The 44727-nt window shown below is 70.1% G+C and carries 29 protein-coding genes; 14 read left to right on the top strand and 15 right to left on the bottom strand.

Annotated elements, in window-relative coordinates; genetic code table 11:
* Positions 1-91: hypothetical protein (locus A5704_RS29850; RefSeq protein WP_369828480.1), on the top strand; the 91-nt coding region annotated here is incomplete at its 5' end.
* Between the two features lie 81 nt (positions 92-172).
* Complete coding sequence (locus tag A5704_RS20415; protein WP_067749862.1) at positions 173-823, top strand: nitroreductase; 651 nt, start codon at positions 173-175, stop codon at positions 821-823.
* 28 nt (positions 824-851) lie between these two features.
* On the opposite strand, the gene A5704_RS20410 is transcribed toward A5704_RS20415, so the two are convergent.
* The 4 genes from A5704_RS20410 to A5704_RS20395 are packed head-to-tail and all read right to left on the bottom strand — an operon-like array spanning position 852 to position 4562.
* Positions 852-1679, bottom strand: a complete 828-nt coding sequence (locus A5704_RS20410; protein WP_067749864.1) for an oxidoreductase — start codon at positions 1677-1679, stop codon at positions 852-854.
* Between the two features lies 1 nt (position 1680).
* Positions 1681-2925, bottom strand: a complete 1245-nt coding sequence (locus A5704_RS20405; RefSeq protein WP_067749866.1) for a hypothetical protein — start codon at positions 2923-2925, stop codon at positions 1681-1683.
* Positions 2918-4072 carry a sulfotransferase gene (locus tag A5704_RS20400; RefSeq protein WP_067749902.1) on the bottom strand — a complete coding sequence of 385 codons (1155 nt, stop codon included), beginning with the start codon at positions 4070-4072 and terminating at the stop codon, positions 2918-2920. Before A5704_RS20400 ends, A5704_RS20405 begins: the two co-directional genes overlap by 8 nt.
* A 46-nt stretch (positions 4073-4118) precedes the next feature.
* Positions 4119-4562: a nuclear transport factor 2 family protein gene (locus tag A5704_RS20395; protein WP_067749867.1), complete on the bottom strand. Its 444-nt coding sequence runs from the start codon at positions 4560-4562 to the stop codon at positions 4119-4121.
* A 96-nt stretch (positions 4563-4658) separates the two neighbouring features.
* On the opposite strand from A5704_RS20395, the gene A5704_RS20390 reads away from it, so the two are divergent.
* Together A5704_RS20390 and A5704_RS20385 are read left to right on the top strand one after the other, a co-directional pair.
* Entirely contained in the window at positions 4659-5558 is a 900-nt protein-coding gene (locus tag A5704_RS20390; protein WP_067890739.1) for an SDR family NAD(P)-dependent oxidoreductase, read from the top strand.
* A gap of 2 nt (positions 5559-5560) precedes the next feature.
* Positions 5561-6382, top strand: a complete 822-nt coding sequence (locus A5704_RS20385; RefSeq protein ID WP_067749868.1) for a mycofactocin-coupled SDR family oxidoreductase — start codon at positions 5561-5563, stop codon at positions 6380-6382.
* Between the two features lie 11 nt (positions 6383-6393).
* Here A5704_RS20385 and rpmB read toward each other — a convergent pair whose 3' ends face one another.
* Positions 6394-6588, bottom strand: coding sequence for a 50S ribosomal protein L28 (gene rpmB, locus A5704_RS20380; RefSeq protein ID WP_067749870.1), 195 nt, complete (start codon positions 6586-6588; stop codon positions 6394-6396).
* Positions 6589-6849: 261 nt separating this feature from the next.
* Between rpmB and A5704_RS20375 the strand changes: the two genes are divergently transcribed.
* From A5704_RS20375 to A5704_RS20365, 3 genes are read left to right on the top strand one after another with little or no spacing between them, the layout of a single operon-like run.
* Positions 6850-8538, top strand: a complete 1689-nt coding sequence (locus A5704_RS20375) for a DAK2 domain-containing protein (protein ID WP_067890736.1) — start codon at positions 6850-6852, stop codon at positions 8536-8538.
* Between the two features lie 2 nt (positions 8539-8540).
* Positions 8541-10760 (top strand): ATP-dependent DNA helicase RecG, encoded by a 2220-nt coding sequence (recG, locus tag A5704_RS20370; RefSeq protein WP_067890730.1) that lies wholly within the window; start codon positions 8541-8543, stop codon positions 10758-10760.
* Positions 10761-10806: 46 nt separating this feature from the next.
* Positions 10807-11520, top strand: coding sequence for an HNH endonuclease family protein (locus tag A5704_RS20365; protein WP_067749872.1), 714 nt, complete (start codon positions 10807-10809; stop codon positions 11518-11520).
* Between the two features lies 1 nt (position 11521).
* Here the strand turns inward: A5704_RS20365 and A5704_RS20360 are convergent, their stop codons facing one another.
* Positions 11522-12367: an aldo/keto reductase gene (locus tag A5704_RS20360; protein WP_156737718.1), complete on the bottom strand. Its 846-nt coding sequence runs from the start codon at positions 12365-12367 to the stop codon at positions 11522-11524.
* 439 nt (positions 12368-12806) lie between these two features.
* On the opposite strand from A5704_RS20360, the gene A5704_RS20355 reads away from it, so the two are divergent.
* From A5704_RS20355 to A5704_RS20330, 6 genes are all read left to right on the top strand, one after another.
* Positions 12807-13922 (top strand): alpha/beta hydrolase, encoded by a 1116-nt coding sequence (locus A5704_RS20355; protein ID WP_067890724.1) that lies wholly within the window; start codon positions 12807-12809, stop codon positions 13920-13922.
* Between the two features lie 75 nt (positions 13923-13997).
* Positions 13998-14756, top strand: a complete 759-nt coding sequence (locus tag A5704_RS20350; protein WP_067749877.1) for a DsbA family protein — start codon at positions 13998-14000, stop codon at positions 14754-14756.
* Positions 14757-14763: 7 nt separating this feature from the next.
* Positions 14764-15387: a vitamin K epoxide reductase family protein gene (locus A5704_RS20345; protein WP_067749879.1), complete on the top strand. Its 624-nt coding sequence runs from the start codon at positions 14764-14766 to the stop codon at positions 15385-15387.
* 10 nt (positions 15388-15397) lie between these two features.
* The gene (rsmD, locus tag A5704_RS20340) at positions 15398-15952 is read left to right on the top strand and encodes a 16S rRNA (guanine(966)-N(2))-methyltransferase RsmD (protein WP_067890721.1); all 555 of its coding nucleotides are present in this window, start codon (positions 15398-15400) and stop codon (positions 15950-15952) included.
* Positions 15953-16029: 77 nt separating this feature from the next.
* Positions 16030-16512, top strand: a complete 483-nt coding sequence (coaD, locus tag A5704_RS20335; RefSeq protein ID WP_067749883.1) for a pantetheine-phosphate adenylyltransferase — start codon at positions 16030-16032, stop codon at positions 16510-16512.
* 180 nt (positions 16513-16692) lie between these two features.
* Positions 16693-17946: a trans-acting enoyl reductase family protein gene (locus A5704_RS20330; RefSeq protein WP_067890718.1), complete on the top strand. Its 1254-nt coding sequence runs from the start codon at positions 16693-16695 to the stop codon at positions 17944-17946.
* 1 nt (position 17947) lies between these two features.
* Here A5704_RS20330 and A5704_RS20325 read toward each other — a convergent pair whose 3' ends face one another.
* Both A5704_RS20325 and A5704_RS20320 read right to left on the bottom strand, forming a co-directional pair.
* Positions 17948-18637, bottom strand: a complete 690-nt coding sequence (locus A5704_RS20325) for a flavodoxin (RefSeq protein WP_067749886.1) — start codon at positions 18635-18637, stop codon at positions 17948-17950.
* 78 nt (positions 18638-18715) lie between these two features.
* Positions 18716-19945, bottom strand: coding sequence for a permease (locus tag A5704_RS20320; protein ID WP_067749888.1), 1230 nt, complete (start codon positions 19943-19945; stop codon positions 18716-18718).
* 284 nt (positions 19946-20229) lie between these two features.
* Between A5704_RS20320 and pks2 the strand changes: the two genes are divergently transcribed.
* A complete protein-coding gene (gene pks2, locus A5704_RS20315; protein WP_067890715.1) occupies positions 20230-26511 on the top strand; it encodes a type I polyketide synthase in 6282 nt (2093 codons plus the stop codon).
* Between the two features lie 10 nt (positions 26512-26521).
* On the opposite strand, the gene A5704_RS20310 is transcribed toward pks2, so the two are convergent.
* The 7 genes from A5704_RS20310 to A5704_RS20280 form a co-directional block, all read right to left on the bottom strand.
* Entirely contained in the window at positions 26522-27775 is a 1254-nt protein-coding gene (locus tag A5704_RS20310; RefSeq protein ID WP_067890712.1) for an acyltransferase, read from the bottom strand.
* A gap of 18 nt (positions 27776-27793) precedes the next feature.
* On the bottom strand, positions 27794-28621 hold the full coding sequence (locus A5704_RS20305) for an ABC transporter permease (RefSeq protein WP_067890709.1): 828 nt from the start codon (positions 28619-28621) through the stop codon (positions 27794-27796).
* Positions 28618-29433, bottom strand: coding sequence for an ABC transporter permease (locus A5704_RS20300; protein WP_067749897.1), 816 nt, complete (start codon positions 29431-29433; stop codon positions 28618-28620). Before A5704_RS20300 ends, A5704_RS20305 begins: the two co-directional genes overlap by 4 nt.
* Complete coding sequence (locus A5704_RS20295; RefSeq protein ID WP_067890706.1) at positions 29430-30431, bottom strand: daunorubicin/doxorubicin resistance ABC transporter ATP-binding protein DrrA; 1002 nt, start codon at positions 30429-30431, stop codon at positions 29430-29432. The genes A5704_RS20300 and A5704_RS20295 overlap by 4 nt, the downstream gene beginning before the upstream one ends.
* 9 nt (positions 30432-30440) lie before the next feature.
* Entirely contained in the window at positions 30441-34844 is a 4404-nt protein-coding gene (locus A5704_RS20290) for a type I polyketide synthase (protein ID WP_067890703.1), read from the bottom strand.
* Positions 34841-40210, bottom strand: coding sequence for a type I polyketide synthase (locus tag A5704_RS20285; protein WP_067890700.1), 5370 nt, complete (start codon positions 40208-40210; stop codon positions 34841-34843). The genes A5704_RS20290 and A5704_RS20285 overlap by 4 nt, the downstream gene beginning before the upstream one ends.
* Positions 40210-44727, bottom strand: a 4518-nt coding sequence (locus tag A5704_RS20280) for an SDR family NAD(P)-dependent oxidoreductase (RefSeq protein ID WP_067890733.1), incomplete at its 5' end; no start/stop codon positions are given. The genes A5704_RS20285 and A5704_RS20280, both read right to left, overlap by 1 nt.

Here is a 44727-nt window from a genome sequence, read left to right as displayed (position 1 = left end):
ACCCCACCTCGACCACGGCCAACCCCGCACCAACACCTACCACCACCCCGAACGCTTCCTCCGCGACACCGACGACGACGACCCCGTTTGACGTAACGACCCGTTTCGCCCGGCTTCGCCGCGCTCACGATCGCCGCGCTCACGATCGCCGCGGGCCTGAGACCATGAAGCTATGTACGACTTGGAAGACACCATCCGGGAGCGGCATTCGACGCGGCTGTTCCTGCCCGACCCGGTGCCGCGCCACCTGGTGCGGGAATCGCTGGAGCTGGCCATGCGCGCGCCGTCGAACTCCAATGTGCAGCCATGGCACCTGGTTTTCGTCGCCGGCGCCGCCCGCGACCGGGTGGTGACCGCGATGCTGGAAAAGGCCCGCGCCGAACCGCCCCGGGTACCGCAGCTGCCTGCCGAGTTCGCCCATTTCCGCAGCGACACCGGCGCACACGTGTACGGCTCGATGGGCATCGCCCGCCACGACAGCGAGGCGCGGCGTATCGCCGTGTTGCGCAACTGGGAGTTCTTCCGCGCCCCGCTGGGTGCCATCGTGTGCATGCATCGCGACCTCGGCTACGCCGACAGCATGGGAGTGGGTATGTTCCTGCAGACCTTGCTGCTCGCCCTGACCGCGCGCGGGTTGGGAAGCTGCGTGCAGGTGGCGATCGCCGGGTACCCCGACGTGGTGCGCGAGCAGCTGAACATTCCGCCGGAGCTGAACATCCTGTGCGGCCTGTCCATCGGCTACTCTGACCCCGATTTCCCCGCCAACAGGTTGCGCATCGGGCGCGACGCGGTGGACGAGCACGCCGTGTTCCTCGACGAGTGAGGACCCCTGGTGACACCCAAAGTCGCCGCTAATCCGCGAAGTTCACGTCCTTGGTGACGGATTTCCACTCTTCGATCGACGATGACAGCGCGGCGAGCTTGTCGCGCATGGCCTTGAGCACGTCACGGCCCAGCAGCAGCCGCAGCGGCGGCTCGTCGAGCGTGGTCACCATCAACACGGCCTCGGCAACCTTCCTCGGATCACCGGGAAGATGATCGGCGAACTGCTTGATCAGGTCCTTGCGCGCCGCCACGTCGACGTAATCGGCGATCGGGGTACCCGACTCCTTCATCGATCGCGTCGCCCAGTCGGTGCGGAAGGCGCCCGGCTCGACGGCGGTCACCTTGATCCCCAGCGGCCGCACCTCGGTGGCGAGCGCCTCGGTGATCGCCTCCAGCGCGAACTTCGTCGACGAGTAATAGGCGTTCGGTGGATTGGCGACCAGGCCGGTCATCGAGGACATGTTGATGATGTGCCCGGAGCGACGGGCGCGCATCGCCGGCAGCACCGCCTTGATCATGTTGACCGCGCCGAAGTAGTTGACCTCGAACAGCTGTCGAACCTCGGCGTCCTCGCCCTCCTCGACGGCGGACAGGTAGCCGTGGCCGGCGTTGTTGACCAGGACGTCGATGCCGCCGAACGCCGTGTCGGCCGCCGACACCGCCGCCGCGATCTGCTCGGGGTCCGTCACGTCGAGCGTGACGGCCCTCGCCCGGTCACCGAACTCGTCGGCGAAGTCGCGCACCGAGTCGGCGCGGCGCGCGGTCACCACCGCGCTGTGGCCCGCTTCCAAAGCGGCCCGGGCGATTTCGCGACCGAAGCCGGTCGAGCATCCGGTGATCAGCCAGCGCGCCATCTCAGGCCGACCCTTCCGGCAGGCGCCGCAGATACGCGGTGCGCCGGTCGGCGAGTTGCGCCGCACGCTCCTGCGGGCTCACCGATGGCAGTTGTGGCACCTCGGCGTCGAGCCGGTCCAGCTTGACCACCCGGCCGCGTGCGCCGAGGTCTTCGCGGGGACCCGTCTCACCGAATTCGGCCATGCGCAAGGTCAGAATGCCCTCGAGCAGGCCGTCGGAGTCGATCCAGTTGGCCACTCCGGGGTCGGTCGGTGCGATCACGTAGGTGTAGCTGCCGTCCTCGTTGGCCAGCGATTGCGCCTTGTTGAGGCTGCCGGCGCGGTCGAGGATGTCCAGCGTCGTGCCCCAGATGTTGCTGAGCGGCACCGTGAAGTATTCGGCCCCACCGTCGTTGAGGTCCACCACGAACGCCTCGTCGGGTGCGAGGTCGAAGCGACCCATGACGTAGACCTGGTTGCGCATCGCGCCGACCTTGTCGGCCGACCAGGCCAGGTTGAAATGGTTGGCTGGCATCTTGTACACGCCATGGCTGAGCTTGCCGGTGAAGTTGGCGAAGTACTCCATCATCGCCGCGGTGGCCTCGGCCTGCTCGTCGAGCGTGCGCGCCGGTGCGGCCGGCGGCCCGCCAAGGCGTTGCACCTCGAGGTGATTGGGGTCGTCCCGGCCCCAGTCCAGCAGCACGTCGCGGATGTAGAACTCGTGCGCCTCGGGGGTGGTTTGCACGTGGTTGGGCCGCCCGCCCGCGGGGTCGGAGTCCACGGTGATGGTGAAGCTGCCGTCGGAATCGACCCGCATGGTGCGGCCGTTGAGCACGTCGACGGTGCCCATGCGCGCGTCCCACAGCGTGAAATAGTTCTCGGTCATCCGGTGCTCGCCCACCCGGCCGCGGATTTCGTAGCGCTCGTCGCCGGAGATCGGGATCACCCGGTACACGCTGTCGGGATTGTCGATGCCCCAGCGTGATCCGGGGATGCGCCGGCCGTCGACGGGGTGCGCCAGCCGGGTGATGCAGCTGACCTTGGGCCGCAGCTTGTCCTGGTTGGACGACCACACCGCCGCCGAGAACATCACCTCGGCGAACGCGTCGTCGAACCGCTCCCGCATCGCCTGCGACGCCTTGGCCCGGCCCAGCCAGGTCTCGGCCACCGATCGATAGGCGGCCTTCACGACCGGGTGCTCGATCAGCTCGAGTGCGGCCAACTCCTGTTCGTGCTGCGAGGCTGTCGCGACGGGGTCATCAGGCATGCGCTGCTCCTCCGATATATTGCCCAAAGCGCTTGTTATACAACGTGAATCGCTCGTCGACCTGCTCTGGGCGCAGGCCGTAGTCCGGTAAGCCATAGGGCGGCCGCGCCGCCTCGCGGGGACGCCCGTCGAGCCAGCGCCGCATCGCGTCCTCGGCCTCGGCCGTGAGCGGAATCCCGACGGCTTCGTAGACGCGTGCCACCTGGCCAATCGGGTCGGCGACCGCGTCGTCGAAGCCGATGTCGGTGACGCGGTCACCGTCATCGGACCAGCCGTCGCGGGAAGCCATCGCCCGATCGTTGGCCCAGCCCATCCGCTCCAGCCATTGCGCGCCGACCCGGTGCGCATCGACGGCGTCGGCGTGCATCGCGTGCAGGGTGGCGTTCAGGCTGGCCCCCGAAGCGATCGTGGTTCGCGGATCGCGATGCATGTGCACGATGTGCAGACCGGGGAACTGCGCACGCAGTGAATCCAAATAGCCAAGGTGGGCCGGCGATTTGAGCACCCAACGCCGGCCGTCGAGCCCGCGCCGGCGCTTCTGCCACTGCACGAACTGCAGCATGCGGTGCAGATACTCGTAGGCGGGGGTGAAGTCCTGCGCGTCGAGCCAGGATCGGTAACGGGGTAGGTGCGCACCGGATTCGGGGACATGGGACAGGAACGCGTCGGCCAGGAAGACGATCTCCTCCTCGGCCTCCCGCGCGTACATCGGATGGATGGCGAACAGTTCCGGCGCCAGCTCGCGCGACTTCGCCTCGCGCCCTTCGCTGATCGCGATCCGCGGATCGACCCCGGTGAATTCATAGTCCAGCCGGGGCGCGACCTCGACGACCTCCCAGCCGTAGGCGCAGACGAAGCGCGGGTCGGCGGCCAGCAGGCGCTGCAGCAGCGTGGTGCCGCTCCGCATCATCCCGACGACGACGATCGGCGGGGCGACGCGCTCGCCGAGGATCTCCGGGTGACGGCGCATCCACTCCTGGGCGCGCAGTCGCATGCGCAGGCTGTGCACGATGCCCGAGCGCAGGATGTGCACGCCGATCGGGTTCAGATCGGCGGCCCCGTAGTCGTCGAGCAACACCCGCAGCGGGCCTTCGAATTCGCCCGGGCCCCAGTCGGTGAGCGCCTCCTTGCGCTGGGCGTCGGCCATGACCGAGGCTGGGTCGAAAGCACGGTCGAACGGGGCGTCCACGCGCTCAGAACTTCAAATGCCGGCTGACGTCGCCGACCTGGTCGACGAACATGGTGCGGCTGTCGAACCGCCAGGCGCCGTCCACCCTCTTGAACGTGTCCTTGTAGTGCCCCGTCACGATCACCTGCAGCGGCAGTTCGGCAGTGGCCTGGGTGACGCAGTAGTAGGACGTGCTGCGGGCGGTTCCCGCCGCCTCGTCGATGTGCAGCTGCACGTTGGTGGTGTTGTGTTTGGTCTTGGGGGTGCCGTCTTCGTAGATGCGCGTGGCCATCTCATACATCTCGCGCACCCGGGCGGCGCCGGCGAACACCGTCTCCGGCGGCCCGTCCTCCACGCCGCAGATGCGGCCGTGCTCGAAGAGCCGGGCGACCCCGTCCAGGTCGCCACCGTCGAGAAGCTCGGCGTAGGTGTAGATCAGGTTGGTGATTTCTGTTGCGCTGTCACTCATGTGGACCACCCGTCGAACCCATGTCCTCCGCTTCCGCGAACAATGGTGGCAGAACCGGTCCAATTTACATAGAACCGACCATTACTCTTGATCGCCGTGACCCTACCTTGGACGCCGAGCCGGCTCGGCAACCTGACCGGCAAACGAATCGTCGTGACCGGAGCCACCAACGGCGTCGGGCTCGGGACCGCCCGCGCCTTGGCCAAAGCCGGCGCCCACGTGATCATGGCGGTGCGCAACACCGAGCTGGGCGAGCAACGCGCCACTGAAATCTCTGCGATGGGCGGCTCGACCGCGGTGGCCAGGGTCGACCTCGCCGACCAGGCCTCGGTGCGCGCCTTCGCCAGTTCGATCGACGACGACGTCGACATCCTGATCAACAACGCCGGCGCCCTGACCGAACGCCGCACCGAAACGGTCGACGGATTCGAGAAGACGCTGGCCACCAACCTGCTCGGCCCGTTCGCCCTGACCAACCTGCTCCTGCCCAGGGTGCGCTCGCAGATCATCAACGTCGGCTCCGACGCGCACCGGTCGGCGACGCTGCACCTGGACGACCTGCACCTGCGCCGGCACAAATGGACCCGGCTGGGCGCCTACGCGCAGTCCAAGCTCACGGTCATGCTCTGGGGCCTCGAGCTGGACCGCAGGCTGCGTGCGGCGGGGTCGCCGGTGGTCACCCAGCTCACCCATCCGGGCTGGGTGGCGTCGAACCTGTCGCAGCTGGGCGACTCGCCGCTGATGGCGGCCGCCCACAAGGTGGTCAAGGTGGTGGCCGACCGGCTGGCCAACGACATCGACGAGGGCGCGGCCCCCACGCTGTACTGCATCAGCGAACCGTTGCCGCCCGGCAGCTACGTCGGGGTCACCGGGAGATTCGGGCTGCGCGGCGGCCCGGTGCTGATCGGCCGGTCGCCGGTGGCGTGCGATTACGACGCGGCCGCCCGCCTGGTGGCCTTCGCCGAGCAAGAGACCGGCACGAAGTTGGAGGTGTAGCCATGGGCGAACTCGACAACAAGGTCGCCGTCATCACCGGTGCGGCGCGCGGCCAGGGCCGCAGCCACGCGGTGGCCTTCGCCGAGCAGGGCGCCGACATCATCGCCGTGGACATCTGCACCGACATCGACGCGATTCCCTACCCGCTGGGCACCAAATCGGACCTCGACGAGACCGCCCGGCTGGTCGAGGCCGCGGGCCGCCGGGTGGCGCCGGTCGTCGCCGACGTCCGCGACCTGGCGCAATTGGAGGCCGCGGTGCAAAGCGCTATCGACGACGTCGGGGAGGTGGACATCGTCGTCGCCAACGCCGGGGTGGTCGCCATCGGTGACCGCGAAGCCCACTCGGAACCGGTGTTCAACACGATCGTCGACACCAACCTCAAGGGCGTGTGGCACACGCTGCTGGCGACGGTGCCGTCGATCATCCGCAAGGGGCAGGGCGGGTCGATCGTGCTGGTCAGCTCGTCGCAGGGGCTGACAGGCCGGGGCGGCGACGGCAGTGCGGCGATGTTCGCCTACGCGGCGTCCAAGCACGGGGTGGTGGGGTTGATGCGGTCGGCGGCCAATGCCTACGCGCCACACAAGATCCGGGTCAACTCGGTGCACCCGAGCGGCGTCATGACCCCGATGATCCTCAATGACTTCGTCGTCAACCGGATGCTGGAGAACCCGAACCCGGCCGTCTCGCAGATGTTGCTGCCCGACGTGCCGCTGGTCGAAGCGCAGGACGTGACCGAAGCGGTGCTGTGGCTGGTCGGTCCCCGCGCCCGCTACGTGACGGGCGTGTCGATACCGGTCGACGCCGGGCACGTGGTGATGTAGCCGCGAACGGGCTAGCCCCGAACGACCTTGCCGGCCTTGATGCACGACGTGCAGGCGTTGAGGCGCTGCTTGTTGCCGCCCGGGCGGGTGACAACGTGCACGGTCTGGACGTTGGGGTCCCACCGGCGGCTGGTGCGGCGGTGGGAGTGCGACACCGACTTGCCGAAGCCGGGGCCTTTCCCGCAGATGTCGCACACAGCGGCCATTGTTCAAGCTCCTCAAATCTCGGGGGTCCGGCTCGGCGGTCTGACACGGGGCCGGGAAAGCCCGGCTGACCCGGGCCCAACCAGGATACCGACTCCGGTGGCAACCACCAAAACGATCGCCACCACTGTCGCCCCGTCTGGCTAGGCTCAATGGGTCGGATCGACCCGCCCGCGGGGTGGTGGTCACGGGCGGCCGTCGCCCGAGTCGCCGGGCTACGCTGGCGCCCACCGGGGGGCGGGTTGTGGAGGAGGTGGCTGACACTGGGAACGTCGGAACGTCTGCTCGACGCGATCGCCCTACGGGATTGGGCGCACACCGCCGTCAGTGACCTCATCACCCACATCGACGAGATCAACCGGCTTAACGTCTTTCCGGTCGCCGACTCCGATACCGGCGCCAACATGCTGTTCACGATGCGTTCGGCGCTGGCCGAGGCGAACGCCGGCGTGAATTCCGAGGGCGGCTCGGCCTGCGTCGCCCGGGCCGCCGCCGCGATGTCGGCCGGCGCCCTGAACGGCGCGCGCGGAAATTCCGGGGTGATCCTGTCGCAGATTCTGCGCGGAATCGCCGACGTCACCGCCGTCGCGGCCGCCGATTCCGGCGGTGAGCTGCCGCACATCGATGCCGCCCTGCTGGGGGCGTCGTTGCGGCGCGGCGTGGACCTGGTCATCGCCTCGATGGGCGGGGAGGAGATCCCGGGGACCATCGTCTCCGTGCTGCGGTCAGCGGCCGACGCCGTCGGGGAGTGCGCCCAGGCCGGGGACGGCCTCACCCCGGCGATCATCGCCGCCGGCGACGCCGCGGTCGTCGCGCTGGAGAAGACGACCGAACAGCTCGACGTGCTCGCCGACGCCGGCGCCGTGGACGCCGGCGGCCGGGGCCTGCTCGTCCTGCTCGACGCCCTGCGCACCACCGTCACCGGTCAGGCGCCCGCCCGAACCGTGTACGAGCTATCACCGCGGGCGCCGCAACCGGACGCCGCCGCCGAACGCCCCGCGCCGCAATTCGAGGTGATGTACCGCTTGGACGGCTGCGATGCGGCCGCCGCGGACGCGCTGCGGGACCGGCTCGGGGAGCTGGGCGATTCCGTGGGCATCGCGGCCGCGACGTCGTCGGCCGAGCGCACGTACTCGGTCCATGTGCATACCGACGACGCCGGCGCCGCGGTCGAGGCGGGGCTCGCGGCGGGGCGGCTGAGCCGCATCGTGATTTCGGCGCTGAGCTCGGGCGCCGCCGGACTGCCGGTCGGCGGCTGGACGCGGGAGCGGGCGGTGCTGGCCGTCGTCGACGGCGAGGGTGCCGCCGAGCTGTTCGGTGGGGAGGGCGCGTGCGTGCTGCGGCGCCATCCGGCCGCCGGCGACCAGGAGAACATCAGCGCGCACCAGCTGATGCGCGCGGTCATCGACACCGGCGCCGCGCAGGTGATGGTGCTGCCCAACGGATACGTGCCCGCCGAGGAGCTGGTGGCCGGATGCACCGCGGCGATCGGCTGGGGGATCGACGTCGTGCCGATCCCGACGGCGTCGATGGTGCAGGGGCTGGCAGCGCTGGCCGTGCACGAAACCGGCCGGCAGGCGGTGGACGACGGCTACACCATGGCCCGCGCCGCCGGTGCCGCCCGGCACGCGTCCGTGCGCATCGCGACCGAAAGCGCGTTGACCTGGGCCGGCCGCTGCCAGCCCGGCGACGGGCTGGGCATCGCGGGCGACGAGGTGCTGATCGTTGCGGCCGACGCGATCGGGGCGGCCATCGGCCTGCTGGATCTGTTGCTGGCGTCCGGCGGGGACCTGGTGACGGTGCTGGTCGGCGCCGCCATCGAATCGGAAGAGGACGTCGCGGCCGTGAGCGGCATCCTGCAAAAGCACATGCACGATCACCACCCGGGCACCGAGCTGGTCACCTACCGCACCGGCCACCGCGGTGACGCGCTGTTGATCGGGGTCGAGTAGCCGTGGCGTCGCTGACCGACCGGCTGGACTTCGTGGTGGGCGCCAAGGCCGCCGATCAGCTCGACGAGGAGTTGGGCATCCGCACCGTCGACGATCTGTTGCGCCACTACCCGCGCAGCTACACCGAGGGCGCGACCCGGTGGGACGCCGACGACCAGCGCCCACCGGCCGGCGAGCACATCACCATCGTCGACACGATCACCGAGACCAAGACCTGGCCGATGAAGAAGACCCCGAAGAAGGTCTGCCACCGGATCACCCTCGGCGCCGGCCGCAACAAGGTGACCGCCACGTTCTTCAACGCGAACTATCTGAAGAAGGACCTGACCGAGGGCACCAAGGTGATGCTGTCCGGGGAGGTCGGGTTCTTCAAGAACGTCATGCAACTGACGCACCCGGCCTTCCTCATCCTCGATTCCCCGGACGGCAAGAACCGTGGCACCAGCTCGCTGAAGAACATCGCGATCGCCTCCCAGGCCACCACCGGCGAGGTGCAGATGGCGGCGTTCGAGCGCGCCTTCTTCCCGATCTATCCGGCGACCACGAAGGTGCAGAGCTGGGACATCTTCAGGTGCGTGCGCCAGGTACTCGACGTCCTGGACCCGGTCGACGACCCGCTGCCCGCGGGCCTGTGCAGCCGCCACGGCCTGGTCTCCGAGGACCGCGCGTTGCGCGACATCCACCTGGCCGAAGACTCCTCGGCGCGGCGGCGGGCGCGGGAGCGGCTGACGTTCGACGAGGCCGTGGGGCTGCAGTGGGCGCTGGTCACCCGGCGGCACAGCGAGCTGTCGGAATCGGGACCCCCGGCGCCGCCGCGCCCCGACGGCCTGTCCGCGGAACTGCTGGGGCGCTTGCCGTTCGAACTGACCGCCGGGCAGCGCGAGGTGCTCGACGTGTTCGCCGGGGAACTCTCGGCAACCCGGCCGATGAACCGCCTGCTGCAGGGCGAGGTCGGCTCGGGCAAGACGATCATCGCGGTGCTGGCGATGCTGCAACTGGTGGACGCCGGTTACCAGTGTGCGCTGCTGGCGCCGACGGAAGTCCTTGCGGCCCAACATCTTAGGTCCATCAATGACGTGCTGGGCCCGCTGGCGATGGCTGGCCAGCTCGGTGGCGCGGACAACGCAACGCGGGTGGCCCTGCTCACCGGCTCGATGACCGCGGCGCAGAAGAAGCAAGTCCGCGACGAGGTGGCGAGCGGCCAGGCCGGGATCGTCGTGGGCACTCATGCGCTGTTGCAGGACGCGGTGGAATTCCACAACCTGGGCATGGTGGTGGTCGACGAGCAACACCGATTCGGGGTCGAACAGCGAGACCAGTTGCGGGCCAAGGCCCGTCCCGGTGTGACCCCGCACCTGCTGGTGATGACGGCGACGCCGATACCGCGCACGGTCGCATTGACCGTGTACGGCGACCTGGAAACCTCGACGCTGCGCGAACTTCCGCGCGGACGCCAGCCGATCACCAGCAACGTGATCTTCGTCAGGGACAAGCCCGCGTGGCTCGACCGCGCCTGGCGGCGCATCACCGAGGAGGTCGCCGCCGGCCGGCAGGCCTATGTGGTGGCGCCCCGGATCGACGAGACCGACGAGCCGGAGAAGCAGGAGCAGGACGCGAGACCGTCGGAGACGGCCGAGGGACTCTACGCGCGGCTACGTGCACGCGAGCTGGCGAACCTGCGCCTCGGGCTGATGCACGGCCGGCTGTCCGCCGAGGAGAAGGACGCCGCGATGGCGGCGTTTCGCGCCGGTGAGACCGATGTGCTGGTGTGCACCACGGTGATCGAAGTGGGCGTGGACGTCCCCAACGCCACGGTGATGCTGGTGATGGATGCCGACCGGTTCGGCATCAGCCAGCTGCATCAGCTGCGCGGCCGCATCGGCCGCGGCCGGCACCCGAGTCTGTGCCTGCTCGCCACCTGGGTCTCGCCGGGGTCGCCCGCGGGCCGGCGGCTCTCGGCCGTGGCCGCGACCCAGGACGGGTTTGCGCTCGCCGACCTCGACCTCAAGGAACGCCGGGAAGGAGACGTCTTGGGCCGCAATCAGTCCGGTCGTGCGATCAACCTGCGCCTGCTCTCGCTGGCCGACCACCGCGACGTCATCGAGGCCGCGCGGGACTTCTGCGTCCGAAGCTACGACGAAAATCCGTGCAGCCCCGAATTGGCCTTGCTGGCAGCGCCTTTCGTCACCACCGACCGGATCGAATACCTGGACAAGTCGTGACCGCCGGCGACGATGCAGAGCGAAGCGATGAGGAGGAGCGGCGCTTGTGAACCGCAAAGTGCTGCTGTGGTTGTCCGCGGCCGCGGCGCTCGCCCTGCTGGTGGCCTACCAGACGGTCGGATCCTCGACGGCCAGGCACGCGGACGAATACGCCGCGCGCGCCGACGTTCCGACCGTGCAACCGGGCGCCGACGTGCTCGCGGGTATCGCGGTGCTGCCGCTGCGGGCGCACCGGTACGACTACCGCAGGGCGGCGTTCGGCGACGCGTGGGACGACGACAACGACGCCCCGCTGGGCCACAACGGCTGCGACACCCGCGACGACATCCTCAACCGCGACCTCGTGGACAAGACCTATGTGTCGACCAAGCGGTGTCCGGACGCGGTGGCCACCGGCACCCTGCACGACCCGTACACCAACAAGACGATCGCCTTCCAGCGGGGCGCCAAGGTCGGCGAGGCGGTGCAGATCGATCACATCGTCCCGCTGGCCTACGCCTGGGACATGGGCGCCTACAACTGGCCGGACGGGGAGCGGCTGCGGTTCGCCAACGATCCGGCCAACCTGCTGGCCGTCGACGGGCAGGCCAATCAGGACAAGGGCGACGCCTCGCCGGCGCAGTGGATGCCGCCGAACGCGGCGTTCGCCTGCCAGTACGCAATGCAGTTCATCGCCGTGCTGCGCGGCTACGCGCTGCCGGTGGACCAGGCGTCGACCGGTGTGCTCCGCCAGGCGGCGGCCACCTGCCCGGCGGGTTAGCTCAGGCGCCCTCGAAGGTGTTGGGATCCGGGCGCAGCCGGGTGCCGTCGTTGAGCCCGTTGATCGCGTCCATGTGGTCGGCGGCCAACTCGAAGTCGAACACGTCGAGGTTGCCGGCGATGTGCTCGGGGTTGGCGGACCGGAAGACCACCGCGTTGCCCAGCTGCAGGTTCCACCGGAGCAGCACCTGAGCCGGCGTCTTGCCGTACTCGCCGGCGACCGAGGTCACCGTCGGGTTGTCCGTGAGCTTGCCGAGCGCCAGCGGTGTGTAGGCCTGGGTGACAACGTTGTGCTCCGCGTTGGTCTTGCGGACGTCGGCCTGGTTCAGCAGCGGGTGCAGCTCGACCTGGTTGACCGCCGGGGTGACGAAGGTCAGGTCGATGATGTCGGTGACGTGCTGCTCCGTGAAGTTCGAGACACCGATCGAGCGCGCCAGCCCGTTCCCGCGGCACTGGATCAGCCCGCCGAACGAGTTCACGTACTCACCGCGCGACGGCACCGGCCAATGGATCAGGTACAGGTCGACGTACTCCAGGCCGAGCCGCTCCAGGCTTTCCTTGCAGGCCTCCTCGGCCCGCAGGAACCCATGGTCGGCGGCGGCCAGCTTGGTGGTGACGAACAGCTCGGCGCGGGGGATCCCGGAGGCCGCGATGGCACGGCCGACGGCGGCCTCGTTGCCGTAGGCCGACGCGGTGTCGACCAGGCGGCAGCCCATCTCCAGCGCCGCGGAGACCGCCCGTTCCGTCTCGTCCTCGGACAGGTCAGCGACGCCCAAGCCCAGCACCGGCATCGTGTTTTCGTCATTAAGAGCTATCGAGGGCACGGCAGCGCCCGACTCGCCAGCCAATGTCATTCACCTGCCTGTGGAATTGAAGTTTCGTGGGCCCAACCGGGCGCCATCAAGCGAGGAGATCGACGCCATTCCATCGGCGCTGAATTCCAGGCGCTGAGTTCGAAATCGAACACGTCGAAGCTGCTCGCAATCCGTGAGGCGATTACCGGCTTGGGGATCACGATATTACCGAGCTGGAAAATACCACCTCAGCGACACCGGGCCGGGCCGCGGTGGTCTGGACCCCCGTCTTCTTTTTGGGATATTCGTCACCACGTAGAGTTGGCACACGGCTCACCGGAGCGGGCCACCCGTCCAGCCGGTACCCGGACGCGCAGCGCGGCCACCGACCGCACCCGCTCGGTGGCCGCCGAACACCGGAAGAGTCCGAGACGGTGCGGAACGAAAAATCGTCCGTCGTCGAGCGTCGCCACGTTATGTACAGGGAGTGCCCATGACCAAGAGCGTGCCCGCGCCGGACCTCCATCTCGGCGTCAAACACGCGCCCATGCGCCTGACCAGTCGCATGCAGGGCGCCGTCTCCACGATCGGTGTCAAGGTCATCCCGTGGATCCCGACCCCCGCCAAGCGCGCGCTGTTCGGCGGCCGCTCGGTGACCATCGACGGCAACACGCTGGACGCCACGCTTCAGCTGATGCTCTCCGGCCTGCGCGCCGTCGGCATCGACGGCCTGGTGGTCGACGACGACGCGGCCGCGTCCCGCGCTCAGTTACGGCAGATGTTGCTGGAGCTTCCCGGGCCGCAGATCCACGTCGACGTCCGTGACCTGACGCTGCCCGGACCCGCGGGTGAGATCCCGGCGCGGCACTACCGTCCCGCCAACGGCGCCTCCGCGCCGATGCTGGTCTTCTACCACGGCGGTGGGTGGTCGATCGGCGACCTGGACTCCTATGACGCGCTGTGCCGGTTGACGTGCCGCGACGCCGGCATCCACGTGTTGTCCATCGACTACCGGCTGGCCCCCGAGCACCCGGCCCCGGCGGCAGTCGAGGACGCCTACGCGGCTTTCAGATGGGCGTACGACCACGCCGAGGAACTCGGCGCCGCGCCCGGCCGGGTCGCGGTCGGCGGGGACAGCGCGGGCGGCAACCTGGCGGCCGTCGTCTGCCAACAGGCGCGCGACGAGGGTGCCCCCGCCCCGGTGTTGCAGTGGCTGATCTACCCGCGGACCGATTTCACCTCGCAGACCCGTTCCCTGGGCCTGTTCGCCCGCCGCTTCCTGCTGACCAAACGCGACATCGACTGGTTCGAGTCCCAGTACCTGCGCGGCTCGGGCGTCGACCGGGCGGATCCCCGGGTATCCCCGCTGCTGGCCGATTCGCTGGCCGGGCTGGCACCGGCCCTGATCGCGGTCGCCGGGTTCGATCCGCTGCGCGACGAGGGCGAGAGCTACGCGGAGGCGCTGCGGGCGGCCGGGACCGCGGTCGATCTGCGGTGCATGGGGTCGCTGACGCACGGCTTCGTCAACTTGTTCCAGCTCGGCGGCGGCAGCGCCGCCGCGACCACGGAGTTGATCTCGGCTCTGCGGGCCCACCTGAGCCGGGTCTGATCTGTTGCGCCGTCGGCGCCGGTAATCTAGAGGCGCCCACGAACGACCACCCGATTACCGAAGGATCGCGCAACTGTGGCCGACAAATCCAAACCGCGCTTCGACATGAAGGCGGCCGACGGTAAATCGGGCCGACTCGTGCAGATCGGCGGGACCGCCGTCGTCGTCATCTTCCTGGTCGCGCTCGTCTCCTACATCGTGGTCACGCACCACAAGAAGACCGCCGCCATCGGCGCGGGCGACACCGTGCGGGTGACCTCCAGCAAGCTGGTCACCCAGCCCGGGACCAACAACCCCAAGGCCGTGGTGACGTTCTACGAGGACTTCCTTTGCCCGGCCTGCGGCAACTTCGAGCGGACCTTCGGTCCGACGGTGTCCAGGCTGATCGACGTCGGCGCCATCGCGGCCGACTACTCCATGGTGTCGATCCTGGACAACGCCAGGAACCAGAACTACTCGTCGCGGGCGGGGGCCGCGGCCCTGTGCGTGGCCGACGAGTCGATCGACGCGTTCCGCCGATTCCACACCGCGCTGTACACCACCGACCTGCAGCCCAGCGAACGCGGCACCAGCTTCCCCGACAACGCCCGGCTGATCGAGCTCGCCCGCGAGGCCGGCGTCGTGGGCAAGGTGCCCGACTGCATCAACAGCGGCAAGTACATCGCCAAGGTCACCGGCGAGGCGTCGGCCGCGAAGATCAACGCCACGCCGACCATCAAGATCAACGGCGACGACTACGACCCGTCCACACCGGACGCTCTGGTGGCCAAGATCAAGAGCATCGTGGGCGACGTGCCGGGCATCGACGGCGCCACCGCCCCTCCGGCCGCCTGATCACCCGGTGTCGACCCAAACCGCCGACCTGACAGCGGAATCGCCTCAGGAAGCGCGCGTACCGGCGGCCAGCGCGTGGTGGGTGCTGATCGCCGGCGTGATCGGCCTGGCCGCCTCCGCAACGCTGACCGTGGAGAAGATCGACCTCCTGCTCAACCCGGCGTATGTGCCGTCGTGCAATTTCAACCCGATCCTGTCGTGCGGCTCGGTGATGGTCACCCCGCAGGCGTCGGTGCTGGGTTTTCCCAACCCGCTGCTCGGCCTGGTGGCCTTCACCGTGGTGGTCGTCACCGGGCTGCTGGCGGTGACGAAAGTGTCGTTGCCGCAATGGTATTGGATCGGGTTGACGATCGGGCTGCTCGCCGGCGCGGCGTTCGTGCACTGGTTGATCTACGAGAGCCTCTACACGATCGGCGCGTTGTGCCCGTACTGCATGGTCGTCTGGGCGGCCACCGTCACGCTGCTGGTCGTCGTCGCGTCGATCGTGTGGCGCCCGGCGCTGCAGCGCCGCGGACGCGGTGTGGGCTGGGTGCTGTACCAGTGGCGGTGGTCCATCGTCGCGCTGTGGTTCACCGCGGTGTTCCTGCTGATCATGGCGCGGTTCTGGGACTACTGGTCGACGCTGCTGTAGGCGTGGGCACGTGACCCGCATCATCGGCGGCGTGGCCGGCGGCCGGCGCATCGCCGTCCCGCCGCGCGGGACCAGGCCGACCACCGACCGGGTGCGTGAATCGCTCTTCAACATCCTGACCGCGCGAAAAGACCTGACGGACGCGGCGGTGCTGGATCTCTACGCCGGTTCGGGCGCATTGGGATTGGAGGCGCTGTCGCGGGGGGCGGCCTCGGCTCTGTTCGTGGAGTCCGATCAGCGCAGCGCGGCCGTCATCGCGCGCAATATCGACGCCCTGGGTTTGGCGGGCGCGACGGTGCGCCGCGGCGCGGTCGCCGCCGTCCTGGCCGCCGGAGCCGCGAACCCCGTCGACCTCGTCCTGGCGGACCCGCCCTACGACGTGGCGGCCGCCGAGGTGGAGGCCGTGTTGGCCGCCCTGGTCGCCCACGGTTGGGCGCACTCCGGAACCGTGGCGGTGGTGGAGCGCGCGGCCAGCGGTACGCCGTTGACCTGGCCGGCCGGCTGGTCCGTGCGGCCGCCACGTGTGTACGGCGACACCCGGTTGGAGATGGCCGAGCGGCCGTGAGGCCGGCGTGTAGCGTCTTTCGTCATGTGCGCCGCTCCTTCTCATCTCGTTGTTCTGCATCGTCGCCGGCGCGCGTCATGAGTGGCGCGGTATGCCCGGGCTCGTTCGACCCGGTGACGTTGGGGCACATCGACGTCTTCGAACGCGCCTCGGCCCAGTTCGACGAGGTGGTGGTGGCGATCCTGACCAACCCCGCGAAGAAGGGCATGTTCGACCTCGACGAGCGGATCGCCATGATCAACGAGTCGACCACCCATCTGCCCAACCTGCGCGTCGAGGCCGGACAGGGTCTGGTGGTCGACTTCGTCAGGTCGCGGGGGATGACCGCGATCGTGAAGGGCCTGCGCACCGGCACCGACTTCGAATACGAGCTGCAGATGGCGCAGATGAACAAGCACATCGCCGGGGTGGACACCTTTTTCGTCGCGACGACACCACGGTATTCGTTCGTCTCGTCGTCGTTGGCCAAGGAGGTCGCGACATTCGGGGGCGACGTGTCGGAGCTACTGCCCGAACCGGTCAACCGCCGCCTGCGCGAAAAGCTCGCCGGCCGCTCCTGAAAGGCCCCGGCGCACCGGACGGTTCGGACGCACGCGATGAAATGCCTTGCGCCAGGCGGGTCCCGGGACCCGTCGGCTCACACCGGATCCGATTTTCCCGGACGCGACCCACGCCCGTCGGGTGACGAGATACGGTCGCTGAACCGCTCTTCGCCGAGGAGCGGGTGAGGAGATCCGGCGATGAGCCCAACCGAGCGCGACTTCGACATCGTCGTGTACGGCGCCACGGGATTTTCCGGCGGGTTGACGGCCCGCTACCTGGCCGGCGCGGCCGGTGCGGCCCGCGTCGCGCTGGCCGGGCGCTCCCGGGACCGGCTGGCGGCGACCCGCGGCGCGCTCGGCCCGGCCGCACGGGATTGGCCGCTGATCGTGGCGGACGTGTCGGACCCGTCGACACTGGACGCCATGGCGGCCCGCGCCCGGGTGGTGCTGACGACGGTCGGTCCGTACACCAATTACGGACTGCCGGTGGTGGCGGCCTGCGTCAAGGCCGGGACGGACTACGCCGACCTCACCGGGGAGGTGATGTTCGTCCGCGACAGCATCGACCGATACCACCAGCAGGCCGTCGAAACCGGCGCGCGGATCGTGGTCTCGTGCGGATTCGCCTCCATGCCTTCGGATCTCAACGTCTATCAGCTGTATCGGCGGGCGGCCCGCGACGGCGCCGGGGAACTCTGCGACACCACCTTCGTGTTTCGCTCCTTCTTCCAGGGCGGCGGTTCCGGGGGCACGGTCGCCTCGGAATTCGAATCCATGCGCACGGCGTCCGGCGACCCGCAAGCCCGTCGCCTGATGAACGACCCGTACACACTGACCACAGACCGAAGGGCCGAACCCGATCTCGGCAGGCAACGGGACTTCCCGTGGCGCGCGGGCGGCCGGATCGCGCCCGAGCTCGCCGGCTTCTGGCTGGGCCCGCTCGTCTGGGGGCCCCACAACACGCGAATAGTTCGGCGCAGCAACGCATTACAGCACTGGGCCTACGGCAGGCGATTCCGTTACTCGGAGACCATGAGCCTCGGCAGGTCGTTCGCGGCGCCGGTCGCTTCCGCGGCCGTCGCGGGCGCGCTGGCGGCCGGGTGGGCGGTCGGCACCAGGCACTTCAGGCGGGTGCCGCGGCGGTGGCTGGCGCCCCTCGCGAAGCCGGGCACCGGGCCCGGCGAGGCGATGCGGGAGCGCGGCCACTACGTGGTCGAGACCTACACGACGACGGCCTCCGGCGCCCGCTACCTGGGCACCTTCGCGCAGCAGCGCGACGCGTACGACGCGACCGGAGTCCTCCTCGGCGAGAGCGGTCTTGCGCTGGCGCTCGACCGTGATCGACTCAGCGACCTGACGGGAGTGCTCACCCCGGCGGTGGCGATGGGCGATGCGCTGCTGGCGCGGCTGCCGGCCGCCGGGGTGTCCATGCACACCATCCGGCTGAACTGAGTCAGGACGCCGCGCTGCGGGCGGCCAGTCGATCGGCGAGCGAGCGGGCGAAGATCCGGGTCTGCTCCAGCTGGTGCGGCTGGATATTGGTCGCCGGAATGCGCAACCCGAAATACCGATCCCGGTATCGGCCCGACCGCAGGTAGCTCATCAGCGAGAGTCCGGAGGCGATCTGGCCGCCCAGGTACTCGAAATGGACCCCGCCCAGGTAGCGACCGCCCTGCTTCTCGCCCAGCCTGCGGACCGCCGCGAAATTGCCGCGCCAATAGCGACGGCAGACGGCGAACGCCGCGAAGGGCTTGCCGGCGAGCAGCTTTCGCGCCTCGTCTGACTTCAGGAAGGTTCGCATCGGCATGTTCATGGTGAACCACCATGTCGAGGAACCGATGCAGATCAGGTCGTAGGCGGCGTTTCGCACCTCGTCCGGGGTTTCGATCTCACCCGTCGCCCGCCGCAGCTGGGCGGGCAGCACGCTCAGGAGGTCGAGCGCCGCGTGCCGCAACGGAAAGACGCTGAACCGCTGCGAATACCGTTGATCGGTGAAGGTGATCGCGGCGCGGTGCACCTCCCACCCCCGTTCGCTGAACACCTCACCCGCGGTTTCGAGCACGGCGAGCACCTGCCCGGTGAACGTGTAGTAGAGGAGCAGGACGCGGGGCCGGGGGCCGTGATCGGCCGACATGTCCGTCATCTTTCAGCCACTCCTTCTCGACCGTTGCCGATCGCTTCGGAGCATCATCGCCGGTGGATGCGGTTCTGGGCAATCGGGCTAGTGAGGTTGCTGGCCGTGGTCGTGGTGGCAGTCGTGCTCATGCTCGGCATCGGGGGAACCGCCCATCATCCGCAGCATGGGCATGCCGCCGGAGGTGACGAACCGGATGGCCAGCACCGCCGCGACGGCCAGGAAGGCGATGTTGAGCCACGTCGTGTAGTTCCACGAGATGGCCGCCTCCATGACGGTCGCGTTCCGCTGGGTGGGAATGAGTTTGGTTGCGCCGAAGAGCAATTCGACCAGATAGCCGGCCGCCACCATCGAGGCGTAGAACGTGCCCAGCAGGGTCAGCATCATCTTGGTGCCGTAGTACTTACGGTAGATGTTCAGGATCGGCAGGATGAGCAGGTCGGCGTAGATGAACGCGATGACCCCGCCGAAGCTGATGCCGCCGTTCCACAGGACCGCGGCCAGCGGCACATTGCCGATCGAGCAGACGAAGGAGACGATCGCCACGACCGGTCCCACGATCGGTCCCCATAGCGCCGACAGGCCCGGGTCGTCGGCCAGAAAGAAGCCGCGCCAGAACGCTGCGGGCACCCACGCCGCGATCGCGCCGGCGATCAACAGGCCCAGAACCAGATCCCGCAGGATCGCCAGCCACTCCATCACGAACACGTGCGAAACCGAGGTGAAGCCCTCTCCGGAGAAGAGCCGTCGCCAGAACGAACCCTGCCGCTGGATCGACATGTCCATGGCGGCGTGGCCCTCCATCGATCCGGCGATGCCCCGCTCGGCCTGCGCGCGGGCGGCGTCGATCAGGCGTGACCGCACGAACAACCGGAACAACACCGCCAGCACCACGATCATCAGCGGCCCGCCGACGAACTCCGCGGCGGTGAACTGCCAGCCCATCAGCAGGGCCAGGATGATGCCCAACTCGACGACCAGGTTGGTCGACCCGATCTCGAAGGCCATGGCGGCGGTGAAGCTGGCGCCTTTGCGAAACAGCGAGCGGGCCAAGGCGACCGCGGCGTAGGAGCAGGACGACGAGGCCGCACCCAGCCCCGCGGCCACGGCCAGCGTGCGCGGCCGGTCGTCGCCCAACAGCGAGACGATGGTCGAGCGCCGTACCACCGCCTGCACCACCGCCGACAGGGCGAAGCCCAGGATCAGCGCCCACAGAATTTCCCACGTCATCGACCCGGCAACCGCCAACGCGTGCCCGACCGCCCCCAGCGCCGTGTGTGTCACTTGATCCCCGCTTCGTGGCTCGGATACTCCCATGCACGCTATACCCCAAGGGGGTATTGCGCAACCGGGCGACCGGCCCCCGGCTGCGGCCGAAAACACCAGTTCACCGGCTCGCGACGGGGCGGCACCGGCCGAAATCCCCTATTCGACCCACCCCGATTGCTTCGAGCGTCTAAGCTTGGCGCTTCGTTGGGTTCCGCGTCGAAACCCGCTCGGGTTGGGGGGCGCGAGCGACGCTGCGCTGCGCCCTCTCAATTGCACTGATGCCGGTGATACTCGCAGCATCGCCGGTTGGCCTGAGACGAGGTTGAGCGGCGATGGAACCACGGGTCACCCCCATTGCGGTCATCGGAATGGGATGCCGGCTTCCGGGCGGGATCGACTCGCCCGACGCGTTCTGGCAAGCGTTGCTGCGGGGCGACGACCTGGTGACCGAGATCCCGCCCGACCGGTGGGACGTCGAGGACCACTACGACCCCGAGCGCGGGGTGCACGGCCGGTCCGTGTCACGTTGGGGCGGCTTCATCGACGACGCCGGCGGTTTCGACGCGGCCTTCTTCGGCTTCGGCGAACGCGAAGCGACCGCGATCGATCCGCAGCACCGCTTGCTGCTCGAGACGTCGTGGGAGGCGATCGAGCACGCGGGCATCGCGCCGCCGTCGTTGAGCGGCTCGCGGACCGGGGTGTTCGTGGGGATGTGCCAGCAGGACTACACGCTGATCAGCGGCGATGCGGGTGTGATGGAGGACGCCTACGGCTACACCTGCACCCCGTTCAGCATGGCCTCCGGCCGGATCGCCTACGGGTTGGGCCTGGTGGGCCCGGCGATCACGCTCGACACCTCGTGCTCGTCCGGCCTGCTCGCCGTCCACCTGGCGTGCTCGAGCCTGAACACCGGCGAGAGTGATCTCGCGCTGGCCGGCGGCGCCATGCTGGTGCTGGATCCGCGGGTGTCGGCGTCGGCGTCCGCGCAGGGCATGCTTTCGCCCACCGGACGCTGCCACACGTTCGACGTCGCGGCCGACGGGTTCGTCCGTTCCGACGGGTGTGCGGTGGTGCTGCTCAAGCGCCTGCCCGACGCGGTGCGCGACGGCGACCGGATCCTGGCGGTGGTCCGCGGCACGGCGGTCAATCAGGACGGTCGTTCCGAGACGATCACGACGCCGTCCGCCGATGCGCAGGCCGCGGTGTACCGGGCGGCGTTGGACGCGGCCGGAGTCGACCCGGCCACCGTCGGCATGGTCGAAGCCCACGGCACCGGAACCCCGAAGGGCGACCCGCTCGAATTCGCCAGTCTCACCGAGGTTTACGGAGCCGGTGGCAATCGTGTCGCGCTCGGATCGGCCAAGAGCAACGTCGGGCACACCGAGGCAGCGGCGGGCGCGGTCGGATTGGTCAAGGCGGTGCTCGGGCTGCGGAGCGGTGTGGTGCCGCCGATGGCCCACTTCACCCGCCTGCCCGACGAACTTGCCCGCATCGAAACGGGATTGTTTGTGCCGCAGGAGGTTACGCCGTGGCCGGACAAGGGCGAAGGCCCGCGGCGGGCCGGGGTGACGTCGTTCGGGATGTCGGGCACCAACGTGCACGCCGTCCTCGAACAGGCGCCCGACCCCGACGTCGACGGGTTCGGCGCGGAAAGCGCACGGTCGCTACTGTTCCCGCTGTCGTCCACCTCCGCCGACGAGCTGCGCCACACGGCGCGGCGGCTGGCCGAGTGGGTGTGCGACCACCGGGAAACCGTGTCCGCCGCCGACCTGGCCTACACCCTGGCGCGGCGACGCGCGCACCGGACCGTGCGCACCGCGGTGACGGCGGACAGCATCGACGGGCTGATCGCCGGGCTGCGCGAAATCGCCGACGGCGAAACCCCTTACGCGCCGGCGGCCGGTCATGACGATCGCGGGCCGGTGTGGATCTTCTCCGGCCAGGGCTCGCAGTGGGCCGCGATGGGCGCCGAGCTGCTGGCCAAGGAGCCGGCGTTCGCCACCGCCGTCGCCGCGGCCGAGCCGTTGATCGCGGCGGAGTCGGGTTTCTCGGTGACCGAGGCGATGTCGGCGCCGGAGACGGTCACCGGCATCGACCGGGTGCAGCCGACACTGTTCGCCTTCCAGGTGGCGCTGGCGACCGCGATGCGCGCCTACGGTGTGCGGCCGGGGGCGGTGATCGGCCACTCGATGGGCGAGATCGCGGCGGCCGTGGTGGCCGGCGCGCTGTCGCTGCCCGACGGGGTCAGGGTGATCTGCCGGCGCTCGGCGTTGATGTGCCGGATCGCCGGCGCGGGCGCGATGGCCTCGGTGGAGCTGCCCGCCCAGCAGGTGCGCGACGAACTGGCCGCCCGCGGCGTCGGCGACGTGGTGGTCTCGGTGGTCGCGTCGCCCAACTCCACCGTGATCGGCGGGGCGACGCAGGCGGTGCGCGATCTGGTCGCGGAGTGGGAGGGCCGCGAGGTGATGGCCCGCGAGGTGGCCGTGGACGTCGCCTCGCACTCGTCCCAGGTCGATCCGATCCTCGCCGACTTGGCCGCCCAACTCGCCGACCTGACGCCGGCGGCGGCTGAAGTGCCGTATTACTCTGCGACGCTGGACGATCCACGCGCCCGGCCGGCGTTCGACGCCGGATACTGGGTGGACAACCTGCGCCAGTCGGTGAAGTTCGCCGCCGCGGTGCAGGCCGCCCTCGACGACGGCCATCGCGTCTTCGGTGAACCGTCGCCGCATCCGCTGCTGACCCGGGCGGTCGAACAGAACGCGGGCGCCTCCGACGTTGGCATCGCCGCGCTGCCGGCCATGCGCCGCGAGCAGCCGATGCCGCACGGGCTGTTGGGCTTCCTGGCGGATCTGTTCAGCGCCGGCGCCGCCATCGACTTCTCCGCGCTGTACCCGGGCGGTCGGCTGGTGGACGCGCCGCTGCCGACGTGGACCCACCAGCGGCTGCTCGTCGACGCCGGCGGGGCGGGCGCGCCGGGGCGCGGGCAGTTCACGCTCGACGTGCATCCGCTGTTGGGTGCCCACGTGCGGCTGCCGGAGGAACCGGAACGCCACGCGTGGCAGGGCGGGGTGGGCACCGCGGCGTTGCCCTGGCTGGCCGACCATCGGGTGAACGGGGTCGGGGTTTTCCCGGGGGCGGGCTTCTGCGAGATGGCGCTGGCTGCCGCCGCGGCGGTGCTGGGGCCGGACGCGGAGGTGCGCGACGTCCGCTTCGAGGAGATGCTGCTGCTGGACGACGAGACGCCGGTGAGCGCGGTGGCTTCGATCCTGGACGCGGGCGTTGCCGAGTTCGTGGTGGAGACCGATCGCGACGGGGAACGGATCCGCAGCGCCGCGGCGGTGTTGCACGCGGTCGCCGACGAGCAGCCGCAGCGACGCGACGTCGCCGCCCTGCTGGCCACCCACCCGCAGCTGGAAGACGGTGCCGCGCTGCGACAGTCGTTCGCCGAGCGCGGCGTCGAGTACGGTCCGGCCTTCGCCGGTCTGGTGTCGACGCGCACCGCCGAAGGCAAGAGCCGCAGCGTGGTGGCCGAGGTCGCGCTCCCCGGCGCGGTCCGCGCGGAGCAGGGGAGTTACGGGGTGCATCCCGCCCTGCTGGACGCCTGCTTCCAGACCGTGCTGGCGCACCCCGCCGTCAAGGAGGCCGCCAACGGCAGCCTGCTGCCGTTGGGCGTCGCGCGGCTGCGCCGCCACGGTCCGGCGCGCGGCGCCCGCTATTGCCACCTCCGGCTCGTCGCGGCGACGGCGTCCTCGGTGGACGTCGACCTCGATCTGCTGGATTCCGACGGCATGGTGCTGCTGGCGGTGCAGGGCCTGCGCATGGGCCTCGGCCGGGGTGGCGGCGCCGACGAGCTGATGGCCGAGCGGCTGCTGACCGTCGACTGGCAGCGGCGGACGCTGCCGCCGGTGCCCGAGCGGCCGGTCGGCGCCTGGCTGCTGATCGACACCGCCGAGGCCGACCCGCTCGCGTCGACCCTGGCGGATACACTGAAATCCCTTGGCGCACAAACAGATTTCCTGAGCTGGCCACGGCAGGCCGAGCACCGCCCCAACGCTGAGCGGCTCGGCGCCGCGGTGCGTGGCGGCCTGGAGGGGGTGGTCATCGTGTGCCCGCCGCCGGCCGGGGAGCCGGACGATCGGGGCCTGCTCGCCGGACGCGAGCAGGTCCGCCATGTGGTGCGCATGATCCGCGACCTGCCGGAGATGTCGGCGACGCCGCCGCGCCTGTACGTCATCACGCGGCGGGCGCAGATCGTGCGGCCCGGGGACGCGCCGAACCTGGTCCAGGGCGGCCTGCGCGGCCTGCTGCGGGTGGTCGGCGCGGAGAACCCGCAGCTGCGGACCACCCAGATCGACCTCGAGGCCGACGCGGACGTCGAACGTGCCGCCCACGAATTGCTGTGCGGCTCGGCCGAGGACGAGACCGCGTGGCGCGGCGGGCAGTGGCACACGGCGCGGCTGCGCTGCACGCCCCTCGGCGCCGACGAACGCCGGGTCACCACGGTGAACCACGAGACGGAGGGGATGCGCGTGGCGGTCCGTCATCCCGGTGACCTGCAAACGCTGGAATTCGTCGCCGTCGACCGCAGGACGCCCGGCCCGGGCGAGGTGGAGGTCGCGATCGACGCGTCCAGCGTCAACTTCGCCGAAGTACTTGCCGCGCTTGGCCGTTACCCCGACCTGGAGGGCGAGCCGCACCAGCTGGGATTCGACCTGGGCGGCGTCGTCACCCGCGTCGGCGCGGACGTCACCGACCACCGCGTCGGCGACCGGGTCGGCGGTTTCTCCGGTTTCGCCAACGGCAGCTGGGGCACGTTCGTCACGTGTGACGCCCGACTGGTGACCACCCTGCCGTCCGGGATGACCGCCGGCCAGGCCGCAGCCGCGGCGACGGCCTACGGCACCGCGTGGTACGGGCTGTACGAACTGGCGGGGATCTCGGCCGAAGACAAGGTGCTCATCCACTCCGGCACCGGCGGCGTCGGTCAGGCCGCGATAGCGATCGCGCGAATGGTGGGGGCGGAGATCTACGCCACCGCGGGCAGCCCGGAACGGCGGGAGATGCTGCGCGACATGGGCATCGAGCATGTCTACGACTCACGCAGCACGGCGTTCGCCGACGAGATCCGCCGCGACACCGACGGGTACGGCGTCGACCTGGTGCTCAACTCGCTGACCGGTGCCGCCCAGCGCGCCGGGCTCAACCTGCTCGCCTACGGTGGGCGGTTCGTGGAGATCGGCAAGCGCGACATCTACGACGACGCCCGGCTGGGCCTGTATCCCTTCCGCCACAACCTCACGTTCTACGCCGTCGATTTGGCGCTGCTGACCAAGACGCACCCGCGGCGGGTGCAGCAGCTGTTGCGGGCGGTCTACCAGCGGATCGCGGACGGTGATCTGCCGCAACCGAATTGCACCGAATACCCGATATCGGAGGCGGCGACGGCGATCCGCGTGATGAGCGGCGCCGAGCACACCGGCAAGCTGGTGCTCACCGTGCCGCGCACCGGCCAGACCCGCGCGGTGCTGCCGCCGGAGCAGGCCCCGGTGTTCCGCGACGACGGCGCCTACATCGTCACCGGCGGCCTGGGCGGCCTGGGCTTGTTCCTGGCTTCCGAAATGGCCAAGGCCGGGTGCGGGCGGATAGTGCTGACGGCCCGCTCCAATCCCACTCCCAAGGCGCGCCAGGCAATCGAACGGCTGCGCGCGAACGGAACCGATGTCGTCGTGGAAAGCGGCAACATCGCCGAGTCAGACACCGCGGCCCGGGTGGTGGCCGCGGCCACGGCCACCGGACTAGCGCTGCGCGGGGTGCTGCATGCCGCCGCGGTGGTCGAGGACGCCGTGCTCGCCAACATCACCGACGATCTGATCGACAAGGACTGGGCGCCAAAGGTCAACGGCGTGTGGAATTTACATCACGCGACAACGGGACAGCCGCTGGACTGGTTCTGCTGCTTCTCGTCGGTGGCCGCGCTGTTCGGCTCCGCGGGCCAGGGCGCCTACGCCGCGGCCTCCAGCTGGCTGGACGCGTTCACCCATTGGCGCCGCGGCCAGGGCCTGCCCGCCACCACGATCGCGTGGGGGGCGTGGGGCGAGATCGGCCGCGCGACCTTCCTGGCGGCCGGGGGCCGCACCACCATGATTGCTCCGGACGAGGGCGCGCGCGCGTTCGAGACGCTGCTCCGGTACGACCGCGGCTACACCGGTTACGTCCCGACGACGGGCGCGCCGTGGCTGGCCGCGCTGGTGGCGCGCAGCCCCTTCGCCGAGGCCTTCCAGGCCGCGGGGGAACAGCACGGCGGCGAGGGCGCCACGCTGCGCGCAGAATTGCGGGCGCTGCCGCCCGACGAATGGCCGGCCCGGCTGCGGCGCCTGATCACCGAGCAGACGGGGCTGATCCTGCGGCGCGCGATCGATCCCGACCGCGCGTTCGCCGATCACGGCCTGGACTCGCTGGGCAACCTCGAGCTGCGGACCCGCATCGAGGCCGAGACGGGGATACGGATCACCCCCAAGGTCGTGGCGACCTACAACTCCGCGCGTTCGCTGAGCCTGCACCTGACCGAGACGCTGGTGGCCGAAGGGGAGGGCGCCGTCGCGGCATCGTGACGGCGCCAGTTCACTCCATGACCCAGCTGTCCTCGTCGACCAGCGAGCACAGCCGCGAATGGATTGCCTCCAAAGTCTTTTCGCGCCCGGGCAGGTGTGCGTGGTGTTCGATGAACAGCCGGTTGGCGAAGGTTCCGACGCTGTAGAGGTCGACGGGCGCGCGGGTGGGGAAGTAGAGCTCGCTCTGAAAGTCCTCGAGGTCGATCTCTTCGGGAACCCGCAGCGGGGGGATGGTGCCGGTGTCGGTGCACAGCACCACCGGAGGGAGCCCGGCCGGGGTGCCCTGATACTGCAGGTTGAAATGCATCGCCGATTGCTGGATCACGCCGTCCGACAGGTCGGTCCGGAAGGACTCGACGATCCCGCGAGCCAGATCGACCAGATCGGTGTCGGCCCTGATCTCGGCGAGATAGGTGGCCACGCCCAGCGGCAGCGTGCTGCCGGTGAGACTCACCGGGGGTGACAGCAGGTAACGCAGGTCGACCGGATAGATGTAGGGAATCGGAATGTGCGGGGTGCCGCGCATTTCCCACTCGGCCAGCAGAATCGCCGCCGCCACGACGGAGTTGAGGCTGAGCTGATTGGCCAGCCCGAACTCCACCAGCTCCGCCGTCTCCTCTTCGGTGAACCGGATCCGCGCGATCGGAATGGGTTGGATCGCATCCGGATCCGGCATCGCCGGCGGCCTCTCCTGCGCCGGCAGGTCGTAGGCGAACATCGCCTTGAACAGCTTCTCCAGCCCGGAGCGCTGCTGCTTTGTCACGCCACGCTGTTCGAGCAACAGCTCCAGCGATTCTGGCGCGGGCTGCGGTGTGATCGGGGGCGGTGCGCCGGTGGTCACGACATCGGTGTAGAGGGAGAACAGCTCCTCGAGCAGACCGAACGCATGATGGGCGTCCGCGAGGCTGTGATGGGTGTACAGGGTCAGTTCGGTGCGCTCGCCGCTGCGCTTCAACCGGAGATTGAGCAAGGTTTGCGTCTGGTCGAGCCGCATGCCGGCCGATGCCGGATCGGCGTCACCCTCGATCACCCAGATGCCCGGGTGCATCAGGTCTTCCGCGACGATCTGGTAGCGGCCGTCGTCGCCCTGTTCCAGCCGGCCGGTGAACACCGGATGGGACTCGAGCAGCGCGTCGAAGGCGTCGGCCATCGCGTCGAGGTCGACCGGACCGATGATGAAAGCGGTGAAGGCAAAATAGGTTTCGTTGACCGCGAAGACCTCTTCGCTGCGCGTCAGCCTTCGGATCACGGATCCGGGAAACATTGTCCCACTACCCCCTTGTCAGCTCGTGCTGGCCCGTCGATAGCCGACCAGCGTCGGCACGATGCACACGGCGGTGATGCCGCTCGCCCACAACAGCGTGGCGATCATCGGCCACCGCACCGGGCCGCCCAGCGACAGGCCACGCATGGCTTCGATCGCGTAGCTCATCGGCTGGTGGGCGACCACCGGCTGTATCCACTTCGGGAATTGGTCCACCGGCAGGAAGCCGGTCGAGAAGACGACGGCCAGAACGTGCAGGAGAGTGACCGTCTCGAGCAGAAAGTTGTTCGCGGTGTACAACGCCGCCATCGTGATCAGGGTCGCGAACGCCAGCCCGAATATCAGCGGGACGACGAACCAGGTCAGGCTGGCGAGGAAACCCTGCCGGAAGCGGAAACCCAGCAGCATTCCGACGCCCAGCACGACCAGCGTGGTGATCATGATCCGAATCATTTCGGCGGCGATGCGCGAGAGCGCACCGGACGCGCGGTGCACGGGCACCACCCATAGCCGGCGCAGCAGCCCGTCGGAGCGTTCCCCGATGAGGCCGATCGCCCCGATCGCCGCGCCGTTGATCGTGGCGGCGAGCGCGTTCAGCGGAACCGTGCCGTACAGCGCGCTGTGACCGGTGACCTGCGAAATGACGTTGCCCAGAATGATGTTCAGCGTCAGCAGGAATAGGACGGGCAACACCAGCGCCTCGATCACCGCCGTCAGGTCGCGCGCCCAGCGCAGCAGGATCCGCCGCGTCTGGACCCACGTCTGGGTCGCCAGCGCCCGCGGCGAGTCCTCGTGGTGACGGCGCCGTTCGACGACCGGATCGGTGGCTTCGTGGACCAGGGTCATCGCGCCCGCCTGGCCAGAACGATCGCCGATGCCGGTATCAGCAGCGCCGTCAACCCGGACAACCACGCCAGCGTCGGCGCCAGCACCGGCCACGTCACCGACCCTCCGTACGGGGCGGCGTCCCCGGCCAGGGCGCGCAGGGCGATCACGAACTGGGACACCGGCTGGTTGCGGACGATCGGCTGGATCCAGTGCGGAAACTGCTGCGCCGGTTGGACTCCGGTGGACAGCAGTCCGAAGATCAGCGGCGGCAGGATGAGCAGCGGTGTCATGGCCTCCGGGTTGCGCGTCCCGGTGCCCACCAGGTCCGCCGCGAAGGACAGCATCGACCCGATGGCCACCACCAACAGGCAGAAGGCGACGACGTAGATCGCCGACCGGTGGAACCGGAATCCGATCACGTAGCCACAGACCACCGCCACCGCCACCGAAACCGTGCACCGGTACACCGCGGCCGAGACGCGGGCTCCCACCGGGGCGAACGGGGCCATCGGCATGGACCGGAACCGGCGGTTGATGCCCTGCACCGAATCGGTCGCGGCCCGAAACGCCGTCGACATCGCGGCGAAGGTGATCGCCTGCAGCGCGATCAGCGGCATCACGTATTGCGCGTAGCTGCTGGACAGTCCCTTGGTCGCGGTGCCCATGATCTGATGCAGCGGGATGTAGAAGCCGGCGGTGAAAACGACCGACGACGCGACGGTCACGAGCAGCTCCCCGTTGCGCAGCGTCGGTGCGATGAAGCGGACGGTGAGGACCCACCACTGCGTCAGCGTGGACAGGTGCCGCTCGGTGGTCGCGGTGGCGGTCACCCGACGGCCCGGGTAGCGACGGGGGTGCGCGCGGCGGGGGATTCGTCTGTCAGCGCGAGGAATACGTCGTCGAGCGACGGTCGCCGCAGGGCCACGTCAGCCACCTCGATGTTGGCGGCGGCCAATCGCCCGACGGCCTCGACGAGCGTGTTGGCGCCGTCCGGGGCGGGGATCGCGATTCGATCCGAATCGGGCGTCAGGGTGGCCCTGATCTTCTCCGGCAGCAACGGGCCGAGCACGTCGGCGATCACCCGCAGATCCGCGAGGCGCCGCGGCACGATTTCGCAATAGCTGCCGCCGGTGCGCTCCTTGAGCTCGTCGGCCGTCCCCTCGGCGATCACCCGTCCGTGGTCGATGACGACGATCCGGTCGGCCAGCGCGTCCGCCTCCTCGAGATACTGCGTCGTCAACAGCGTGGCGACGCCCATGTCCTTGAACTTGCCGACCAGGTCCCAAATGCTCTGCCTGCTACGCGGATCCAGGCCGGTGGTGGGCTCGTCGAGGAACACCACCTGGGGCCGGACCACCAGGCCACAGGCGATGTCGATCCGGCGGCGCATGCCGCCGGAGTAGGTCTTCACCCGGCGGTCGGCGGCGTATGCCAGATCGAATTCGTCGATGAGTTGCTTGGCGCGGGCGCGGGCCGCCGACTTGCTCAAGCCGAACAGCCGACCGAACATCACCAGATTCTCGCCGCCGGTGAGCATGTCGTCGATCGCGACTTGCTGCCCGGTGAGCATGATGGCCTGGCGGACACCGGCCGGTTCCCGGACGACGTCGTAGCCGGCGACCACGGCGCGGCCGCTGTCCGGCCGGCTCAGGGTCGACAGGATGTCGACGAGCGTCGTCTTGCCCGCGCCGTTCGGGCCGAGCAGACCGAGCACCTCGCCCCGGCCGACTTCGAAGCTGACCTCGTGCAAGGCCACGAAATCGCCGAAGGTCTTGCGGACCTTGTCGACGACGACCGCCTTGTCCGTCGCTCTGCGTGCGTGATTCACCGGCCCCCCTCAGCTCGCATCCAGGGCCGACAAGTCCACCAACGCCAACTCCACCTGCTGCGAGCCGAGGTCGCCGTCGCCGGAAGCGGCGGACATGGCGTCCCCGATCAGCTCCCGCAGCGCCAATGGGAAGCGCCGCGCCAGCGCTTCGGCGCGCGCGCCCTGCACCCGGCGGGTGTCGTACCACCAGTCGAGGTGCAGCACGCCGGAGTGGCGGTACACCCGAAGCTCGATGGCATGGCCCAGGCCCGGGATCGTGTCGCGCACCGGCATGGCCGCGTCCGAGTCGAATTGCACCGGCGCGTCGATGGGCGGCAATTCGGGGATCATGCCGACGTACCGGAAGTGGACGTCGGCGGGCGGCACGGCCGAGAGTGCGCGTGCGGTGGGCGCGTAGAGGTGCCGCAGCAGCCCGTATCCGATCCCATGGTGCGGAACGGATTTGAGGGTGTCGCGCACGTCGGTCAGCAGTTCGCTCGCGCCGGTGTCGTCGCTCGTCGCGCAGCGAAGCGGCACCGGATAGATCGTGGTGAACCGGCCGACGGTCCTGCGCAGGTCCACGTCCGGCCGCAACACCGAACGGCCCGCCCCCTCCAGGTCGACGGCGAGGACGCCGGTGCCGATCGTCTCGGCGATGGTCCTGCCGAGCGCCGCGAGCAGGATCTCGTCGATCGACCAGCCGAGCGCGCGCCGCAAATCGTCGACCTCGGAGGTCTGCTCGACGGTGAGCGCCGACGGCACCTTGGCCAGGTCGTCGCCCAGGGGCCGGTCGGTGACTTCTGGGTCCGCCGGCCGCAGCGTCGCGCGGCCCGAGCTCTCCAGCCAGAAGTCGCTCGTATCGAGGACCGCGGGGTGGGTCGCGAGGCCGGCGACGCGCAGCGACCAGTCCCGCCACGAGGTGGTGGTCGGCGGCAGCGAGATGTCCTCTCCCGCCAGCCGTTGCGTGAATGCGGTGAAGATGTCGGCGACCAGGATCTCGCGGGAGGCGGTGTCGGCGACGGCCTCGTGCAGCGACAACGTCAGGTAGCGCGCGTCGCCGGGGTCAGAGAGGAGGCTGGCGGTCAACGGCGCGGCGAGGTCGTCCTGTGCCGTGAGCTCGGCCACGACGTCGAGCACCGCCGCCCGCTGCGTGTCGGCATCGGTGCCGGGCAGCGTCCGCGACGACAGATGATCGAATTCGGCTGCCTCCGTGACGCACTGGACCCAGGTCCCGGCGTGCTCGACGAGCTGTAGCCGCAACGCGTCGTGGTGGTTGGTCACTGCGGTCAGCACCGCCCGGACGTCGTCGAGGCTGACCGTCGGATCGAGGCGCAGGATCAACGGCACGCGCCAGCGCCCCGCCCGCCGCACGCCGCTCTCGAGGAACTGCGCGACGTTCGGAGGAACGGCCGGACGGGACGCGGCGTCGGGCGCTTTCGCCAGCGAACCCGCCGCGTATTTGGCGTCGACGTGGGCCGCCAGGGTGGCCAATGTCGGGTTGCCGTAGAGATCCTGGGGCGTGACATCCAGCCCGGCGTTGCCGGCGTTGGTCGCGATGCCGATCGAGATCAGGGAGTCGCCGCCGAGGTCGAAGAAGTTGTCGTTGCGGCCGATCGAGTTCAGGCCCAGGCATTGCATCCAGATCTGCCGCAGCGTCGCCTCGGTGTGCGATTGATGCCCGTTCGTGGACGCATCGGCGCTGTTGGCGGCAGCGCCCGGGGCTTCGGGAGTCTCGGTGGACCGGTCGAGCCAGGCGAGGGGTTTCGCGTCGACCCAATGCCGTTCGCGGGCAAAGGCGTAACCGGGCAGGGAGACCAGCCTGGGCGTCGGCCCGGTCAGCGGTTCCCAATCGACGGGCACACCGGCCGCCCACAGTTGGCCGAGCCCGAGCAGGAAGGTGTCCCGGTCGTCGACGTTCTGAATCGGATGTCGCATCAGGCGAACCGCGCGGTGGCCACTCGACCACTTCGGGTGCCGCATCGCCGAGCCCGTCAGGCTGCCGCCGGGACCGACCTCGACGAGCACGCGGCCCGGATCGCTCAAGAGCACGTCGAGCTCGTCGGCGAACCGGATCGTGGAACTGATCTGGCGGGCCCAGCTGGCCGGGTCGGTGATCTGCTCGTCCGACATCCAGGTCCCGGTGAGGTTGCTGAGCAGCGGCGTGTCGGGGCGGCGCAGCTCGACGCCGGACAGGAACTGCTGAAATTCGGCCGCCATCGAATCCATTGCGCTGGAATGGAATGCGTGTGTCGCCCGCACGCGCCGGGCGGTGATGCCCGCCTCGCGGAGCCGCTGGGTGAACGCGCGGATCTCGTCGCCTGCCCCGGCGACGACGCAGTTGCCGGGATCGTTGACCGCGGAAAGCTCGACGCCCGGGGTGAGGTAGGGAGCGATGTCGTCGGGGCCCAGCGCGACGGCGACCATCGAACCGGGCGGGGACTCGTGCATCAGGCGGGCGCGCAAGGCCACCAGCGTGATCGCCGTCTCGAGGCCGAACACCCCGGCCAGCGTGGCCGCGATGTACTCACCCGTGCTGTAACCGATGTACGCCCCGGCACGCAGCCCGTAGTGTTCGGCCAACCGCGCCAGCGCGTATTCCACCGTGAACAGGGCGGGCTGGGAGCGGTCGATGCGCTCCAGGTCGGTTGCGGCGTCACCGAATATCAACGCCTTCAGGTCGATGCCCATCTCATCGCCGAATCCCGCGACGCAGGCGTCGAAGTGTTCGGCGTACGCGGGCTCCGTGTCGTAGAGGCCCCTGGCCATGCCGACGTGCTGGGCGCCCTGCCCCGGGAACATGAACACCACCCGCCCCGCGGGGTTTTCGCCGCCGGCGAGGGATTCGCCGACGAAGACGTTGTCGTGTTCGGCGGCCCGCAGCACGGTGGCCGCATGATCGCGGTCGTGCACCACGGCCGCCATGGTGAGGCGGTGCTTGCGGCGTCCGGCGAGGGTGTGGGCGACGTCGGCCGGTTCGGGACCGTCCGGGCCGGCCAACGCGTCGGCCAGTGCGGCGCGCGACTGCTCAAGCGCCGCCGTGGTTTGCGCCGACAGCAGCAGCACCTGGGGACCGGGTGGCGCGGCGCGGTCCGGAACGTGGGGCGCCTCCTCGACCACGACGTGGACGTTGGTGCCGCCCACCCCGAACGAACTGACGCCGGCCCGCCGCGCACCTTCGGAATCCCACGCCCCGTAGGTGCTGCGCACCGTGAACGGGGTCTCGTCGAGGTGCAGCTCCGGGTTCGGGCTGGTGAAGTGCAGCGTCCCGGGGATCGCCTTGTTCTTCAGGCACAGAATGGTTTTGATCAGGCCCACCACGCCGGCCGCCACCTCCAGGTGGCCGATGTTCGACTTGACCGACCCGAGCACGCAGGGGCCGGGCCGGGGCGCCTGCGACACGGCGAACGCGGAGCGCAGACCCTGGACCTCGATGGGATCGCCGAGCGGCGTGCCGGTCCCGTGTGTCTCGACATAGCTCACGGTCGACGCGTCGACGCCGGCCACCGCGTGGGCTTCCGCGATCACGTCGGCCTGGGCGGCCGGATTCGGTGCCGCGTAGCCCATTTTCATCGATCCGTCGTTGTTGATCGCCGATCCGCGGATGACGGCGTGAATGCGGTCACCGGCGTCGAGGGCGGCCTGCAGGGGCTTGAGGGCCACGATGGCCACGCCGCTGCCGAATACGGTGCCGTCAGCCCGCACGTCGAAGGGTCGGCAATGGCCGACCGCGGACACCATGGAGCCCGGCGAATTCCAGTACCCCACATGGTGGGGGACCGACAGCGACACCCCACCCGCGAGGGCCAGGTCGCATTCCCCGCTGAGCAGGCTCTGGCACGCGAGATGGACCGCGACCAACGAGGACGAGCACGCGGTCTGGACCGTGATGCTCGGGCCGCGCAGGTCGAACTGATGGGACACCCGGGTGGCGAGAAAGTCCTTGTCGTTCTGCAGGAACAGGTTGAACTGCTCGAAGTTCAGACCCGTCCCCATGAAGGCGTCCTGGGCGCGATGTGACGAAAGATTGTGCAGGAGATAGCCACTGGGCGAGCTGGTCCCGTACACGCCGATCGAACCGTCGAACCGGGCGGGGTCGCAGCCGGCGTCCTCGAACGCGTGCCACGCGCACTGCAGGAACAACCGGTGCTGCGGGTCCAGCATCCGGGCGAGCTGGGGCGGAAAGCCGAAGAATTCGGCGTCGAATTCGTCGACCCCGTCGACGATCGGTGCGCGCCGCACATACGCCGGGTTCGCCAGCACGTCGTCGCCGACCCCGGCGGCTTTGAGCTCCTGCTCGGACAGCGTGGTGATGGACTCCTTGCCGTGGCGCAGGTTGTCCCAGAACGCCGACACGTCGTTGGCGCCGGGGAATCGTCCGGCCATGCCGACCACCGCGATCGCGTTGGGCGGCAACTCCGTCGAGGTCGTGCTCATGCTTGGTGTCCTCGCTTCCGCCGCAGTGCGGCTTGTTGGCGCGCGGCCGCGCGCTGCTGCGCCCGGTCGCGAACCGCGTCTTCCTGCTCGAGTGCCTGTGCATCGCCGGCCAGGCCGAGCTGGCGGACCAGGTCGGCCGTGAGGTCGTGCAGCGACGCCCCTTGCAACAGGAGTGCCACCGGCGGCTCGACCCCGAAGTCCGCGCGTGCCGAATTCCGGATGCGCACCGCCATCAGGGAATCCATCCCGAGCTCGATGAGGGGAACATTCGGGTCGACGGCCGATCGATCCGCGTAGCCCATGACCGCGGCGATGCGTGCCCGCAGCCGATCGGTCATCAGCGCTTGCGCCGCAGCGGATTCCAGCCCGTCCAGCGCCTCGGGGCCCGCCCAGTCGCCGCCGTCGCCCGCGGCCTCCAGTTCGGCGACCACGTTGGTGAAGTAGCCGAGTTCGCGGATTTCGGGGAAGGCGATGAGCGCCCGGTCGGGCCGCAGCCGGCCGACGCCGGTGTGGCATCTGCCGCTGGCCAGCAGCGGCTCCATCGCCGCGGCGCCCTCGGCGGGAGTGATGGGATCGAGCGCGCCGCCGGCGAGCGTGCGGGCGAGCCCGACCTCTGCCCACGGGCCCCAGTTGATCACCGCGGCGGGCAGGCCCGCCGCCCGCCGCCAGTCGACCAGGGCGTCCAGCCAGGCGCTCGCGCACGCGTACGAGGCCTGCCCCGGGCCGCCCAGCATCGAGGCGGTGGACGAAAACCCGAGCCACCAGTCCAAGTCGCAACTGGCGCTGGCCTGATGCAGTCGGAGCGCCCCGGTGACCTTGGGCGCCCACACCCGTTCGACGCTCTCCCTGGTCATCGAGAACACCAGGCTGTCGTCGAGCACGGCGGCCGCGTGCAGGACGCCGCGCAGGTTAGATTCGCCGGCGGCGGTCACCAGTTTCTGGGCGACGCCTTCGGTCGCGATGTCGTCGGTCACCACGACGATCTCGGCGGTGCGCTCCAGTTCGGCCAGGACCGCGCGCTGCTGCTCCGACGGTTCGCTGCGCCCGTTGAGGACGAGTCGCGCGGCGCCGCTGTCCACCAGCCATCGCGCCATGACGAGGCCGAGGCCACCGAGTCCACCGGTGACGATGTAGGACGCTCCCCGCCGGACGACGTCCCCTGTGGTGCGTTCGCCGATGGCCGCCCGGGTGAGGCGTTCCGCGTAACGCTGCCCGCCGCGCCACGCGACCACGTCGTCGACCTGCCCCGAAACCGCCTCGGACAGTTCGGCGTTGAGCGCTGTCGCGGGATCGCCGTCGAGGTCGACCAGCGTGGTCCGCAGCTCGGGGTGCTCGTAGGCCAGCACCCGCACCAGTCCCTTGAGCGCGCCGACCCCGGGCTGGCCTGCCTCCTCGTGCACCGCCAGGCCGCCCTGGGTGACCAGCCAGAGCCGCGGCGATCGACCGTGCCAGCCGCCGACGATCGCGCGGATGACGGTCGACACCGCCCAGACCGTTTCCCGTGCCCGGCTTATGCCGTCGTCGCCGACGCCAGGGTTGGGGGCCACGAACACGACCACGCCGACGGGTGGGCGCTCGGGATCGCCGGCCGCGTCGGCGAATGCGGACAGGATGGCGGACTCGTCGTACAGGTCGGCGGTGACCACCCGGCGCGCCGGTGAGCGCCAGCCCGTGGCGAACGCCGCCGCACCCTCGCGGGTTTCGGCGGCGGCGAGCACCAGCCAGCTGCCGGGGGCTTCGGAGCCGGCGGCCGCGATCGGCCGGGACACCCAGGTGGTGTCGAATACCTTCTGCGACAGGGGAAGTGGGACGCTGCGCCGCTCGACGCGGCGCAGGTAGATGTCGTTGATCTCCGCGGTGACCGTTCCGGCGTCGTCGGTCAACACGATTCTGCCCAGCTTGCCCACGCCGCCCTCGTCGAGGTTGGTCAGCTGGACCCGGCAGCGGGCGCGCCGGCCGGGGTCGCCCGAGACCCGGATGGCGTCGAAGGACACCGGCAGGTAACTGGCTTCGGCGGACCCGGCGAGTTCGTCGTCCGGCATCGCGGCGGCCAGGCTCTGCAGCGCGGCGTCCAGCATGACGGGGTGCAGCCGGAACGCGGGATGCCGCGGCGCCTCGTCCGGGAGGATGATTTCCGATTCGACGAACCCGCCGGGCATCCGGTGGATGGTGGCGAGCGCACCGAAGGCGGGGCCGTGGTACTGGCCGGCGTGGCGCAGCACGCCGTACAGGTCGGCCGGTTTGATCTCGGTGTCGCCGTGCCCGGGGGGCGCGGGCCGGTCGGGGCGGGCGTCCGACGTCCGCAGCTCGGCCCTGGCGGTGGCGTGTCTGACCCAGCCGCCGGACGATCGCGAGTAGATCTCGATGCGGGTCTTGTCGTCTGCTCCGCGGGTCAGCTGGGTGGTGAGCTGGGTGTGGTCGCCGAGGGTGAGCATCTGCTCGACCTCGAGCTGGTTGATCGAGATGCCCGCAACCGGCACGCCCAGCGCTTCACTGGCTGCGGCCAAGGCGATTTCGGCGAACGCCGCGCCGGGCATGACGGCCTGACCGAACACCTTGTGGTCGGCGAGCCAGGGGGAGACCGCGGTGCCGGTGTCGGCCCGCCACACGTGGTCGCGGCTGGACGGAACCTCGATGTGCGCGCCCAGCAGTGGGTGGGCGGAGACCGACTCCGACATCGCGGACCGGTCGGCGACCCAGAATTGGGTGTGCCGCCAGGGCGTCACCGGGATGTCGGCCAGACGGCCGTGGTCGGCGCCGGGCGGGGTTTGCGCGACGGCGGCCAGCTGGGTGTGGAAGCTGGTGGTGTCGTCGGTGTCGCGGTGCAGCGTGCCGATGACGTGGCGGGCTTCGGCCCCCAGCGTGTCGGCGATGGCGTGGGTGAGCAGCGGGTGGGGGCTGATCTCGACGAAGGTGTGCCGGTCGGAGCCGGCCCGGCTGACGGCCTGGTGGAAGCGCACCGGGTTGCGCAGGTTGGCGGCCCAGTAATCGGCGTCGGGCAGCGGCGTGGGCCCTTCCGTGGTCGTGCTGAGCATTGGGATGGCCGGCGCCTTAGGTTCCAAATCGGCGAGCGCAGAACGTAGTTCGGGCAGGATCGGGTCGACGATCGGGTGGTGCGAGGCGACGTCGACTTCGATCCGCCGCGCGAGCAGGTTTCGGGCGACGACGGCCGCGATGACCGCGTCCACCTGTTCGGGCGGCCCGGCGATGACCGATTGGCGCGGTGAGGCGTGCACGGCGAGCGTCACCTGGGGGTAGTCGGTGATCAGTGCTCCGGTCGCCTCGGCGTCCAGTTCGAGCAGCGCCATCGCGCCCTGGCCCGACAACCGGGCCATCAGCGCCGACCGGGTGGCGATCACCCGCAGCCCTTCGGCCGGCGTGAGCGCGCCGGACACCACGGCGGCCGAGACCTCGCCCATCGAGTGCCCGATCACCGCGTCGGGCTCGATCCCGTAGTGGCGCCACAGCGCGGTGAGCGCGAGCTGAATGGCCACCAGCACGGGCTGAATGTTCTGGATGCCGACCACCGGCTGACCGTCGGCCAGGGTCCGCTGCAGCGAAAACCCGGTCTGGGCAACGAAGTCGGGTTCGAGTTCGGCGATCGCGGCCGCGAAGGCGGGCTCGTCGGCCAGCAGGGGGCGGCCCATGCCGGCCCACTGCGCGCCCTGGCCGGAGTAGACGAAGACCGTGCCGGTGCGCCGGGCGGCCTCGACGGGAGCGAGCACGCCCGGCGCCGGCGCGCCGGCGGCCAGGTCGCGCAGCCCGGCCACCGCGGCGGCGGTGTCGCGGGCGACGACGGCTCCGCGCCAGTTGTGCTGGGCGCGATGATGACTCAACGTGTGCGCGACATCGGCCAGCGGCGTCGCCGCGCCGGCGCCGCTCAGCCAGTCGGCCAGCGTCGCGGCCATCGACGCCAGCCGCTGCGGCGTCTTCCCCGTCACCACCAGGGTGGACAACGCGGGCGCGGGATGCGGCTGCGCCGGTGCTTGATCGGGCGCCTGCTCGATCACCACATGCGCGTTGGTTCCGCTCAGGCCGAACGACGACACCGCCGCCCGGCGCGGGCCCGCCGTGGGCCACGGCGTGCGCCCGGTCGGCACGAACAGCCGCGTCGAGGAGGCGTCGATCGCCGGGTTCCACCGGGTGAAGTGCAGGTTGGGCGGGATGAGCCCCCGGTTCACCGCCAGGATCGCCTTGATGAATCCGGTGACGCCCGCGGCCGCCTCCAGGTGCCCGAGGTTGGTCTTGACCGATCCCAGCGCGCAGCCGCCCTCGCCGCGTCCGTAGGTGGCCGCCAGCGCCTCGAACTCGATGGGGTCACCCAGTATCGTTCCGGTTCCGTGGGTTTCGACGTAGTTGACGCTGTCCGGCGTGGCGTCGGCCTGCCGCAGCGCGGTGGTGATCACGTCGCGCTGGGCCGCCGCATTGGGCGCCGTCATGCCGTTGGACCGGCCGTCGGAGTTGATGGCCGACCCGCGCACCACGGCGAGCACACGATCGCCGTCGCGGGTGGCGTCGGACAGCCGCTTGAGCACCACCACCCCGCAGCCCTCGCTGCGCACGAACCCGTCGGCCAGGGCGTCGAAGGTCTTGCAGCGGCCCGTCGGTGACAGGGCGGACCATTTGGACAGCGCGATGCTGGTGAACGGCGACAGGGAGAGGTGCACCCCGCCCGCGAGGGCGACGTCGCTCTCCCGCAGCCGCAGGCTTTGGCAGGCCAGGTGGATCGCCACCAACGACGACGAACACGCCGTGTCGACGGCGACCGCCGGGCCGCGCAGCCCCAACAGGTAGGAGATGCGGCCCACCGCCGCGCTGTGCGGGTTCCCGGTGCTCATGTATGCGTCGATCTCGGCGCGCCGCTCGAGGTTGAGGATCGTGTAGTCCCATGCCGAGATGCCCATCAGCGCGGCGGTTCGGCTGCCGCTCAACGAATCCGGGGGCAGGCCGGCATGTTCGAGCGCTTCCCAGGCGACCTCGAGGAGCATGCGCTGCTGGGGGTCCATCGCGACCGCTTCGCGGGGGGTGATGCCGAAGAAGTCGGCGTCGAATCCGGAGACGTCGTCGACGAAGCCGCCCCATTTCGTCGTCATCCGGCCCGGCGCCTGGGGGTCGGGGTCGTAGAACTCGTCGGCGTCCCACCGGTCCGCCGGTACCTCGCCGACGGCGTCGCGGCCGTCGACTAGGAGTTGCCAGAAGCTCTCCGGCCCGGCGACGGCGCCGGGCAACCGGCAACCGATGCCCACCACCGCCACCGGTTCGGCGATGTCGGTCGGGAACGCCGTTCCCGCGCGGACAAGCTCACGTGCCAGGACCTCGCGCGCCTTCGGTGACATCTGCGCTGCGCGTTCGGCAATGCTCGTCATTACTCACTGCCCCCCGTTGCGGTTTCCAACTCGCTTGCCGCCACCAGATCGGACAGCAATTCCATCTCCTCGTCCGACAGGGCGGTGTCCCCGTCGGACGGTTCGTCGCCGTCGGTGAGCGGCGCGTAACCCAGCCGCTCACACAGCGCGCCGGCGAGGTCGGTGATCGTCGGGTACGCCCACACAAGGGCGGCCGGCAGCGTTGTGCCCAGGCTGGATTCGAGCCGGTTGCGCAGTTCGAGGGCCATCAGCGAGTCGAGGCCGAGCGACTGCATGGGGCGGCCCGGGTCGATCGGCTCGGTCGAGCGCAGCACTGCCCGGATCTCGTCGGCGATCGCGGTGGCGAGGCGGGCGGGGCGCTCGGCGGCGTCCAAGGCGTCCAGTTCGGTGCGGATGGCGCCGCCGCCGTGCCGCTCGGCCGTCGCGTCGTGCAGGTTGGCGAACAACGACGACCCGGCCGCGGCGGGGAAGGATTGGAACCACTGCCGGGCGTCGAGACTGAACACGCCGGTGCGGGCCCGGTCGGCCGACAACGCCAGCTGCATGGCCTCGAGCCCCTGCTCGACCGTGATCATCGCGACGCCGAGGTCGGCGAAGAATTGGGCGCGGCCCACCTCCGACCATGGGCCCCAGTTGATTCCGACCGCGGGCAGTCCGGCCGCGCGCCGGTGGGCGACCAGGCCGTCGACCCACGAGTTGGCGGCGGCGTAGGCGCCCTGGCCCGGCGCGCCCAGCAGCGAGGCCACCGACGAGAACACCAGCCACCAGTCGAGGTCCAGGTGGGCGGTGGCCCGATGCAGCAACCAGCCGCCCGCGACCTTCGGGGTGAATACGCGCCGGGCGGCCGACTCCGACATGTTCAACACGATCTCGTCGTCGAGGACCATGGCGCTGTGCAGGATTCCGGCCGGCCGGAAGCCGGCGTCCTCGACCGCGCGCACCAGCCGCTCGGCCGTGCCCGGCTCGGCGATGTCGCCGGTAACCACCTCGATGCGGCCGCCCGCGGCGTTGAGCTCCGTGATGGTGGCGGCCACCTCGCCGGTGGGGCCCGAACGTCCGTTCAGCACAACCAGTCCCGCGCCGCGCTCGACCAGCCAGCGCGCGACGACGAAGCCGAGGCCACCCATGCCGCCGACGACGATGTAGCCGCCGTCCCGGCTGACCAGGGGTTGCGGTGGCGGTGCGGCGATCGCGGCGAGGCGGCCGCCGGCCGGGATCGAGACGACGATCTTGCCGGTGTGCCGCCCGGAGGCCATCAGCGCGAAGGCGTCGCCGGCGTCCTGCAGGCCGAACTCGGTGACCGGGAGCACCTGCAGGCGGCCCTCCGCCACATGCCGCAGGATGTCCGCGAGCATGCGGCGGTAGCGTGCCGGTTGCAGTTTGAGGTTCAGGTCCAGGTCGACCACGGCGAACGACGCGCTCTTCGCCAGGGCCGCCAGCCCCAGCCCGGCGTCGGCGTGCACGTCCTTCTTGCCCAGCTCGATGAACCGGCCGCCCGGGGCGAGCAGCTTGACACCGCGGTGAATCGCTTCGCCCGGAAGGGAATTGAGGATGACGTCCACCCCGTAGCCGTCGGTGAGGTCGCGGATCTCGTCGGCGAAATCGACGCTGCGGGAATCGCCGGCGTACTCGACCCCAAGGCTCCGCAGCATTTCGCGTTTGGCGTCCGAGCCGGCCGTCGTGTAGATCCGGGCGCCGAGCATCCGGGCGATCGAAACGGCGGCCAGTCCTACGCCGCCGGTGGCGGAGTGGATGAGCACGCGTTCGCCGGGGGCCAGCCGCCCGACCTCGCACAGGGAATGCCAGGCGGTCAGGTAGGCGATGCCGAACGCGGCCGCCTCGCCGTCGGGCAGCGCGTCGGGGACGGGCGCGACGAGGTCGGCCAGGGTGGTCACGTGGGAAGCGAAAGTGCCGGGGCCGAAAGCGATCACGCGCTGGCCGATTTCGACGGAGTCGACGTCGGGGCCGACGGCGGTGACCAGGCCGACGCACTCGCCACCGACGACGGGCGGCGCCCCGTCGAGCCCGGGGTAGACGCCCATCGCCTTGAGCACGTCGCTGAAGTTGAGGCCCGCGGCGACGACGCGGACTTCCACCTGGCCGCACCCGGGTGGAATCCGCTTAACGGCGTGGAGGTTCAGGGCGTCCAGCCGTCCGGGTTGATCGGTCTGCAGCCGGACAGCTTCCCCGCGGTCCAGGTCCACGACGGTGCGGCGCGGCTGGGGGGCGAGGTCACCGGTCGCCGTGGTGGGCGCGGGCACCACCCGGTTGACGTATCGGTGCGAGTCGCGCAGCGCGATCTCGTCGTGGTCGGACCCGGCGAGCAGCTCCGCGGCCAGGTCGGCGACCGAGGCGATGCCGTCGGCGTCGGTGTCGATCAGGGTCGGCTTGAGTTCCGGGTGCTCGAAGGTCAGCACCCTGGTGATGCCGCGAAGTTGCGTCTGCGCCAATGTGACCCGATTGGCGGGACCGAGCTGTTGGGCGCCGCGGGTGACGATGTACAGCCGCGGGCTGTTCCGGGCGCCCATCCTGGTCACCGTCTTCGCGATGCCGGCGACCAGCAGCGTGCGCGCCTGCGCCAGGGCGAGTTGGGCGCGGTCCGCGAGCGACTCGTCGACGGCCCGTGCCGGACAGACCACGGCGATGGCATCCCACGGGGTTCGGGTGATCGCCGCGCGCAGCCCCGCAGGGTCGGCCGGGGAAACCATGTCGACCTCGGCCGCACCGTCGCTCAGCGCCGACCGCAGCGCGGGGAGCAGCGGGTCTGCGTCGTCCTCGTCTCCGATCAGCAGGACGCCGGCGAGCGTGCCGGCCGGTTTGTCCAGTGGGGTGAGCTCCCATTCCAGCGCGAACAGCCGGTTCCCGAGTTCCGTTGTGCCCCGGCCCGATCGAAGCACCGCCATCTCCACCTCGTCGACGACGAGCAGCGGTCGTCCGTCCCGATCCGTCAGGACGACGTGGCCCACCAGCCGGTCGGGGTCGCCGGTGGTGGTCAGCGAGCCGAACGAGCGCACGCCGTCTGCCACGTTGCCGTAGACGTGGACACCCGCGAAACGCGCTGGCAACACGATGATTTCGCGGGCGTTCTGCCCGCCGGCCAGGTCGATCGCGGCCCGGGTGGCCCCGAGCGCCTGGACGGCGATGTCCATCATGACCGGATGCAACACGACGTTGCGCGATCCGGTCCTGGCCGACGCGGGCAGGCGCACGTCCGCGCGGGCCGCTCCCGACGGGGTGACGGTGAGGCCCACGATCCCGCGGAAGGCCGGGCCGTGCTGTTGTCCGGCGCCGCGCAGCCGCTCATACAGCTCGTCGGGGTCGAGCTCCGTCACGCCGGGTTCGTCGGCCGGCAGCGACGGCAGCGCGCGTTCGGTTTCGCGGGTGAGGGTGGCGGTGGCGTGTTTGACCCATCCCGAAGCGGCGTTGTGCGTGCGCATTTCGACGCGACAGGTCTGCTCGTCGCCGGCGAGCGTCGTCACCAGCGCGGTGCCGTCGCCCACGTGCAGCAGGTGGTCCAGGCTGAGGTCGCGGATCATCCAGGGTTCGTGCTCGGGGCCGCCGAAGGCGTCCGTCGCCGCGGCCAGCGCGATGTCGGCGTAGGCCGAACCCGGCAGGACGCAGAGATCGTCGATGACGTGATCACCGAGCCACAGCAGGTCGGGGCCGAGCTCGCATTCCCAGATCCGGGTGCCGGTAGTGGGGTCGGTCACGCCGGCCCCGAGCAGCGGGTGGGTGTTCGGGGCGTGGTGGCCGGCGGTGGTGGGGGAGATCCAGTGCCGGGTGTGCTGCCACGGCGTTTTCGGTAGCGGGGGGTGCGGTCCCGGGGGATGCGGCGTATGGGGCGGGCGCGTGACGTGGGCGGTGTTGAGGTTGGTGTGGAAGGTCAGGGTGTCGTGGGCATCGCGCTGCAGGGTGCCGATGCTCAGGTAGCCGTCGCGGTCGGCGAGGGTTTCGCTGATGGCGTGGGTCAGCAAGGGGTGCGCGCTGACTTCGATGAAGGTGTGGTGCTCGGCCGCCGCGGCTTCGATCGCCTGCTGGAAGCGGACCGGGTTGCGCATGTTGGTGGCCCAGTGGTCGGCGTCGAAGGCCGGCCGGCTGTTCAGGTCCGCGTAGGTGGTGGAGATGATCGGGATGGTCGGTGGGCGCGGGGACAGATCGGCGAGTTGCGCGCGCATCAGTGGCTGCAGCGGGTCCATCGCCGGGTTGTGCGGCGCCACTTCGATATTGACCCGGCCGGCGAAGTGGTTCTGCGCGCGGACCGTGTTGATGAGGTCGTCGATCGCCTGGGTCGGTCCGGCGATGACGGTCTGGCGCGGCGAGCCGTAGATCGCCAACGTCACCTGCGGGTGGTCGGCGATCAGCGCCTCGGTCGCGGCGGCGTCGAGCTCGAGCGCGGCCATGGTGCCCTGCCCGGACAGCGGGGCCATCAACCGCGATCGTGTCGCGGTCACCCGCAATCCCTGGGCGGGCGTGAGCGCACCGGCCACCACGGCGGCGGCGACTTCGCCCATGGAGTG

It is taken from the genome of Mycobacterium sp. E735 (genome assembly GCF_001666955.1).
Taxonomy (GTDB): Bacteria; Actinomycetota; Actinomycetes; order Mycobacteriales; family Mycobacteriaceae; genus Mycobacterium.
The sequence above is the reverse complement of the archived record's forward strand: the minus strand, read 5'-3'. Positions and strand labels throughout refer to the sequence as shown.

Bases quoted from the DNA above. Each gene is read 5' to 3' on its own strand.
- A5704_RS20415 (WP_067749862.1), top strand. From the start codon at position 173: ATGTACGACTTGGAAGACACCATCCGGGAGCGGCATTCGACGCGGCTG.
- A5704_RS20410 (WP_067749864.1), bottom strand. From the start codon at position 1,679: ATGGCGCGCTGGCTGATCACCGGATGCTCGACCGGCTTCGGTCGCGAA.
- A5704_RS20405 (WP_067749866.1), bottom strand. From the start codon at position 2,925: ATGCCTGATGACCCCGTCGCGACAGCCTCGCAGCACGAACAGGAGTTG.
- A5704_RS20400 (WP_067749902.1), bottom strand. From the start codon at position 4,072: ATGGCCGACGCCCAGCGCAAGGAGGCGCTCACCGACTGGGGCCCGGGC.
- A5704_RS20395 (WP_067749867.1), bottom strand. From the start codon at position 4,562: ATGAGTGACAGCGCAACAGAAATCACCAACCTGATCTACACCTACGCC.
- A5704_RS20385 (WP_067749868.1), top strand. From the start codon at position 5,561: ATGGGCGAACTCGACAACAAGGTCGCCGTCATCACCGGTGCGGCGCGC.
- rpmB (WP_067749870.1), bottom strand. From the start codon at position 6,588: ATGGCCGCTGTGTGCGACATCTGCGGGAAAGGCCCCGGCTTCGGCAAG.
- A5704_RS20355 (WP_067890724.1), top strand. From the start codon at position 12,807: ATGACCAAGAGCGTGCCCGCGCCGGACCTCCATCTCGGCGTCAAACAC.
- coaD (WP_067749883.1), top strand. From the start codon at position 16,030: ATGAGTGGCGCGGTATGCCCGGGCTCGTTCGACCCGGTGACGTTGGGG.
- A5704_RS20330 (WP_067890718.1), top strand. From the start codon at position 16,693: ATGAGCCCAACCGAGCGCGACTTCGACATCGTCGTGTACGGCGCCACG.
- A5704_RS20325 (WP_067749886.1), bottom strand. From the start codon at position 18,637: ATGACGGACATGTCGGCCGATCACGGCCCCCGGCCCCGCGTCCTGCTC.
- A5704_RS20320 (WP_067749888.1), bottom strand. From the start codon at position 19,945: ATGGGAGTATCCGAGCCACGAAGCGGGGATCAAGTGACACACACGGCG.
- pks2 (WP_067890715.1), top strand. From the start codon at position 20,230: ATGGAACCACGGGTCACCCCCATTGCGGTCATCGGAATGGGATGCCGG.
- A5704_RS20310 (WP_067890712.1), bottom strand. From the start codon at position 27,775: ATGTTTCCCGGATCCGTGATCCGAAGGCTGACGCGCAGCGAAGAGGTC.
- A5704_RS20305 (WP_067890709.1), bottom strand. From the start codon at position 28,621: ATGACCCTGGTCCACGAAGCCACCGATCCGGTCGTCGAACGGCGCCGT.
- A5704_RS20290 (WP_067890703.1), bottom strand. From the start codon at position 34,844: ATGAGCACGACCTCGACGGAGTTGCCGCCCAACGCGATCGCGGTGGTC.
- A5704_RS20285 (WP_067890700.1), bottom strand. From the start codon at position 40,210: ATGACGAGCATTGCCGAACGCGCAGCGCAGATGTCACCGAAGGCGCGC.